The sequence below is a fragment of the Mycobacterium sp. IDUB_3 genome (assembly GCF_055419585.1).
In genome coordinates, this window is record NZ_JBVAXZ010000001.1 from 2,739,588 (window position 1) to 2,795,503 (window position 55,916).

Annotated in this window: 55 protein-coding genes, 2 tRNA genes and 1 pseudogene (1 of these 58 only partly in view); 21 read left to right on the top strand and 37 right to left on the bottom strand. The window is 68.5% G+C overall.

Annotation, left to right across the window (positions count from 1 at the left end):
• Positions 1-400, bottom strand: the beginning of a protein-coding gene (locus ACZYVJ_RS12460) for a DUF475 domain-containing protein (protein ID WP_463831269.1). Its footprint begins 683 nt before the window's first position; 400 of the gene's 1,083 nt are visible here — the first part of the coding sequence; its start codon is at positions 398-400; its stop codon lies off the left edge, out of view.
• A 128-nt stretch (positions 401-528) separates the two neighbouring features.
• Here ACZYVJ_RS12460 and ACZYVJ_RS12465 point away from each other — a divergent pair, with 128 nt between their 5' ends.
• From ACZYVJ_RS12465 to ACZYVJ_RS12475, 3 genes are read left to right on the top strand one after another with little or no spacing between them, the layout of a single operon-like run.
• Positions 529-1,797: a hypothetical protein gene (locus tag ACZYVJ_RS12465; protein ID WP_463831270.1), complete on the top strand. Its 1,269-nt coding sequence runs from the start codon at positions 529-531 to the stop codon at positions 1,795-1,797.
• Between the two features lie 35 nt (positions 1,798-1,832).
• Positions 1,833-2,534, top strand: coding sequence for a glycosyltransferase family 2 protein (locus ACZYVJ_RS12470; RefSeq protein WP_463831271.1), 702 nt, complete (start codon positions 1,833-1,835; stop codon positions 2,532-2,534).
• Between the two features lie 13 nt (positions 2,535-2,547).
• Positions 2,548-2,889 carry a DUF2304 domain-containing protein gene (locus ACZYVJ_RS12475; RefSeq protein ID WP_463831272.1) on the top strand — a complete coding sequence of 114 codons (342 nt, stop codon included), beginning with the start codon at positions 2,548-2,550 and terminating at the stop codon, positions 2,887-2,889.
• On the opposite strand, the gene ACZYVJ_RS12480 is transcribed toward ACZYVJ_RS12475, so the two are convergent.
• On the bottom strand, positions 2,886-3,830 hold the full coding sequence (locus tag ACZYVJ_RS12480) for an NAD-dependent epimerase/dehydratase family protein (protein WP_463831273.1): 945 nt from the start codon (positions 3,828-3,830) through the stop codon (positions 2,886-2,888). The genes ACZYVJ_RS12475 and ACZYVJ_RS12480 overlap by 4 nt on opposite strands.
• Here ACZYVJ_RS12480 and ACZYVJ_RS12485 point away from each other — a divergent pair.
• Positions 3,796-5,613 (top strand): hypothetical protein, encoded by a 1,818-nt coding sequence (locus tag ACZYVJ_RS12485; protein WP_463831274.1) that lies wholly within the window; start codon positions 3,796-3,798, stop codon positions 5,611-5,613. The genes ACZYVJ_RS12480 and ACZYVJ_RS12485 overlap by 35 nt on opposite strands.
• Before the next feature lie 5 nt (positions 5,614-5,618).
• Here the strand turns inward: ACZYVJ_RS12485 and ACZYVJ_RS12490 are convergent.
• Both ACZYVJ_RS12490 and ACZYVJ_RS12495 read right to left on the bottom strand, forming a co-directional pair.
• Positions 5,619-5,694 (bottom strand) — tRNA-Thr (locus tag ACZYVJ_RS12490).
• A gap of 54 nt (positions 5,695-5,748) precedes the next feature.
• Positions 5,749-6,957 carry a DNA polymerase III subunit delta' gene (locus ACZYVJ_RS12495; protein ID WP_463831275.1) on the bottom strand — a complete coding sequence of 403 codons (1,209 nt, stop codon included), beginning with the start codon at positions 6,955-6,957 and terminating at the stop codon, positions 5,749-5,751.
• Between the two features lie 153 nt (positions 6,958-7,110).
• Here ACZYVJ_RS12495 and ACZYVJ_RS12500 point away from each other — a divergent pair, with 153 nt between their 5' ends.
• Entirely contained in the window at positions 7,111-8,739 is a 1,629-nt protein-coding gene (locus tag ACZYVJ_RS12500; RefSeq protein WP_463831276.1) for an adenylate/guanylate cyclase domain-containing protein, read from the top strand.
• A 6-nt stretch (positions 8,740-8,745) separates the two neighbouring features.
• Here ACZYVJ_RS12500 and topA read toward each other — a convergent pair whose 3' ends face one another.
• The 3 genes from topA to cspA all read right to left on the bottom strand — a co-directional run bounded on the left by topA (position 8,746) and on the right by cspA (position 12,739).
• Positions 8,746-11,556, bottom strand: coding sequence for a type I DNA topoisomerase (gene topA, locus ACZYVJ_RS12505; RefSeq protein WP_463831277.1), 2,811 nt, complete (start codon positions 11,554-11,556; stop codon positions 8,746-8,748).
• 214 nt (positions 11,557-11,770) lie between these two features.
• The gene (locus tag ACZYVJ_RS12510; RefSeq protein ID WP_463831278.1) at positions 11,771-12,370 is read right to left on the bottom strand and encodes a hypothetical protein; all 600 of its coding nucleotides are present in this window, start codon (positions 12,368-12,370) and stop codon (positions 11,771-11,773) included.
• A gap of 165 nt (positions 12,371-12,535) precedes the next feature.
• On the bottom strand, positions 12,536-12,739 hold the full coding sequence (gene cspA / locus ACZYVJ_RS12515) for a cold shock protein CspA (protein WP_007166602.1): 204 nt from the start codon (positions 12,737-12,739) through the stop codon (positions 12,536-12,538).
• 295 nt (positions 12,740-13,034) lie between these two features.
• On the opposite strand from cspA, the gene ACZYVJ_RS12520 reads away from it, so the two are divergent.
• Together ACZYVJ_RS12520 and ACZYVJ_RS12525 are read left to right on the top strand one after the other, a co-directional pair.
• Entirely contained in the window at positions 13,035-15,374 is a 2,340-nt protein-coding gene (locus ACZYVJ_RS12520; RefSeq protein ID WP_463831279.1) for a DEAD/DEAH box helicase, read from the top strand.
• A gap of 289 nt (positions 15,375-15,663) precedes the next feature.
• Positions 15,664-16,701: a PAS domain-containing protein gene (locus ACZYVJ_RS12525; RefSeq protein WP_463831280.1), complete on the top strand. Its 1,038-nt coding sequence runs from the start codon at positions 15,664-15,666 to the stop codon at positions 16,699-16,701.
• Here the strand turns inward: ACZYVJ_RS12525 and ACZYVJ_RS12530 are convergent.
• From ACZYVJ_RS12530 to ssd, 7 genes and pseudogenes are all read right to left on the bottom strand, one after another.
• A complete protein-coding gene (locus tag ACZYVJ_RS12530; RefSeq protein WP_463831281.1) occupies positions 16,698-17,072 on the bottom strand; it encodes an Rv3654c family TadE-like protein in 375 nt (124 codons plus the stop codon). The two genes, ACZYVJ_RS12525 and ACZYVJ_RS12530, sit on opposite strands and share 4 nt — an antisense overlap.
• A pseudogene (locus ACZYVJ_RS12535) lies at positions 17,032-17,334 on the bottom strand (TadE family type IV pilus minor pilin); the annotation flags it as partial. The pseudogene ACZYVJ_RS12535 and the gene ACZYVJ_RS12530, both read right to left, overlap by 41 nt.
• Before the next feature lie 23 nt (positions 17,335-17,357).
• Positions 17,358-17,558: a DUF4244 domain-containing protein gene (locus ACZYVJ_RS12540; RefSeq protein ID WP_463831282.1), complete on the bottom strand. Its 201-nt coding sequence runs from the start codon at positions 17,556-17,558 to the stop codon at positions 17,358-17,360.
• Between the two features lie 18 nt (positions 17,559-17,576).
• Positions 17,577-18,170 (bottom strand): type II secretion system F family protein, encoded by a 594-nt coding sequence (locus tag ACZYVJ_RS12545; RefSeq protein ID WP_463831283.1) that lies wholly within the window; start codon positions 18,168-18,170, stop codon positions 17,577-17,579.
• A complete protein-coding gene (locus ACZYVJ_RS12550) occupies positions 18,167-18,964 on the bottom strand; it encodes a type II secretion system F family protein (protein WP_463831284.1) in 798 nt (265 codons plus the stop codon). Before ACZYVJ_RS12550 ends, ACZYVJ_RS12545 begins: the two co-directional genes overlap by 4 nt.
• The gene (locus tag ACZYVJ_RS12555; protein WP_463831285.1) at positions 18,961-20,124 is read right to left on the bottom strand and encodes a TadA family conjugal transfer-associated ATPase; all 1,164 of its coding nucleotides are present in this window, start codon (positions 20,122-20,124) and stop codon (positions 18,961-18,963) included. The genes ACZYVJ_RS12550 and ACZYVJ_RS12555 overlap by 4 nt, the downstream gene beginning before the upstream one ends.
• Positions 20,121-21,185 carry a septum site-determining protein Ssd gene (gene ssd, locus ACZYVJ_RS12560; protein WP_463832968.1) on the bottom strand — a complete coding sequence of 355 codons (1,065 nt, stop codon included), beginning with the start codon at positions 21,183-21,185 and terminating at the stop codon, positions 20,121-20,123. Before ssd ends, ACZYVJ_RS12555 begins: the two co-directional genes overlap by 4 nt.
• 492 nt (positions 21,186-21,677) lie before the next feature.
• On the opposite strand from ssd, the gene ACZYVJ_RS12565 reads away from it, so the two are divergent.
• On the top strand, positions 21,678-22,535 hold the full coding sequence (locus ACZYVJ_RS12565; RefSeq protein WP_463831286.1) for an HAD-IB family hydrolase: 858 nt from the start codon (positions 21,678-21,680) through the stop codon (positions 22,533-22,535).
• Between the two features lie 462 nt (positions 22,536-22,997).
• Here the strand turns inward: ACZYVJ_RS12565 and ACZYVJ_RS12570 are convergent, their stop codons facing one another.
• From ACZYVJ_RS12570 to ACZYVJ_RS12595, 6 genes are all read right to left on the bottom strand, one after another.
• Entirely contained in the window at positions 22,998-23,756 is a 759-nt protein-coding gene (locus tag ACZYVJ_RS12570; RefSeq protein WP_463831287.1) for a Fic family protein, read from the bottom strand.
• A gap of 4 nt (positions 23,757-23,760) precedes the next feature.
• On the bottom strand, positions 23,761-25,380 hold the full coding sequence (locus tag ACZYVJ_RS12575) for a dipeptide ABC transporter ATP-binding protein (RefSeq protein ID WP_463831288.1): 1,620 nt from the start codon (positions 25,378-25,380) through the stop codon (positions 23,761-23,763).
• Positions 25,377-26,240, bottom strand: a complete 864-nt coding sequence (locus ACZYVJ_RS12580) for an ABC transporter permease (protein WP_463831289.1) — start codon at positions 26,238-26,240, stop codon at positions 25,377-25,379. The genes ACZYVJ_RS12575 and ACZYVJ_RS12580 overlap by 4 nt, the downstream gene beginning before the upstream one ends.
• Positions 26,233-27,159: an ABC transporter permease gene (locus ACZYVJ_RS12585; protein WP_463831290.1), complete on the bottom strand. Its 927-nt coding sequence runs from the start codon at positions 27,157-27,159 to the stop codon at positions 26,233-26,235. The genes ACZYVJ_RS12580 and ACZYVJ_RS12585 overlap by 8 nt, the downstream gene beginning before the upstream one ends.
• Positions 27,160-27,161: 2 nt before the next feature.
• Positions 27,162-28,790, bottom strand: coding sequence for a peptide ABC transporter substrate-binding protein (locus ACZYVJ_RS12590; RefSeq protein ID WP_463831291.1), 1,629 nt, complete (start codon positions 28,788-28,790; stop codon positions 27,162-27,164).
• Positions 28,791-28,949: 159 nt separating this feature from the next.
• Positions 28,950-29,492 carry a DUF4232 domain-containing protein gene (locus ACZYVJ_RS12595; protein WP_463831292.1) on the bottom strand — a complete coding sequence of 181 codons (543 nt, stop codon included), beginning with the start codon at positions 29,490-29,492 and terminating at the stop codon, positions 28,950-28,952.
• Between the two features lie 136 nt (positions 29,493-29,628).
• Here ACZYVJ_RS12595 and acs point away from each other — a divergent pair, with 136 nt between their 5' ends.
• Positions 29,629-31,581, top strand: a complete 1,953-nt coding sequence (acs, locus tag ACZYVJ_RS12600) for an acetate--CoA ligase (RefSeq protein WP_463831293.1) — start codon at positions 29,629-29,631, stop codon at positions 31,579-31,581.
• Between the two features lie 10 nt (positions 31,582-31,591).
• On the opposite strand, the gene ACZYVJ_RS12605 is transcribed toward acs, so the two are convergent.
• Complete coding sequence (locus tag ACZYVJ_RS12605) at positions 31,592-32,290, bottom strand: chymotrypsin family serine protease (RefSeq protein ID WP_463831294.1); 699 nt, start codon at positions 32,288-32,290, stop codon at positions 31,592-31,594.
• A gap of 261 nt (positions 32,291-32,551) precedes the next feature.
• On the opposite strand from ACZYVJ_RS12605, the gene ACZYVJ_RS12610 reads away from it, so the two are divergent.
• Both ACZYVJ_RS12610 and ACZYVJ_RS12615 read left to right on the top strand, forming a co-directional pair.
• Positions 32,552-33,094, top strand: a complete 543-nt coding sequence (locus ACZYVJ_RS12610) for a phage holin family protein (RefSeq protein WP_463831295.1) — start codon at positions 32,552-32,554, stop codon at positions 33,092-33,094.
• On the top strand, positions 33,095-34,054 hold the full coding sequence (locus ACZYVJ_RS12615) for an alpha/beta fold hydrolase (protein ID WP_463831296.1): 960 nt from the start codon (positions 33,095-33,097) through the stop codon (positions 34,052-34,054).
• A 6-nt stretch (positions 34,055-34,060) separates the two neighbouring features.
• Here the strand turns inward: ACZYVJ_RS12615 and marP are convergent, their stop codons facing one another.
• The 4 genes from marP to nth are packed head-to-tail and all read right to left on the bottom strand — an operon-like array spanning position 34,061 to position 37,483.
• Positions 34,061-35,254: an acid resistance serine protease MarP gene (gene marP / locus ACZYVJ_RS12620; RefSeq protein WP_463831297.1), complete on the bottom strand. Its 1,194-nt coding sequence runs from the start codon at positions 35,252-35,254 to the stop codon at positions 34,061-34,063.
• A gap of 5 nt (positions 35,255-35,259) precedes the next feature.
• On the bottom strand, positions 35,260-36,075 hold the full coding sequence (locus tag ACZYVJ_RS12625) for an NUDIX hydrolase (protein WP_463831298.1): 816 nt from the start codon (positions 36,073-36,075) through the stop codon (positions 35,260-35,262).
• A gap of 29 nt (positions 36,076-36,104) precedes the next feature.
• A complete protein-coding gene (locus tag ACZYVJ_RS12630) occupies positions 36,105-36,773 on the bottom strand; it encodes a TlpA family protein disulfide reductase (RefSeq protein WP_463831299.1) in 669 nt (222 codons plus the stop codon).
• Positions 36,774-36,802: 29 nt separating this feature from the next.
• Positions 36,803-37,483, bottom strand: coding sequence for an endonuclease III (gene nth, locus ACZYVJ_RS12635; RefSeq protein ID WP_463832969.1), 681 nt, complete (start codon positions 37,481-37,483; stop codon positions 36,803-36,805).
• 173 nt (positions 37,484-37,656) lie between these two features.
• Between nth and ACZYVJ_RS12640 the strand changes: the two genes are divergently transcribed.
• Both ACZYVJ_RS12640 and crp read left to right on the top strand, forming a co-directional pair.
• Positions 37,657-38,052 (top strand): hypothetical protein, encoded by a 396-nt coding sequence (locus ACZYVJ_RS12640; RefSeq protein WP_463831300.1) that lies wholly within the window; start codon positions 37,657-37,659, stop codon positions 38,050-38,052.
• Between the two features lie 104 nt (positions 38,053-38,156).
• A complete protein-coding gene (crp, locus tag ACZYVJ_RS12645; RefSeq protein WP_007772229.1) occupies positions 38,157-38,831 on the top strand; it encodes a cAMP-activated global transcriptional regulator CRP in 675 nt (224 codons plus the stop codon).
• Between the two features lie 218 nt (positions 38,832-39,049).
• Here the strand turns inward: crp and ACZYVJ_RS12650 are convergent, their stop codons facing one another.
• From ACZYVJ_RS12650 to ACZYVJ_RS12660, 3 genes are read right to left on the bottom strand one after another with little or no spacing between them, the layout of a single operon-like run.
• Positions 39,050-39,853 carry an MBL fold metallo-hydrolase gene (locus ACZYVJ_RS12650; protein ID WP_463831301.1) on the bottom strand — a complete coding sequence of 268 codons (804 nt, stop codon included), beginning with the start codon at positions 39,851-39,853 and terminating at the stop codon, positions 39,050-39,052.
• Positions 39,854-39,857: 4 nt separating this feature from the next.
• A complete protein-coding gene (locus ACZYVJ_RS12655) occupies positions 39,858-40,313 on the bottom strand; it encodes a RidA family protein (RefSeq protein ID WP_463831302.1) in 456 nt (151 codons plus the stop codon).
• A 13-nt stretch (positions 40,314-40,326) separates the two neighbouring features.
• Entirely contained in the window at positions 40,327-40,488 is a 162-nt protein-coding gene (locus tag ACZYVJ_RS12660) for a DUF4177 domain-containing protein (protein WP_007772224.1), read from the bottom strand.
• A gap of 35 nt (positions 40,489-40,523) precedes the next feature.
• Here ACZYVJ_RS12660 and bagA point away from each other — a divergent pair, with 35 nt between their 5' ends.
• Together bagA and bagB are read left to right on the top strand one after the other, a co-directional pair.
• Complete coding sequence (bagA, locus tag ACZYVJ_RS12665) at positions 40,524-41,543, top strand: ATPase BagA (protein ID WP_463831303.1); 1,020 nt, start codon at positions 40,524-40,526, stop codon at positions 41,541-41,543.
• Positions 41,540-42,691 carry an ATPase BagB gene (gene bagB / locus ACZYVJ_RS12670; protein ID WP_463831304.1) on the top strand — a complete coding sequence of 384 codons (1,152 nt, stop codon included), beginning with the start codon at positions 41,540-41,542 and terminating at the stop codon, positions 42,689-42,691. Before bagA ends, bagB begins: the two co-directional genes overlap by 4 nt.
• Before the next feature lie 67 nt (positions 42,692-42,758).
• Here the strand turns inward: bagB and ACZYVJ_RS12675 are convergent, their stop codons facing one another.
• Positions 42,759-43,109 (bottom strand): WhiB family transcriptional regulator, encoded by a 351-nt coding sequence (locus ACZYVJ_RS12675; RefSeq protein WP_463831305.1) that lies wholly within the window; start codon positions 43,107-43,109, stop codon positions 42,759-42,761.
• Positions 43,110-43,463: 354 nt separating this feature from the next.
• On the opposite strand from ACZYVJ_RS12675, the gene ponA2 reads away from it, so the two are divergent.
• The 4 genes from ponA2 to ACZYVJ_RS12695 all read left to right on the top strand — a co-directional run bounded on the left by ponA2 (position 43,464) and on the right by ACZYVJ_RS12695 (position 48,220).
• A complete protein-coding gene (ponA2, locus tag ACZYVJ_RS12680) occupies positions 43,464-45,911 on the top strand; it encodes a transglycosylase/D,D-transpeptidase PonA2 (protein ID WP_463831306.1) in 2,448 nt (815 codons plus the stop codon).
• 111 nt (positions 45,912-46,022) lie between these two features.
• The gene (locus ACZYVJ_RS12685) at positions 46,023-46,982 is read left to right on the top strand and encodes a metallophosphoesterase (protein ID WP_463831307.1); all 960 of its coding nucleotides are present in this window, start codon (positions 46,023-46,025) and stop codon (positions 46,980-46,982) included.
• Positions 46,979-48,085, top strand: a complete 1,107-nt coding sequence (gene cds1 / locus ACZYVJ_RS12690) for an L-cysteine desulfhydrase Cds1 (protein WP_463831308.1) — start codon at positions 46,979-46,981, stop codon at positions 48,083-48,085. The genes ACZYVJ_RS12685 and cds1 overlap by 4 nt, the downstream gene beginning before the upstream one ends.
• A 61-nt stretch (positions 48,086-48,146) precedes the next feature.
• Positions 48,147-48,220: transfer RNA gene (locus ACZYVJ_RS12695), tRNA-Pro, on the top strand.
• Between the two features lie 79 nt (positions 48,221-48,299).
• On the opposite strand, the gene ACZYVJ_RS12700 is transcribed toward ACZYVJ_RS12695, so the two are convergent.
• Genes ACZYVJ_RS12700 through ACZYVJ_RS12710 form a run of 3 tightly spaced genes read right to left on the bottom strand, consistent with a single transcriptional unit; the run spans position 48,300 to position 51,225 of the window.
• Positions 48,300-49,313 (bottom strand): hypothetical protein, encoded by a 1,014-nt coding sequence (locus ACZYVJ_RS12700; RefSeq protein WP_463831309.1) that lies wholly within the window; start codon positions 49,311-49,313, stop codon positions 48,300-48,302.
• Positions 49,314-49,328: 15 nt separating this feature from the next.
• Positions 49,329-50,645, bottom strand: coding sequence for a Dyp-type peroxidase (locus ACZYVJ_RS12705; RefSeq protein ID WP_463831310.1), 1,317 nt, complete (start codon positions 50,643-50,645; stop codon positions 49,329-49,331).
• Positions 50,646-50,664: 19 nt separating this feature from the next.
• On the bottom strand, positions 50,665-51,225 hold the full coding sequence (locus ACZYVJ_RS12710) for a hypothetical protein (protein ID WP_463831311.1): 561 nt from the start codon (positions 51,223-51,225) through the stop codon (positions 50,665-50,667).
• A 291-nt stretch (positions 51,226-51,516) separates the two neighbouring features.
• Between ACZYVJ_RS12710 and ACZYVJ_RS12715 the strand changes: the two genes are divergently transcribed.
• The gene (locus tag ACZYVJ_RS12715) at positions 51,517-52,206 is read left to right on the top strand and encodes a GAF and ANTAR domain-containing protein (RefSeq protein ID WP_463831312.1); all 690 of its coding nucleotides are present in this window, start codon (positions 51,517-51,519) and stop codon (positions 52,204-52,206) included.
• Between the two features lie 43 nt (positions 52,207-52,249).
• Here ACZYVJ_RS12715 and ACZYVJ_RS12720 read toward each other — a convergent pair whose 3' ends face one another.
• The 3 genes from ACZYVJ_RS12720 to ACZYVJ_RS12730 all read right to left on the bottom strand — a co-directional run bounded on the left by ACZYVJ_RS12720 (position 52,250) and on the right by ACZYVJ_RS12730 (position 53,850).
• Positions 52,250-52,897, bottom strand: coding sequence for a restriction endonuclease (locus ACZYVJ_RS12720; RefSeq protein ID WP_463831313.1), 648 nt, complete (start codon positions 52,895-52,897; stop codon positions 52,250-52,252).
• A gap of 109 nt (positions 52,898-53,006) precedes the next feature.
• Positions 53,007-53,309 carry a DUF4193 domain-containing protein gene (locus ACZYVJ_RS12725; RefSeq protein ID WP_463831314.1) on the bottom strand — a complete coding sequence of 101 codons (303 nt, stop codon included), beginning with the start codon at positions 53,307-53,309 and terminating at the stop codon, positions 53,007-53,009.
• Positions 53,310-53,532: 223 nt separating this feature from the next.
• On the bottom strand, positions 53,533-53,850 hold the full coding sequence (locus ACZYVJ_RS12730) for a hypothetical protein (protein WP_463831315.1): 318 nt from the start codon (positions 53,848-53,850) through the stop codon (positions 53,533-53,535).
• A gap of 240 nt (positions 53,851-54,090) precedes the next feature.
• Here ACZYVJ_RS12730 and ACZYVJ_RS12735 point away from each other — a divergent pair, with 240 nt between their 5' ends.
• The gene (locus ACZYVJ_RS12735) at positions 54,091-54,777 is read left to right on the top strand and encodes an HAD family hydrolase (protein ID WP_463832970.1); all 687 of its coding nucleotides are present in this window, start codon (positions 54,091-54,093) and stop codon (positions 54,775-54,777) included.
• Between the two features lie 14 nt (positions 54,778-54,791).
• Here the strand turns inward: ACZYVJ_RS12735 and ACZYVJ_RS12740 are convergent, their stop codons facing one another.
• Entirely contained in the window at positions 54,792-55,292 is a 501-nt protein-coding gene (locus ACZYVJ_RS12740) for a DUF6328 family protein (RefSeq protein ID WP_463831316.1), read from the bottom strand.
• 200 nt (positions 55,293-55,492) lie between these two features.
• Complete coding sequence (locus tag ACZYVJ_RS12745; RefSeq protein ID WP_463831317.1) at positions 55,493-55,861, bottom strand: STAS domain-containing protein; 369 nt, start codon at positions 55,859-55,861, stop codon at positions 55,493-55,495.
• Positions 55,862-55,916: the final 55 nt, after the last annotated feature.

The following is a 55,916-nucleotide window of genomic DNA, read 5'->3' on the forward strand; positions in this document are numbered from 1 at the left end:
ACGCCGCGATCTGCGGGTGGGCCGCGATGACGAGCTTTTCGTAGCTGGGCGATCCGTCCGGAAACTCCAGCGCGCCGTGCGGCGGCGGATGCAGCGCCAGCTCCATCGCGCGCACCGGATCGAGGCCCGCGGTGGCCCAGACGATCAGCAGCGGGAAGAGCAGCCGCATGCCGAACACGGCGACGAGAATCCCGATCGTCAGGAACATCCGCTGCCAGAAGCGGCTCATCCGTTTCAGGATGGAGGCGTTGATGATGGCGTTGTCGAATGATAGCGACACCTCGAGGACGGCCAGCACCAGCAGCAGATAAAGACCCTTGAAGCCGCCGTAGGCATATCCGAGGCCGAGGGCCGCCGCGGTGACCAACAGCGAGATCCCGAAGGTGCGCAAAGCGGACATGCATCCTTTCCGGCCGCCGCCCACACTAGCGAACCGGATCGCCGCGGCCGGCAACCGTTGCGGGCCGCATAGAATTTTCAAATTGTGGCGAATCATCGGGGCAGTCGGCCGAAAGCGCCGCCGCCCCGATGACCGAGATCAGCGCCTCGCAGGGGCCGGTGGCGCGTGGCAGCATGGCCAGGGTCGGCACCGCCACCGCGGTGACGGCGCTGTGCGGTTATGCGGTGATCTATCTGGCCGCTCGTGACCTGGCGCCGAGCGGCTTTTCGATATTCGGCGTGTTCTGGGGGGCGTTCGGGCTGGTCACCGGCGCGGCGAACGGCCTGCTGCAGGAGACCACCCGGGAAGTCCGCACTACGCCGTACGTCAGCGACCTGGCCGCCCTGCCGGTGCCGGGCGAACCCCGCACCCACCCGATGCGGGTCGCCATGCTGGTCGGGGTGGCCGCGGCCGTCCTGATCGCGGGGAGCTCGCCGCTGTGGAGTGGGCGGGTCTTCGTCGAGGCGCGGCTGCTGTCGGTGGCGCTGCTGTCCGTCGGGCTGGCCGGGTTCTGCGTGCACGCCACCCTGCTCGGCATGCTGGCCGGCACCAACCAGTGGACTCGCTACGGCGCGCTGATGGTGACCGACGCCGTCATCCGGGTGCTGGTGGCCGCGGCCACCGTGGCGCTCGGGTGGCGCCTGGTCGGTTTTTTGTGGGCGACGGTCGCCGGCGCGGTCGCCTGGCTGATCCTGCTGGTGGCCTCGCCTGCGACCAGGGCCACGGCCCGCCTGCTGACCCCGGGCGGCACCGCGACCTTCCTACGGGGCGCGGCGCATTCGATCACCGCGGCCGGCGCCAGCGCCATCCTGGTGATGGGATTTCCGGTGTTGCTGAAGCTGACCAGCGCCGAGCTCGGCGCGCAGGGCGGGGTGATCATCCTGGCCGTCACGCTGACCCGCGCGCCGCTGCTGGTGCCGCTGACGGCCATGCAGGGCAACCTGATTGCGCATTTCGTCGACGAGCGCAGCGACCGGATCCGCGCGCTGCTCGCCCCGGCGGGCATCGTCGGGGCGATCGGCGCGGTCGGGGTGCTGGCCGCGGGCCTGGTGGGCCCGTGGCTGTTGCGGATCGCCTTCGGGCCGCAGTACCACGCCAGCAGCGCGCTGCTGGCGTGGCTGACCGCGGCCGCGCTGGCGATCGCCATGCTGACACTGACGGGCGCGGCGGCGGTGGCCGCCGCGCTGCACCGCGCCTACTCGCTGGGTTGGGTGAGCGCCACGGTCGCGTCGGGATTGTTGCTGTTGCTGCCGCTGTCCCTGCAGACCCGGACCGTGGTCGGCCTGCTGTGTGGCCCGGTGGTGGGGATCGGCGTCCATCTGCTGGCGCTGTCGCGCGCCGCGCGCTCTACCGGCTGATATGACCTGCACCAGCGTGTACCTTGTGGGCTTAGATGGGTACTGAAACGCATTATTCGGTCGTCTGGGTCGTCATTCCCGCCTTCAACGAAGCAGCTGTCATCGGCGAGGTGGTCGCCGATGTGCGCTCGGTGTTCGACCATGTCGTCTGCGTGGACGACGGCAGCGCCGACGACACCGGTGCGATCGCGCTGCGGGCCGGAGCTCACCTGGTGCGGCATCCGATCAACCTCGGGCAGGGCGCCGCCATCCAGACCGGCGTCGAGTACGCCCGCAGCCAGCCGGGGGCCCAGATCTTCGCCACGTTCGACGCCGACGGGCAGCACCGCGTCAAGGACCTGGCGACGATGGTCGACCGATTGCTGGCCGGCGACGTCGACGTCGTCATCGGCACCCGGTTCGGCACGCGGCAGGGCGCCCGGCCGCCGTTCGTCAAGCGGATCGTGCTGCAAACCGCCGCGCGGTTGAGCCGGCGCGGCCGCCGACTTGGCCTGACCGACACCAACAATGGGCTGCGGGTGTTCAACAAGAAGGTCGCCGACGGCCTGGACATCACCATGAGCGGCATGAGCCATGCCAACGAATTCATCATGCTGATCGACGAAAACCATTGGCGCGTCGCCGAAGAACCGATCGAGGTGCTCTACACCGAGTACTCGAGGTCGAAGGGGCAACCCCTGCTCAACGGCGTCAACATCATTTTCGACGGGTTCCTTCGAGGACGGCTCCCGAGATGAAAAGGGTTGAAAGATGAACTGGATTCAGGTCCTGCTGATCGGGTCGATCGTCGCGCTGCTGGTCTATCTGCTGCGCTCGCGCCGCAACGCGCGTTCCCGGGCCTGGGTCAAGGTCGGCTACGTGGTGTTCGTACTGGGCGGCATCTACGCGGTGCTGCGCCCCGATGACACCACGGTGGTTGCCCAGTGGTTCGGGGTGCGCCGCGGCACCGACCTGATGCTCTACGCGCTGATCATGGCGTTCTGTTTCACCACGCTCAGCACGTACATGCGGTTCAAGGACTTGGAGCTGCGCTACGCGCGACTGGCCCGGGCCGTGGCGATGGACTCCGCGCAGGCGCCCGACGCACGCTAGCGGGCATGCGCCTGCCGGAAGAATTCCACCGTGCGGGCCACCCCGTCGGACAGCTCAACCTTCGGCTTCCAGCCCAAAACCTCTGCGGCCGAACCAATGTCGAGGCAGGACCGCTTGAGGTCGCCGAGCCGCGGCGGTGCGAACTCCGGATCGTCGGGTCCCCCGACAGCGGCCGCCACCGCCGAATGCAGTTGGCGGTCCGAGGTTTCGATGCCGGTGCCGATGTTGAAACGTTGCCCGCCGCCGGCGTCCCCGGATGCCTTGACGAAGGCGTCCACGACGTCGTCGACGAAGACGTAGTCGCGGGTGTTGCTGCCGTCCCCGAAAACCTTGGTGGGCTTACCCGACAGCAGCGCCTGGGCGAAGATCGCCACCACCCCGGCCTCCCCGTGCGGATCCTGGCGGGGGCCATAGACATTCGCCGGGGCGATGTGCGAGCAGTCCAGGCCGTACAGATGCCGGAAAGTGTTCAGGTAGATCTCGCCGGCCACCTTGCCCGCCGCGTACGGCGACGCGGGGTCGGTGGGCACGGTCTCGGGAGTGGGGTAGCGCGGCGGGGTGCCGTAGATGGAGCCGCCCGATGAGGTGTGCACGACCTTGCGGACCTGCGCCCGGCGGGCCGCCTCGGCCAGCCGCACCGTGCCGATCACATTGACCGACGCGTCGAACTGCGGGTCGGCCACCGAGTGCCGCACGTCGATCTGGGCCGCCAGGTGAAACACCACCTCCGGGCGGTGCTCGTCGAGGATGGCCCCCAGGTCGGCGGTCACGATGTCCGCCTCGACGAACACATGCGCCGGATTGTCGGCCAGATGCTCGAGGTTGCTCGCGCGGCCGGAGGCGAAGTTATCGAGCCCCACCACCGCATGACCGTCGGCCAACAGACGGTCGACTAGCGTCGAGCCGATGAATCCGGCCGCCCCGGTAACCAGTGCACGCACCGGCCCACCATACATAGCGACCGCGGCCGTCGCGCTCATCGCGGTGCAGCTGGCGGTGCGGGCGATGCTGGCGTTCGGCGGCTACTTCTACTGGGACGACCTGATCCTCATCGGCAAGGCCGGCACCCACAACCTGCTCGCGCCCTCGTATCTGTTCGACGACCACGACGGGCACGTCATGCCCGGGGCATTTCTGGTCGCGGGCACCATCATCCGGCTGGCGCCGCTGAACTGGACCTGGCCGGCGGTCAGCCTGCTGGTGCTGCAACTGCTGGCGTCGCTGGCGTTGTTGCGCGCGCTGTACGTCATCCTGGGGTGGCGGCCGGTGCTGCTGATTCCCTTCACGTTCGCGTTGTTCACGCCGTTGGCCGTGCCCGGATTCGCGTGGTGGGCGGCGGCGCTGAACTCGCTGCCGATGCTGGCCGCGCTGGCCTGGGTGTGCGCCGACGCGATCCTGCTGGTGCGCACCGGCAAACAGCGTTACGCCGTGACCGGGGTGCTGGTCTACTTCGGTGGCCTGCTGTTCTTCGAGAAGGCCGCGGTGATCCCGTTCGTTGCGTTCGCGGTGGCCGCGCTGCTGTGCCATGTGAGCGGCGATCGGAGCCTGGGGTCGGCGCTGGCGACGGTGTGGCGGGCCGGCCTGCGATTGTGGATCTCCGCACTGGCGCTCACCGCGGCCTGGATCGCCCTGTATCTGGCGGTGGTCAACCAGCAGCGGTGGAGTTCCGACCTGTCGATGACGGGGCAGCTGCTGATGCGGTCGATCACGCACGGCATCGTGCCGGGGCTGGCTGGCGGGCCGTGGCATTGGGACCGGTGGGCACCGGCCTCGCCCTGGGCGACGCCCCCGCCGTCGGTGATGGCGCTGGGCTGGCTAGTGCTGGCCGCGATCGTGGCCATGTCGCTGGTGCGCAAGGAACGCATCGGGCCGGTGTGGCTGATCGCCGTCGGGTACGCCGTCGCCTGCCAGGTGCCGATCTATCTGATGCGGTCGTCGAAGCTGACCGCGCTCGAACTCGCGCAGACGCTGCGCTACCTGCCGGATCTGGTCGTGGTGCTGGCGCTGCTGGCCGCCGTGGCGTTGTGTGCCCCCAACCGGCAGGCCGGGCCGCGCTGGCTCGACGCCTCGCGGAAGCGCACCGCGGTGGTCGCGGTGTTGGCGGTGTCGTTCGCGGCGAGCAGCCTGTACTCGACGGCGACGTTTTTGACCAGCTGGCGCGACAACCCCGCCCAGCCCTACCTGCGCAACGCCCGGGCTTCCCTGGCCGCGGCGCATGCCGCCTCGGACGCGCCGCTGCTGGACCAGGAGGTCGATCCGTTGGTTCTGCAGCGGGTGGCCGCACCGGAGAACCTGGCCAGCCACCTGTTCGCGCTGCTGCGGGATAGACCCGAATTCGCGTCCGCAACAACGCAATTGCGCATGTTCGACAGCTCGGGTCGGCTGATCAGCGCGCGGGTCACCTGGGTGCGGACCATCGCGCCCGGCCCGATGCCGCAGTGCGGCTACTTCGCCCAGCCGGACAAGCCGACCCGCCTGGTCCTCGACGGCCCGCTGCTGCCCGCTGACTGGACCGTCGAACTGAACTACCTGGCCAACAGCGACGGCTCGATGACGCTGAAGATGACGCAGGGCCCCGAGGTCAAGGTGCCGGTGCACCCCGGACTCAACCGGGTCTTCGCCAGGCTGCCGGGCGCCGGGGACGCGATCACAGTGCGCGCCAACACCACCGCGCTGGCGTTGTGCATTGCGTCGGGCCCGGTGGGTTTCCTGGCGCCGGCTTGAAACCGTGGAGCCGCCTGGGGGAATCGAACCCCCGACCTATTCATTACGAGTGAATCGCTCTACCGACTGAGCTAAGGCGGCATACCCGCACGCCGGGCGGCACGAGTCTACGGCAGGCGAGCGGGCAGACCCAACTCAGTCGCGCAGTTCCTGGCCGATGGTCGCGACCATGGCGTCGACGGCGAACTTGGGCTTGACGTTGATCGCGAGCGCCTCGCGGCATTCGAGCACCGCCTCGATGCAGCGCAGCAGCCGCGCGGGCGGGGCATGTGCGGCCAGCGCCGCGACCTTCTCGGCCATATCGGGATGGTTCGCCCGCACCGCCCCGGCGTTGGCGGAGGTCATCAGCGCGTCGCGGAAGTATGTCGCCAGGTCGATCAGCGCGCGGTCCAGGGCGTCGCGCGAGGCCCGGGTCTGCCGCGACTTCTGCCGTCGCTCAAGGTCCTTCATCGCCCCGGCCGAGCCGCGCATCGCGCCCGCGGTGCCCTTACCGGTGCCGCCGGCGCCCAGCGCGGTGCGCAGCTCCTCGGTCTCGGCCTCGGCGCGGTCCGCGGTCAGCACGACGGCCTCGGCCTCGGCCGCAGCCACCAGTTCCTCGGCGGCGGCGTAGGCCCGCGACGGCGTCGCGGCGTCGCGCACCAGCGACAGCGACCGCTCCCGGCGCTCCCTGGCCTCGGGGTCGGTGGCCAGCCGGCGCGCCCGGCCCACATGGCCGCCGCTGACCGACGCCGCCCAGCTCGCCGTGTCCGGGCTCAGGCCGTCGCTGTCGACCAGCACGTGCGCGATCGCCCCGGTCGGCGGCGTCACCAGCGCCACATGCCGGCACCGGGAACGCAGCGTGATGGCGATGTCCTCGGGATCCACCGACGGCGCGCACAGCAGGAACACCGTCGACGGCGGCGGTTCCTCGACCACCTTCAGCAGGGCGTTCGCGGCGCCCTCGGTCAGCCGATCGGCGTCTTCGATCACCACGATCTGCCAGTGCCCGGTGGCCGGGCGTCGCGACGCGATCTGCACGATCGACCGCATCTCGTCGACGCCGATGGACAGGCCTTCGGGAATCACCCGCCGCACGTCGGCGTGGGTGCCGGCCATGGTCGTCGTGCACGCATGGCAACGCCCGCAGCCCGGGTCGCCGTCGGACGTGCACTGCAGCGCGGCGGCGAAGCACAACGCCGCCACCGAGCGCCCCGAGCCCGGCGGACCGGTGATCAGCCAAGCATGTGTCATAGTCCCAGCGCCCGCGATGCTGTGGCCTGCGTCACCGCGAGCGGCTCTGGCGGCGGACAGCAGCTCGGCCGTCACCGCGTCCTGGCCTACCAGCCGCGTAAACACCCCGGACATCACCGGTAACAGTAGTGGCGGCGCCGACAGATACCGAACGGCCACCGTACCGCGACCATTCCGTTATCTTCGGCCTCCTCGGGGCACCCGGGCGACCTGCCGAGATCGTTATTAAGTTTCCGGGACGTCGCCGCTGACCGATACGGTGGGTTGGTGACAACGGCGGCGGCACTACCGGGGCGGATCAGCGCATTCGTCCGCTGGGTGATGCGCACGCCGTGGCCGCTGTTCTCGCTCAGCATGCTGCAGGCCGACATCATCGGCGCCCTGTTCGTGCTCGGCTTCCTCCGCTACGCGCTGCCGCCCGAGGACCGCATCCAGTTGCAGGATCTACCGGTCCTGAACCTGGTGATCTTCGCCACCGCACTGGTCGTCGTGTTCCTCGCCGGTTTGGCCGTGACGCTGCGGCTGCTGATGCCGGTGTTCCGCTGGCAGCGCCGCGACAACATGCTCGCCGAGGCCGACCCCGCCGCCACCGAACTGGCTCGCAGCCGCGCGCTGCGAATGCCCTTCTACCGCACCCTGATCAGCATCGTGGCCTGGGCCATCGGCAGCGTGGTGTTCATCATCGCCAGCTGGTCGGTGGCCCGATTCGCCGCGCCCGTGGTCGCGGTGTCCACCGGGCTGGGCGCCGCGGCCACCTCGATCATCGGCTACCTGCAGTCCGAGCGGGTGTTGCGGCCCGTGGCGGTGGCCGCGCTGCGCAGCGGGGTGCCCGAGAACGTCAAGGCGCCCGGCGTCATCCTGCGCCAGATCCTGACCTGGATGCTGTCCACCGCGGTGCCGGTGCTGGCGATCGTGCTCGCGGTGGTGGCCGACAAGACCTCGCTGCTGCATGCCACTCCCGAGAAGCTGTTCACCCCGATCCTGTTGCTGGCGGTGGCGGCGCTGGGCATCGGGCTGGTCAGCACGCTGCTGGTGGCCATGTCGATCGCCGACCCGCTGCGCCAGCTGCGCTGGGCGCTCTCGGAGGTGCAGCGCGGAAACTACAACGCGCACATGCAGATCTATGACGCCAGCGAGCTGGGCCTGCTGCAGGCGGGCTTCAACGACATGGTGCGCGACCTGTCCGAGCGGCAGCGGCTGCGTGACCTGTTCGGCCGCTACGTCGGTGAGGACGTCGCCCGCCGGGCGCTGGAGCGCGGCACCGAGCTGGGCGGCCAGGAGCGCGACGTCGCGGTGCTGTTCGTGGACCTGGTCGGCTCCACCCAGCTGGCCTCGACCCGGCCGCCCGCCGAGGTCGTCCACCTGCTCAACGAGTTCTTCCGGGTGGTCGTGGACACGGTCGGCCGGCACGGCGGCTTCGTCAACAAATTCCAGGGTGACGCCGCGCTGGCCATCTTCGGCGCGCCGATCGAACACCCCGACTCCCCCGGCGGAGCGCTGGCCGCCGCCCGGGAATTGCACGACGAACTCCTCCCGGTGATCGGTTCCGCCGACTTCGGCATCGGGGTGTCGTCGGGGCGGGCCATCGCCGGCCACATCGGCGCGCAGGCCCGCTTCGAGTACACGGTGATCGGCGACCCGGTCAACGAGGCCGCCCGGCTGACCGAGCTGGCCAAGCTCGAGCCCGGCCACGTGCTCGCGTCGGCGATCGCGGTCAGTGGGGCCCTGGACGCCGAGGCCCTGCGCTGGGATGTCGGCGAGGTGGTCGAGTTGCGCGGCCGCCGGGCACCCACCCAGCTGGCGCGCCCGCTGCACCTGGCCGGAACGGCCGACTCGGAGCCAACTCGGGTTCGCGCCGAGGAGATGTCCGGCGAGACCATCGGGCCTGGCTACTGAGCCGGATCAACTGCGCTTGGCGGCCTTCTTGGCCGGGGCCTTGCGGGCGGCCTTCTTGGCGGGACGCTTCGCCGGGCCACGAGCCCGGCGATCGGCCAGCAGCTCCGCGGCGCGCTCGTCGGTGATCGAGAGCACGTCGTCGCCCTTGCGCAGGCTGGCGTTCGTCTCGCCGTCGGTGACATAAGGGCCGAACCGGCCGTCCTTGATCACCATCGGCTTGCCCGTCGCGGGATCGGCGCCCAACTCGCGCAACGGCGGCGCGGCGGCGCCCTGCCTGCCGCGGCGTTTGGGCTCGGCGTAGATCTTCAGCGCTTCCTCGAGCGTGATGTCGAACATCTGCTCCTCGGTCGCCAGCGATCGAGAATCGGTGCCGCGCTTCAGGTATGGGCCGTAACGGCCGTTCTGCGCGGTGATCTCCTCGCCGGTGGCGGGGTCCACACCGACCACCCGGGGCAGCGAGAGCAGCCGCAGCGCGTCCTCGAGGGTGACCGTCTGCAAGTCCATGGTGCGCAACAGCGAACCGGTGCGCGGCTTGGGGCCGGTGGGCTTCTTGCCCTTCTTCGCCGGCGTGGTGCTGCCGTCGTCGTCGCCGGGCGGCGGCTCCGGCAGCACCTCGGAAACGTATGGCCCGTAACGGCCGTCCTTGGCGACGATCTCGTGACCCGTTTCCGGGTCCACCCCCAGCACGCGGCCCTCCTGCGGCGTGGCGAACAGCTGCTCGGCCACCTCCAGCGTCAGCTCGTCGGGGGTCAGCGAGTCGTTGAGGTTGGCCCGCTGCGGCTTTGGCTCACCGTCGTCGCCGGTCACCATGCGCTCCAGATACGGCCCGTTCTTGCCCACCCGGACGTAGACCGGCCGGCCCTGCTCGTCGTCAAAGAGCCTGATGGAGTTGACTTCTCGAGCGTCGATGCCTTCCAGGTTGACGCCGACGAGTTTCTTCAAGCCGCCGGAGCGGGCCACCGAGTCGGCCACCCCGTGCTCGCCACCGAAGTAGAAGTTGTTGAGCCAGTCGGTGCGTCGCTCCTGTCCCGAGGCGATCGCGTCGAGCTCGTCTTCCATCGCGGCGGTGAAGTCGTAGTCGACCAGCCGGCCGAAATGCTGCTCCAGCAAACCGGTTACGGCGAACGCCACCCACGACGGCACCAGGGCGCTGCCCTTCTTGTGCACGTAGCCGCGGTCCTGGATGGTCTTGATGATCGACGAGTACGTCGACGGGCGGCCGATGCCCAGCTCTTCGAGCGCCTTGACCAGCGATGCCTCGGTGTAGCGCGCCGGCGGGTTGGTGGCGTGGCCGTCGGGGGTGAGCTCGATGGCGTCCAGCCGCTGGCCCTGGGTCAACTGCGGCAGCCGGCTCTCGGCGTCGTCCGCCTCGCCGCCGGCCAATTCGTCCACGGTCTCCACGTAGGCCTTCAAGAAGCCCGCGAACGTGATGGTGCGACCGCTGGCCGAGAACACGACTTCTCTTCGGGCCCCGGCCGCCGTTGATTGGCCGTTGATTCGCAGGCTCAGCGTGGTGCCGCGGGCGTCGGCCATCTGCGAGGCCACCGTGCGCTGCCAGATCAGCTCGTAGATGCGGAATTCGTCGCCGTCGAGTTCACGGCGCACCGCGTCCGGGGTCGCGAACGTCTCACCCGCGGGGCGGATCGCCTCGTGGGCCTCCTGGGCGTTCTTGACCTTGCGGGTGTACTGGCGCGGCGACGGGGACACGTATTCGGCGCCGTAGAGCTGGCGCGCCTGGGTGCGCGCGGCGTTGATCGCCGACTCCGACAGCGTGGTCGAGTCGGTACGCATATAAGTGATGTAGCCGTTCTCGTAGAGCCGCTGGGCGATGCTCATCGTGCGCTCGGAGGAGAACCGCAACTTGCGGCCGGCTTCCTGTTGCAGCGTCGAGGTCATGAACGGCGCGTAGGGACGCCGGGTGTAGGGCTTTTCCTCCACCGACGCGACGTTGAGCTGGGCGCCGCGCAGGCCCTCGGCCAGCTCCGTCGCGCTTGCCTCGTCGAGAATGGTGACCTCGTTGGCCTTGCGCAGCTGCCCCAGCGAGTCGAAGTCGCGCCCGGCGGCCACCCGCAGGCCGTCGACGCCGGTCAGGCGGGCGGTGAAGGTGGGCGGCGAGGCCTGCGGGTCGGACACGCTGGCGTCGAGTTGGGCCACGATGTCCCAGTAGGACGCGCTGCGAAACGCCATGCGGTCCCGCTCGCGCTGCACGATGATCCGGGTGGCCACCGATTGGACCCGGCCCGCCGACAGCTTCGGCGCGACCTTCTTCCACAGCACGGGGCTGACCTCGTAGCCGTACAGGCGGTCCAGGATGCGCCGGGTTTCCTGCGCGTCTACCAGGTCGATGTCCAGGTCACGGGGGTTCTCGGCGGCCTCGAGGATGGCCGGCTCGGTGATCTCGTGGAACACCATCCGCTTGACCGGGATGTTCGGCTTCAGGGTCTCCAGCAGGTGCCAGGCGATCGCTTCGCCCTCGCGGTCACCATCCGTGGCCAGATAGAGCTCGTCGACTTCCTTGAGCAGGCCCTTGAGCTCGGTGACCGTGCTCTTCTTCTCCGGGCTGATGATGTACAGCGGTTCGAAGTCCGCATCGACGTTGACCCCTAGGCGGGCCCACGGCTCCGACTTGAATTTCGCCGGCACGTCGGCGGCGGCCCGGGGCAGGTCGCGGATGTGACCGCGCGACGACTCGACGATGTACCTGGAGCCGAGGTAGCTGGCCAGTTTGCGCGCCTTGGTGGGCGACTCGACAATCACGAGTCGCCGGCCGCCGCCATTTCCGCCGCTGCCGGTGTCCTTTAGTTTCGGGTCAGCCAACTGCCCTTACGCTCCATCCCTGATTGGTCCCCCCTGCGAGACCACCTGCAGGAAGAATGACAGGTCGGCATCGAAAATTCCGGTGAAATTCAGGTACGCGACCGTTCCTTCGCCCTGCGGCATCTGACAATTTCGCACCCTAGGGCGCGCCTGCGCAAACTGACATCCGCGAAAACGACTGAAAGCCGACGCAATTTCGGGCGTTGTCTCCAGGCTAAACTCGCGGCCACCGCGACAGCGCCTCAGCGCCGTCGGGCGGCTCTCCCACGTTCTCTACCAGGCGCGATAGCCTGCGGCGCCCGCTGATCCGCAGCGCCGGCCGGCCACCGCGGGTGCCGATCAAGGTGGGCGCGATCCCGACGCGCATCAAGGCCGACGCCAGCGGCGAGTGCGTGTCCGGCGCGTGCGGGTCCAATGCCAGCAGGTAATGCTCGCCCTCGGGGTTTCCGGCCGCCAGCGTCCACGCCCGCAGCTCGCGCGGTCCGGGCAGCCAGCGCGGCGGCACGGTCTTGACCGCACCGCGCGTCCATTCGGCGGCCAGCGTGGTCAGCGAGGGATCCACCGCGGTGCGCACCAACGGGGAGTCCTCGTCGGTCCGGCTGATCTCGGCGACCAGACCCGCCTCCCGGATCATCTCGGCCAGCGCCGAGGCCCGCCAGGACTGGTCCACGACCACGGACAGCCTTGCACCCGCGACCTGACTTTCACCGGTGGCACCGACGGTGACGATCTGCCCGGACGCCGCCAGCACCCCGGAGAGATCGGCGACCGCGGGCGGCACCGACTCCGCTGTGAAGAAGGAAAGCTGGCTCACGCCACCGACAGTAGGCCAGGGTGCCCGTCCGCGTCTTGAGGCATTCGGCGCGGCGTCCGGCGCCGACCGGGATGCACACCCGGTTCCCGCAGTAAACGAGGAAACCCCCCGGCTGAACCCGCTGGGCGGGTCTGCACGGGGGGTATCCGTCAGGTCTGCTCTCGTCTAGACGGAGCGGACTCCGGTGGCCTGGGGGCCCTTAGGGCTATGGCCGATCTCGAACTCGACCTTCTGGTTCTCTTCGAGGGTGCGGAAGCCCGAACCCTGGATCTCCGTGTAGTGGACAAACACATCCGCGGAACCGTCTTCAGGGGCGATGAACCCGAAGCCCTTCTCCGCATTGAACCACTTCACAGTTCCCTGTGGCATCTCTCGATCTTTCCTTCTCTTCTGGGTGCGGGGCATCGCTTTTCGATGCCCCGGGCCTGGTACGACCGCCATACCTCGCTGAGTCGCCGGAACTTCACCCGACCGATTAACCTCGCAGGAACCGCGGCCGCAACGTCGATCCTGCGAAAGTTTGACACGAACACAGAAGCTGCGACCGCAAATAGTCAACCATGTTCAACGCGTCGGCGACAGACTTGTGTCTTCCGCCGATTCGAAGGCCGATTCCAGGGCCGACGCGAAGGCCGACCTCACAACGGATCCCGGAGGGAGTGTGATGGCGAGTTTCGGCAGTCACCTGCTTGCCGCCGCACTCGCCGGAACGGCTTCGGACGAGCATCCGCTGCGCCATGTCGCCGAACTGCCACCGCGCATCGGGCGGCCGCACGATTGGCCGGCCTGGGCCGAGTCCGACGTGGTCAGCACGTTCGCCGACCGCGGGATCAAATCACCGTGGTCGCATCAGTTCGCGGCTGCGGACCTGGCGTACGCGGGCCGTCACGTGGTGCTCAGTACCGGTACCGCGTCGGGCAAGTCACTGGCCTACCAGCTCCCGGTCCTCAACGCGTTGGCCACCGATCCGCGGGCCCGGGTGCTCTACCTGTCACCGACCAAAGCGTTGGGCCACGACCAATTGCGGGCCGCGCACGCACTCACCGCGGCGATCCCGCGGCTGCACGACGTCGCGCCGACCGCCTACGACGGTGACAGCCCGACCGAGGTCCGACGCTTCGCGCGGGAACGTTCGAGGTGGCTGTTCTCCAATCCCGACATGATCCATTTGTCGATCTTGCGCAATCACGCCCGCTGGGCCGTCCTGTTGCGTGGCCTGCGTTTCGTGATTGTCGACGAATGTCATTACTACCGTGGAGTTTTCGGCTCCAACGTGGCGATGGTGCTGCGCCGCCTGTTGCGGTTGTGCACCCGCTATTCGTCGTCGCCGACGGTGATCTTCGCCAGCGCGACAACGGATTCACCGGGCGCGACGGCCGCCGAACTCATCGGGCTGCCGGTCGAGGAGGTCACCGAGGACGGCTCACCCCAGGGCGCCCGGACGGTGGCGCTGTGGGAACCCGCGCTGCGGGCCGACCTGACCGGCGAGAACGGCGCGCCGGTACGCCGCTCCGCCGGTGCCGAGGCGGCGCGCGTGATGGCCGACCTGATCGCCGAAGGCGCTCAGACGCTGACGTTCGTGCGGTCGCGCCGCGCCGCGGAATTGACCGCGCTGGGCGCGCAGGCGAGGTTGGCCGACATCGCTCCTGAGCTGTCCCGACAGGTCGCGTCGTATCGGGCCGGTTACCTCGCCGAGGACCGCACCGCCCTGGAGCGGGCGCTGGCCGAGGGCCGGTTGCGAGGGCTGGCCACCACCAACGCGCTGGAACTGGGCGTGGACATCGCCGGACTGGACGCGGTGGTGCTCGCCGGTTTCCCGGGCACGGTCGCCTCGTTCTGGCAGCAGGCCGGTCGCTCCGGGCGACGCGGCCAGGGCGCACTGGTGGTGCTGGTGGCCCGCGACGATCCGCTGGACACCTATCTGGTGCACAACCCCGCTGCGCTGCTGGACAAGCCGGTCGAGCGGGTCGTGATCGACCCGGCCAACCCCTACATCCTGGGTCCGCAGCTGCTGTGCGCGGCAACCGAACTGCCGCTGGACGAAGCGGAGGTACGCGCCCTCGACGCGACCGAGGTGGCCGACGGCCTGGTCGACGACGGGCTGCTGAGGCGGCGCAGCGGCAAGTACTTTCCGGTGCCCGGCCTGGAACCCCATGCCGCCGTGGACATCCGGGGCTCGGCGGGTGGCCAGATCGTCATCGTGGAGGCCGACACCGGAAGGCTGCTGGGCAGCGCCGGCGCCGGTCAGGCGCCGGCCGCCGTCCACCCCGGCGCGGTGTACCTGCATCAAGGCGACAGCTACGTGGTGGACTCCCTGGACACCGAGGAAGGCATCGCGTTCGTGCATGCCGAGGATCCCGGGTATGCGACGTTCGCGCGCGAGATCACCGATATCGCCGTCACCGGAACCGGCGAGCGCCTGGCGTTCGGGCCGGTCACGCTGGGTCTGGTGCCGGTCAGGGTCACGCATCAGGTGGTGGGGTATCTGCGCCGCCGGCTGTCCGGGGAGGTGATCGACTTCATCGAATTGGACATGCCGGAACACACCCTGGCCACCACGGCGGTGATGTACACCGTCACCGAAGATGCATTGCAGCGCAATGGCATCGAGGCGACGCGGATCCCCGGAGCGTTGCACGCAGCCGAACACGCGGCGATCGGACTACTGCCGCTGGTGGCCAGCTGCGACCGCGGCGACATCGGCGGGCTGTCCACCGCCGTCGGGCCCGATCCCCCCGGGCTGCCCAGCGTCTTCGTCTACGACGGTTACCCGGGTGGCGCGGGATTCGCCGAACGGGGTTTTCGCCAGGCCCGCATCTGGCTGGGTGCGACAGCAGCCGCCATCGAAGCCTGCGAGTGCCCCCGAGGGTGCCCGTCGTGCGTGCAGTCCCCCAAGTGCGGCAACGGCAACGACCCGCTCGACAAGGCGGGCGCGGTGCTGGTGCTGAAGCTGGTCCTCGCGGAGTTGGCGCGGGGGCAACGGGAGCACAATTTCCGCGGATGACGACCGACCCCTCGACGGTCGACCCACTGGAATTGCCTCGTGACGCCCACGCCAAGAACGCATTTCCTGCTCAAGAAGTGGCGGCATGCTGTCGCACTGAACGAGAAAGCGATTAGTGTGCGCCACCCGCAACCCCGACGATGCGGGCGCAGCAGGAAGCTACCAAGGCCCCGTTGGCATCGCAAGCACCGCGAACGCCGGTGCCGGGTGTCGGTTGCGGAGGTCTTCGGCACCCGGCGAAATCGCCCGCACTCCCCTAGACCCGTCGCCTCACCGTAAAATCGGCCGCATGGCCCACGACTGGTTGCTCGTGGAGACACTCGGGGGTGATCCCACCGTGGTGGCGCAGGGCCGCCAGCTCAAAAATCTCGTCCCCATCACGACATTCCTGCGCCGCAGTCCCTTTCTCTCGGCGGTTCGCACGGCGATCGCCGAATCGGTGCAGACCGGCCAGGCCCTGACCAGCATCACGCCCAAGCGAGACCGCATCATTCGCACCGAACCGGTGGTGATGTCGGACGGCTTCATCCATGGCGTGCACGTCTGGACCGGTCCCGCCGATGTCGAGCCGCCCGAACGGCCGATTCCGGGGCCGCTGAAGTGGGACCTGACCCTTGGCGTGGCCACCGACACCCGCGAATCGCTGATCAACAGCGGGAAGAATCCCGAAGTCGAGGTCACCTTCGGCAGGGCCTTCGCCGAAGACCTGCCATCCCGTGAACTCAACCCGAACGAGACCAAAGTGCTGGCGATGGCTGTCAAGGCCAAGCCCGACCAAACACTGTGCAGTACCTGGGATCTCACCGATTGGCGGGGCGAGGCGATCCGGATAGGTTTCGTCGCACGCACGATTCTGGAACCGGGACCCGACGGCCGGGAGCACTTGGTGGCGCGGGCGATGAACTGGCAGTCCGAGCTCAGGGGCCCGGAGGTGTCGACCGATGACCTGGCGCGACGGATCCTCAGCGGGCTGGCCCAGGCCGGGGTGCACCGGGCGCTGATCGACCTCAACACCTGGTCGTTGCTGAAATGGCTCGACGAGCCCTGCACGTTCTACGACTGGCGCAGCAGTGAGACGGGCGAGCCCCGGGTCCACCCCGACGACCACGACCTGATGTCCACCATGACAAGGGAATTCAGCGGCGGCGCCACCAGCCGGGTGCTGCGAATGCCCGGCCACAACGGGGATTGGGTGCCAGTGCACGTCACCGTCAACCGGGTGGAACTCGAACCGGATACGTACGCCGGACTGGTCTCGCTGCGTCTGCCCACCGATGAGGAACTGGCCACCGCGGGATTGTCGCCGAGGCCCGACGCCGCGCCCTAGTGGGATCCCGCGGTCGCCGGCCCCGCCCGCGCGGCGGCCCGCGCCGCGCCGCCGAACGCGACGGCCACCCGCGCGGTGATGATGACATCGAGACCGTCGACCGCACAGCCGATGTCGTCGACCCGCATCTGGCGCGCAACGCCCGCCGCACTGGCGCAGGCCGCGTCCGCTCCGGAGCCCAGCCGCGCCGCGGCCGCAAGGGCGGCCAGGTCGGCGACCGCCTGGGCGCGGTGCCGCGCCACCACCGCCGAGCCCAGGTAGGCGCCCGCGCCGGTCGCCGTCAGCAGCACCACAATCATCCAGGCAGCGACCAGGGTGGCCGAGCCCCGCTCACCGCGCCGGCTCGGCCACCGAGACCGCTTTGGCTGCAATGTCGATGGTGGGCAACAACTTCGAATGCGCGACGACGGTGGCCACCAGGAAGTCGCCGTCGCGGTGCACGTCGACTCGCGCACCACCGGGCGCCAGCCGGCGCGCGGCGGCCACCGCGCTGCGTTCGTCGCCGCGGGCCGCCAGCCGGGCGGCTTCGCGGGCGGCGTCGACGCAGCGCATCTGCATCGACATCGCGCTGACACCGGCCAGGCACAGCACCAGCACCACCACCAGCGCGGCGATACCCAGTGCGGCCTCGACAGTCGAGGCACCGGCACAGCCTGCTACACCTTGGTGTTGAGCGCACGCCCGATGATGTTGGTCAGCGCCGAGACGATGGAATCGCCGGTGACGACGGTGTAGAGCACCGCGCCGAAGGCGGCCGCCGCGATGGTGCCGATGGCGTACTCGACCGTAGACATGCCCGACTCGTCGGCCACCAGCACGGCCACGCGTGCCGAGAATTCGCGAAACCTGTTGACCATCAATGATTTCCTTTCGTTTCACAGTAGACCCGACTGCAGGACATCACCGGCCAGGCCGGCCACCACCGGGACGATGCCCAGGCAGACGAACGCCGGCAGGAAGCACAGGCCCAACGGTCCGGCGATCAACACGCCGGCCCGCTCGGCCGCGGCGGTCGCCGCGTGTGCGGCGTCGTGACGGGACTCCACGGCCAACTCGGTGATGCCGCCGGCCAGCGCCGCGCCCGAGGACGCCGACCGCCTGGCCAACCGCAGCAGCGCATCGATCTGCGGATCGGCCGTGTTCTGCGGACCGGGCGGAACAGACCATGCGACAGCGGGATCGGCACCGAGCGCGAGCAGGTCGGCCACGCGGCGCAACACCGTTGCCAGCTTCGGCGGCGCGGACGGGGCCGCGGCCGCCGCGGCCGTCGACACGGCCATGCCCGCACCCAGGCACACGGCCAGCACGTCCAGGCAGGAGGCGACGGCCAGCGGATCCGTCCCGCGCGACGATGTCTGGCCCCGTGGCCGCCGACCGCCACGCATCGGCGTCCCGGCGCGGCTGCGCACCAGCGACGGACCGGGGCCCACCCACAGTGCCACGGCCAGCAGCACCGCCGCCAGATTCACGACGCCACCCGATCGGCGATGCGATCCGCCCACAGCAGCCCGGCGCAGGCCAACGTCGAGCCGACGAGCAACAGCCACCCGCCCGCGTGCCCACCGAGCAAGAAGCCCAGCGGCCGGGCTCCGATCAGTTGGCCCATCAGCACTCCCAGCACCGGCAGCGCGGCCAGTATCGTCGCGGTTGCCCGCGCGCCCGCCATGCTCGACGTGACACGGGCCGAGAACCGTTGCCGCTCAGCGATGTCGCGTTGGGCGGCGCGCATCAGGGTGGCTATTCCCAGCCCGTTGTCGCTGGCCAGCCGCCAGCACAGCGCGAGCCGCTCCCAGTGCACGGGCAGCGTCGAGCCGCGGGCCGCGGCGGCCAGGCCGGCCGCGACGTCGGCTCCCAGCCGGGCCCGCGCCGCCACCGAACGCAGCGACACCGCAACCGCGCCGGCCGTGTCGTCGGCGGCGACGCCGAACGCCCGCACCGGATGCGAGCCGGCCCGCAACTCACCGACCAGCACCTCGAGCGCGGATTGAAGCGCGTCGCCCTCGGCCGTGGCGCGCCGGATACCCCGCCGGCGCCGATATCGCAGACCCGCGGTCGCGCCCACGACCGCGAGGCACAGAACGGTGGTCAGCGGCAGGACGACAACGGCGAAGCAGCCGAGACCCGCGGCGACGCAACCCGCCTCGCGAAGCCCGATCGTCGGGAGCCGCCGGCGTCGTGAGGCCGACAGGCGTCGGCGCGGCGAGGGCCGAACCAGGATGAGCGCCAACGACAACGGCAGCGCGCCGGCCAGCGGGCCGGTCACGCCGGCATCCGACTGCGCAGCAGGCGCTGCAGCTGCGGGGCGGCATCCGTCATTCCGCGATCCGCATGCCACATGGTGACCGCGCGCACGCGGCCGTGATCGCTTTGCAGCGCGGCGATTTCGCCGAGCCGCCGCCGGCCGGCGCGGTCGCGTTCAACATGCAGCAGCACCTGCACGGCTGCGGCGAGTTGGCTGTGCAACGCGGCACGGTCGAGGCCGCCGAGCGCGCCCAATGCCTCCAGGCGGGCGGGAACCTCTCCCGGGTTGTTGGCATGCACGGTCCCCGCGCCGCCGTCGTGGCCGGTGTTCAGCGCGGCCAGCAGGTCCACGACTTCGGCGCCCCTGACCTCGCCGACCACGATGCGGTCGGGCCGCATCCGCAGCGCTTGCCGGACCAGTTCGCGTACCGGAACCTCGCCGACGCCTTCGACGTTGGCGCACCGCGCGACCAGCTTCACCAGGTGCGGGTGCCGCGGCGCCAGCTCCGCGGCATCCTCGACGCAGACGATCCGCTCGCCCGGTGGGACGGCGCCCAGCATCGCGGCGAGCAGTGTCGTCTTCCCGGCCCCGGTGCCACCGCTGACCAGGAACGCCAGCCGGGCGCCGATGATCTCGGTGACCAGCGCGGCGGCCGCGGGATCGATTGCGCCGGCGGCGGTCAGGGCCGCCAGATCCTGGCTGGCGGGCCGCAGGACGCGCAGCGACAGACAGGTGCCCGCGGCCGCCACCGGCGGCAGCACCGCGTGCAGCCGCACCGCGAACCCGCCCGCGCCGATACCCGTCAGCTCGCCGTCGACCCAGGGCTGCGCGTCGTCCAGACGCCGGCCGGCGGCCAGCGCCAGCCGCTGCGCCAACCGCCGCACCGCCGCCTCGTCGGCGAAACGAATCTCGGTGCGCCGCAGGGCGGTGCCGTCGTCGACCCACACCGCATCCGGTGCGGTGACCAACACGTCGGTCGTCCCGTCCGCGCGGAGCAGCGGATCGAGGATCCCGGCGCCGGTGAGCTCGGTCTGCAACACCCGCAGATTGGCCAGCACCTCGGTGTCACCGAGCATCCCGCCGGACTCGGCCCTGATCGCGGCGGCCACCACGGCCGGCCCCAGCGGGCCGGCCTCGCCGGCCAGTCGCTCGCGAACCCGCTCGATCAGCGAACCGCTCACGCTGCCTTGCCGTTCCGCCCGGCCCGTCGCCGCGACCCGGCGGGCGGGAGCACGCCGAGCACTTGTCGGGCCGCCACCGCGAGCGCCGAGCGCCGCCCTAACCGCAGGCCACCGCGGTCGATCTGCTCGGCGAGGTGCGGCTGCACTTTGATGGAGGCCAACAGCGGCAGGCCGCCGATCTCGGCGATCTCAGCAGGCCGCAGTCCGGCGGGCGACGGCCCCCGCACCACCAGGCCGACGTTGGGATTGATGGACGCCAGGACGGGCGCCAACGCCCCGGTCGCCGCGCAGGCTCGCACGTCACAGCGGCTGACGACGACGACCAGATCGGCCGCGCTCAGCGCGGCTTGAGCGGCGTCGGTGAGACGACGGGGAAGGTCGCAGATGACGCTGACCCCGCCGCGCCGGCCCGCGTCGATGATCGCGTGCACCGGCCCGACGTCCAGCTCGTAACCGCTCCGGGTGCCGGACAGCACGCTGACCCCGCGGTGCCGTGGTAGCGCATCGCGGACGGCCGGCCAGGTCAGCCGCCCGCCCTGCAACGCCAGATCCGGCCAGCGCAGCCCCGGCGCGCTTTCACCGCCCAGCAACAAGTCGAGGCCGCCGCCCCAGGGGTCCAGGTCCACCAACAACGCGTCGGCGGCGGCCTGGGCCATCGCGACCGCCAGCAGGGAGGCGCCCGCTCCGCCGCAGCCCCCGATGACGGCGACCGCGTGGCCGCGTGCCCCGTCGTCGCGCGACGATTCGGCGGCTTCGGCAAGTGCGCCGACCAAGTCCGCTTCCTGCGCGGGCAGCCGCAACACATGCGCGGCGCCGATGCTGACGGCGGCCGCCCACGTCGTCGTCTCCGGTTCGGCGGCCGTCAGCACGGTCACGTGGTCGCGTCGCGGCAGCGCCCATCGCCCGCAGCGCGCCGCAGCCCGCGCGTCGAGCACGACGGCCGCTGCCGCCGCCCAACTTTTGCGGCTGACTACAGACGCGTCACCGGCATGCACCACTCGCACACCGGCGGCGGCCGCCACGCGGTCCAACTCGGCGCGCATGTCGGGCTCCGCCAGCATCGCCAACACACCGGCGGAAGCCGCCGCGTCAACTCCGGAGCTGCCAGCCACCCGACCACTGTGCGGGGCCATGAGCTTGGCACAACAGTCCCAAACGCGGATTTGTGGATAGAGACGCAAGTGTGCACAAACAGGTCATGGGCAATGCCGCCAGCGACGACGGACACGTATTCCCGCAACGCATCGCGCGCCGAGACCGACGCCGTGCGGCGAGAAAAAACTGACCGTAGAAAAGGGACGACCCCCGCCAGGGGGGGAGGAGGCGAGGGTCGTCGTGTATCAGCCCCGGGGGGTCGGGCTGATACACCCTCGGCTCAAGGCCGAGTAATGCTTACTATACACATGACAAGCCGGAGTAACGCAAGAGCTCATTTTCTGAAAAAACAGCTTGAGCCGCGTAAACACTGCTCCGTCTGCCCCCTGAACCCCCCTGAGCGGCCATTTCCGGTGCGGGATCGCGGCGTCGCGGGACCGCCGACCTATGCTGGGTCGGTGACCGTCTTCGACCCCACCGCGGAGCAGTCAGCCCCGGAGCAATCAGCGGCAAGCACCGCTCCCCACGCCCGCACGGCGGCCTTCTTCGACCTGGACAAGACCATCATCGCCAAGTCCAGCACCCTGGCGTTCAGCAAACCGTTTTTCAATCAGGGCCTGCTTAACCGCCGCGCCGTGCTCAAGTCCAGCTACGCCCAGTTCATCTATCTGCTCTCCGGTGCCGATCATGACCAGATGGATCGGATGCGCGCGCACATGACCAATATGTGCACCGGCTGGGACGCCGAACAGGTCAAGTCGATCGTCAACGAGACGCTGCACGACATCGTGACTCCGCTGGTGTTCGCCGAAGCCGCCGACCTGATCGCGGCACACAAGTTGTGCGGGCGCGACGTCGTGGTGGTGTCGGCCTCCGGCGAGGAAATCGTTGCCCCCATCGCCCGGGCCCTCGGCGCCACCCACGCGATGGCGACCCGGATGGTCGTGGAGGACGGTCGGTACACCGGCGAGATCGCGTTCTACTGCTACGGCGAGGGCAAGGTGCAGGCGATCCGCGAGCTGGCCGCCCGCGAGGGCTACCCGCTGGAACACTGCTACGCCTACTCCGACTCGATCACCGATCTGCCGATGCTCGAATCGGTCGGCCACCCCAGCGTGGTCAATCCCGACCGCGGGTTGCGCAGGGAAGCCGTCGAACGCGGTTGGCCCGTGATCTCGTTCTCCCGTCCGGTGTCCCTGCGTGATCGCATCCCGGCGCCGTCCGGGGCGGCGATAGCCACGACGGCCGCGGTGGGCATCAGTGCCCTGGCCGCCGGCGCGGTCACGTATTCCTTGTTGCGCCGCTACGCGTTCTGAGCACCGCGGCGCGCGACAGCAAACTCGTTAAACGCGCAATCCAAAATGGATTCGGCGCTATTCGCGGATTGGCCCTTGCTGTGCTAGGGGTCTAGTAGTACAAAGGAAACCACGGAAGCCCGGTGAGGCCTAGATCGATCCGGAAGAGAAGGTTCGTTCTCCCGACCCGGGCGCCCAGCACGGTACTCGGCACCCACGCGGAGTCATAGCCGCGAAAATGGCAGAAGTGTTGCGGGCCTGCGAAATTGCGAAAATGCGGAAGGTGTCGACAGCCCTTTGGGTGGGGTTGCAACCATAAGCGTCGCAAGATCGCCGAGGCCAACCCACGCAGCCCCAGAGATGCACGCTTGGTAACCGAGTCCCGTGTTAGCGGGCGGCGGACCGAACATTCGGAACGTCGCCCGCTCTACATTTTTGCGGTTGTTTCCGGTGAAGTTTCCCGGCCTTGGGCTACCGCTTCAGCTATCGGTTCGACATCGAGTCGGCGATCGACACGGCCTCTTGCGCACCGGCTTTCATCGCCCGGCAACACAGCACCAGCCAGGCCCCCACGCCCTCCGGTGTGCCACCGGCGAAACCCTGCGCGGCATCGCGATAGGCGGCGGGCTGGCGCATCCAGCTGACCTCGGGCACACCCAGCCCGTGTGGGTCCAGCCCGCTGGCAATGGTCACCAATCTCGACACCGCCCGCGCCACCACACCGTCAGAGCTGCCGAACGGTTTGAGCGTCAGCAATTCGCCGTGGGCGACCGCGGCAAGCACCGGCGCCGGCACCCGGGTGCGCCCGTTCACCAAGTCCGCCAACAACTCCAGTCGTGGCCCCACGCCGGCATCGGCACGCGGCCGACCCAACCGCTCGTCGTCGACCTGCTCCGCCGCGGCCAGCACGTGCAGGCGGGCCAGTGCCTGCAGCGGCGCCCGTCGCCAGCTCGCGACGAGGGGGCCTTCGCCGCCCTCCAGCGCCTGGGCCACCCGGAGCGCTCCGGCGAACACCGGATCGCTGATCTGCCCGGCATCGGCCAGATCCTCCAACCGGACGGGGCCACCGTCCAGCACCGACGACGCGCGCGCCGCCCGCAGGGCCGCCTCGGCGGCGGTCACGGGCCAGCCGCGCAGGTTGGCGCGGTGGCGGTGGGCACGACCCAGCGCGTCGCGGGCGCGGTCGCTTGCCTCGGCGACGCCGGGCAGCTCCATCAAGGGGGCCAGCGGATCAGCTGTCACAACATCACAACCTATCCCCGTCGGACTTCGGCGCCCGCGGGATGGCGTCCAGCAACTGCCGGGTGTAGTCGTGGCCGGGGTCGGTGAAGAGCCGCTCGGTGGGCGCGTGCTCCACGACGCGGCCCGCCCGCATCACCAGGACGTCGTCGGCGATCTGCCGGATCACCGCCAGGTCGTGGCTGATGAACAGGTAGGCCAGGCCCAGTTCGCCCTGCAGCTCGGCCAGCAAATCGAGTATCTGCGCCTGCACCAGCACGTCGAGCGCCGACACCGCCTCGTCGCAGACCAGCACTTCGGGCCGCAGCGCCAAGGCCCGCGCGATCGCGACCCGCTGACGTTGGCCGCCCGAAAGCTCACGCGGCAACCTGCTCAGCACCGACGAAGGCAGCGCCACCTGGTCGGCGAGCTCGCGCACCGTTTTCTCGCGGTGCCTGCGGTCGCCGACGCGGTGGATCCGCAGCGGTTCCTCGATGGCACGGAACACCGAGTACATGGGGTCCAGGCTGCTGTACGGATTCTGGAATACCGGTTGCACGCGCCGGCGAAAGGCCATCAGCGCGTCGCGGCTCATCGCATCGGAGATCTGCGTGCCGTCAAAAACGACTGTGCCCGAGGTGGGTTGGAGGAGGCCGAGCGCCATGCGGGCCAGCGTCGACTTTCCCGAGCCGGATTCGCCGACGACGGCCAGGGTGCGGGCCCGTTGCAGCCGGAACGACACCGCGTCGACCGCGCGAAACTCGCCACGCCGCCACGGTGCGCCATGCGAATCCCGGTACACCTTGGTGAGCTCCGAGGCGACCAGGATGTCGTCGGTCCGGGCGGGTGCCGGCCGGACCGGGCGCGTCAGCGACGGAGCCGCGGCCACCAACCGCTGGGTGTACTCGTGTCGGGGTTCCCGCAGAATGCTCTGTGCAGCACCGGTTTCCACGACGACGCCGCGGTGGACGACGACGACGCGCTCGGCCCGTTCGGCAGCCAGCGCAAGATCGTGGGTGATCAGCAGCAGCGCGGTGCCCAGCTCGTCGGTCAGCCGCTGCAGATGGTCGAGCACCTGACGCTGCACCGTGACGTCCAGGGCCGACGTCGGTTCGTCGGCGATCAGCAGCTGCGGGCGGCCCGCCAGCCCGACGGCGATCAGTGCGCGCTGGCACATACCGCCCGATAATTGGTGCGGGTACTTCCCGGCCTGCTTCGCCGGATCCGGCATGCCGGCCTGGGCGAGCAGTTCCACCGCCCGCCGCCGCGCCTGACGGCCATCAGTGTTGGCCCGCAACGCTTCTCGTATTTGAAAGCCGACCTTCCAGACGGGGTTGAGGTTCGTCATCGGGTCCTGCGGCACGTACCCGATGCGACGCCCCCTGATCGAACGCAGCAGCCGGCGATCGGCGGAGGTGATGTCGATCCCGTCAAACGTGATGCGCCCGGCCGTGATTCGTCCGCCGGGGGGCAGCAGCCCGAGGATCGCCGCGGCGGTGGTGGACTTCCCCGATCCCGACTCGCCGACCACGGCGACGGTCTGGCCGCTTTCGACATGTAGGTCCACGCCGGCCACCGCGGGGGCATGGTCGCCGAACCTGACTTCCAGGCCCTCGACGGCCAATAGCGGCGATCCCCCGGTGCTCATGCGCGCCTGGCCCGCGAGGCCGGATCCAGGGCGTCGCGCAGCGCGTCCCCCATCATCATGAAAGCCAGCACCGTCATCGCCAGCGCGCCGGCGGGATAGAACAGGATCGGCGAGCCAGCCCGCAGCCGCGTCTGGGCGAGGTTGATGTCGCCGCCCCAGGACACCACCGAGGTCGGCAGCCCGACGCCGAGGTAGGACAGTGTGGCCTCGGTGACGATGAAGGCGCCGAGTGCGATCGTGGACATCGCGATCACCGGTCCCACCGCGTTGGGCAGGGCGTGCCGGAGCAGCGTTTGAAACCTGCTCATCCCCAACGCTTTAGCCGCCAGCACATAGTCGCTGCCCCGCACCTCCAGCACCGCGCCGCGGGCGATCCTGGCTATCTGCGGCCAGCCGAACAAGGCCAGGATGGCGATCACCGTCCACACCGTGCGATGGTGCAGAACCTGCATGAGCACGATCGCGGCCAGCAGCAGCGGCAGCCCGAAAAAGATGTCGGTGACCCGGGAGATGACGGCGTCGAGCCATCCCCCGTAGAAGCCGGCGAACGCGCCCAACACCCCGCCGACGACGAACACCAGCAGCGTGGCGCCCAACCCGACCGTCACCGACGCCCGCGCCCCGTAGACGGTGCGCGCGTAGATGTCATGGCCCTGCAGGTCCGTGCCGAACCAGTGTGCCGCCGAAGGGCTGCGCAGGCTTTGGCCCGGATCGGCATAGCCGGGGTCGGTGTGGGTGAACAACGCGGGACACAGCGCAACCAGAAGAATGAGGAGGATCAGCATTGCGGCGACGATGAACTTCGGGCGGCGGTGCAGCTTTCGCCAGGTTTCACCCCAAAAGCCCGAGTGCTCAGGCATAACGGATCCTCGGGTCCAGCGCGGCGTACAGCAGATCCACCATCAGGTTGGTGATCAGGTAGATCAGCACCAGCACCGTCACGATGGAGACCACCGTGGGCGCCTCTTGCCGGGTGACGGCCTGATAGAGCACGCCACCCACGCCGTGAATGTTGAAAATGCCTTCGGTCACGATCGCCCCGCCCATCAGCGCCCCCAGGTCGGCGCCCAGGAACGTCACGACCGGGATCAGGGAGTTGCGCAGGATGTGCACGGTCACCACCCGTGGCCGCGAGAGCCCCTTCGCGGTGGCGGTGCGGACATAGTCGGCGTGCGCATTGGCGGCCACCGCCGATCGGGTCAACCGGACGATGTAGGCGAATGAGACGGAGCCCAAGACGATTCCGGGGAGCAGCAGGCGCGCGAAGGTCGCCCGTTCGCCGACGGTGACCGGCGCGATGCCCAGCTTGACCCCGAACAGGAATTGGGCCAGGAAGCCCAGCACGAAGATCGGGATCGCGATGATGATCAGTCCGGCGATCAGCACCGTGGCGTCGAAGAGTCCGCCCTGGCGCAGCCCGGAAACCACGCCGAATCCGACGCCCAGCACCGCCTCGACGACCAGGGCGATCACGGCGAGCCGGAGCGTGACCGGAAACGCATGTGCGAGAACGGCACTGACCGGCAGCCCGGAATATGCGCGGCCCAGGTCGCCGTGTACAACGCCGCCCAGGTAGCGCAGGTACTGCACGATGAAGGGATCGTCGAGGTGATAGCGAGCGCGCAGCGCGGCGGCCACGGCCGGCGTCAGCGGGCGGTCCCCGGCGATGGCGGCCAGCGGGTCGCCGGGCAGCAGGAAGACCATGCCGTAGATCAGCAGGGTGGCGCCCAGGAAGACGGGCACCATGACGGCGACCCTGCGTGCGATGTACCAACCCATATTCACGCCTTGACGATGTTCTCGTAGTCGGGCAGACCGTTCCAGGTGACCTTGACGGCGCTGACCTCCGGCGACCATCCGACCACGGCGATGTAGTACCACAGCGGCACGGCGGGCATGTCGTGCAACAGGATTCGCTGCGCGACGTTGACCAGCGCGTCGGCCTGCCGTAGGTCGGGAGCCGCCTCGGCGGCGGCCAGGCCGGCGTCGAAGTCGCGGCTGGAATATCCGACGTCATTGGATCCCGCGCCGGTGGCGTACAGCGGGGCGAGGAATTCGATCATCGACGGGTAGTCGCCAATCCAGCCGGCCCGGAACGCGGTGTCGATGGTGCGGTTGGTGATCTGGGTGCGAAACCCGGCGAAGGTGGGCTGCGGCGCGCCGGCGGCATCGATGCGCAGTACATTCTTGATGCTGTTGGCCACCGCATCCACCCACTCCTGGTGGCCGCTGTCGGCGTTGTAGGCGATGGCGTAGCGCCCGCTCCACGGCGAGATCGCATTGGCCTGTGCCCAGAGTTGGCGTGCCCGTTCGGGGTTGAAGTCCAGCGCGTCACTGCCCGGGATGTTCGGATCGAATCCCGGCAACGAGCTGGCGGTGAAGTCACGGGCCGGGCTGCGGGTGTTGTTGAAGATCTGCTGGCAGATCTGTGGACGGTTGATGGCCGCCGACAACGCCAGCCGGCGCAGCCGGCCTTCCTCACCCCCGAAGTGCGGGAGCCGCAATGGCGTGTCGACGGATTGGCTGACGGCGACCGGCCCGCGGGCGGCGTTGCCGCCCAGGTCGCGCTGGTAGATCGTCAACGCGCTGGACGGGATCGTGTCCAGCACATCGAGATTGCCGGACAGCAGGTCGGCGTATGCGGTGTCCAGGTTGGAGTAGAACTCGAACCTCAGCCCATTGTTGTGTGGCTTGCGGTTGCCGTGGTAATCGGGGTTGGGCCGGAGGTCGATTCGGACGTTGTGCTCCCACGCGGGCCCGTCGGGACCGTCGGCTAATTTGTACGGCCCATTGCCGACCGGATGCTGCCCGAAAGCGCTCATGTCCCGAAAGGCCGCCTGCGGCAACGGGTAGAACGCGCTGTGCCCCAGTCGCAGTTTGAAGTCGATGGTGGGTGCCTTCAGCCGGACGGTGAACTCCCGGTCGTCGATCACCCGTAGGCCGGACATGGTGGTGGCCGTCGGCTTGCCGTCGGCAGTCAACCCGGCGACGGCGTCGTACCCGTCGATGGGGCTGAAAAAGCTCTGCTGCAGTTGGGCATTGGTGCTCAGCGCCCCGTAGTTCCATGCGTCGACGAAGGAATGGGCCGTCACCGGCGAGCCGTCGGTGAACGCCCAGCCGGGCTTGAGTACGATCCGGTAGTTGACGTTGTCGGTGGTGTCCACCGACTGGGCGACCTCCGGCGACGGATTGCCTGCGGCGTCGTAGGACATCAGCCCGGCGAAGAGCCGATCGAGGATCCGGCCGCCCTGGCTGTCGTTGGTGCCGGTGGGAATCAGGGGGTTCGGCGGTTCCCCGCCGTTGACCACCACCAGATCCGGGCTCAGCGCGCCGCCACCGCAACCGGCCAGCGCGGCGATCGTCAGCATCGCGACGGCAACCGGGGCCAGCAAGGCCACCGGTATTCGCATCCGACGCATGACACCCGACCCTAGGGCCTGAAGTCGCACGACGGTGAAGTGCCCGGCACGACTTCGCCAACTCAGAATCCGGCCGTGACTGTGGCGTATCTGGCCTCGGATGAATCGGCCGTGCGGGTCTACTGCCGGGTCGGAGCCGATTGACGTCGCTCAGACCGCGGTGATCGGATGCACCTGCAACGCGCAGGCGTCGATGGTGGCCGACACGGTCACCACATTGGTGGTGTCCGGCGGATTGATGACCAGGTCGGTATAGGTGGGGCATGGCTTGCCGTCAGCGTCGGTCGCGATGCCCTCGACTATGGCCTGTCCCTGAGTCGATATCGACAGGATGACGGTGGGCGGCTCGTTGATGCTTGCGGGCAGGCCGCCCATGTATCCGCGCAGCGTGGGCTGGGCATGAATCAACGGTCCGCCCGCACCCGAGTCGACCCCGGCGTATCCGGTGAGCGTGCACGGGTAGGCACCGCCGGCGAGGCTGAATATCAGGGTCAGCGCCCGATGCCCCACGGCGGCTTCGGCGGGCGAGGCGGTGACGGCGATCTGGTCCGACCAGCACGGCGTGGGCGCGTCGGCGTTGTCGACGGGCATGGCCGATGCGGGCCACCCCAGCGTGGTGGCCGCCGCGTAAATCGTTGCGGCCCCGGCAAAGCTGGGGATTAGTCGGCGGATACCCCGCCCATGACCCGGCACACGGGTGATTATCCGGCATCGGGGCACACTTTGACCCCGGATTCGCGGCCGCGGCTACCACTCGCACCTCTACACCTCACCCGGCTAGGCTCGCAGTCGGCCACCGAAACGGCGCAGTCTCGACACAGGAGAACCAGTGACCGCCACCAACACCGCAGGCCCGTCGTCGTACCCACCGCCGGCGCAATTCGCCGAGCAGGCCAATGCCGGCGAGGAGCTATACCGCGAAGCCGAGCAGGACCGGTTGGCCTTCTGGGCCAAGCAGGCCGATCGGCTGTCGTGGGCGACGCCGTTCAACGAGGTGCTGGACTGGTCGGAGGCGCCGTTCGCCAAGTGGTTCGCCGACGGCAAGCTCAACGTCGCCTACAACTGCGTGGACCGCCATGTTGAGGCCGGGCACGGGGATCGGGTCGCCTTCCACTGGGAGGGCGAGCCCGTCGGCGATCAGCGCAGCCTGACATATTCCGATCTGCAAGCCGAGGTGTGCAAGGCCGCCAACGCGCTGACCGATCTCGGTCTGGTCGCCGGCGACCGCGTCGCGATCTACCTGCCGCTCATCCCGGAGGCGGTGATCGCGATGCTGGCCTGTGCGCGCCTGGGCCTGATGCACAGCGTGGTGTTCGCCGGCTTCACCGCCAAGGCCTTGCAGGCCCGGATCGCCGACGCGCAGGCCAAGCTGCTCATCACCAGCGACGGCCAGTTCCGCCGCGGCAAGCCGGCGCCGTTGAAGGACTCGGCCGACGAGGCCGTCCAGGGCGGCGACAGTCCCGTCGAGCACGTTCTCGTGGTGCGGCGCACCGGAATTGACGTTTCATGGAACGACGACCGCGACCTGTGGTGGCACGACGTCGTCGACGCCGCCTCGCCAGAGCACACCCCGGAGCCCTTCGACGCGGAGCAGCCGCTGTTCCTGCTGTACACCTCGGGAACCACCGGCAAGCCCAAGGGCATCGTGCACACCAGCGGCGGCTATCTGACCCACGCCGCCTACACGCACTACTACGTCTTCGACATCAAGGCCGAAACCGATGTCTTCTGGTGCACCGCCGACATCGGCTGGGTCACCGGACACACCTACGGCGTGTACGGGCCGCTGGCCAACGGGGTCACCGAGGTCCTCTACGAGGGCACGCCCGACTCACCCAGCCAGCACCGCCATTTCGAGATCATCGAAAAGTACGGTGTGACAATCTATTACACCGCGCCCACCCTGATTCGCACGTTCATGAAATGGGGGCGTGGTATCCCGGACGCGCACGACCTGTCCAGCCTGAGGCTGCTGGGTTCGGTGGGCGAACCGATCAACCCCGAGGCGTGGCGCTGGTACCGCAAGGTGATCGGCGCCGATCGGTTGCCCATCGTCGACACCTGGTGGCAGACCGAGACTGGCGCCACGATGATCTCACCGCTGCCGGGAGTCGCTGCGGCCAAACCGGGTTCGGCGATGCGGGCGCTGCCGGGCATCTCGGCCAAGATCGTCGACGACCACGGCGATCAACTGGTGCCGGGCGTCCACAAGGGCGAGCACGTCACCGGCTACCTGGTGTTGGACCAGCCGTGGCCGTCCATGCTGCGCGGCATCTGGGGCGATCCCGAGCGATATGTCGAGACCTACTGGTCCCGGTTCGCTGAGCAGGGCTGGTATTTCGCCGGCGACAGCGCTTATTACGACCGCGACGGCGCCATCTGGGTGGTGGGCCGCATCGACGACGTCATGAACGTGTCGGGGCACCGGCTGTCCACTGGCGAGGTGGAGTCGGCGCTGGTCGGCCACGTCGCGGTGGCCGAGGCGGCGGTGGTCGGGGCGACCGATTCGACCACCGGCCAGGCCATCTGCGCGTTCGTCGTCTTGTGCGCGGATTACCAAGTGCACGACGGGATCGTCGACGAGTTGCGCGTCGAGGTGGCCCGGGAGATCTCACCCATCGCCCGCCCGCGCGAGGTGCACGTGGTGCCCGAGCTACCCAAGACCCGCAGCGGCAAGATCATGCGCCGACTGTTGCGCGACATCGCCGAAAACCGCGAATTGGGTGACACGTCGACGCTGCTGGATCCCGGCGTGTTCGACGCGATCAGGGCGGCGAAGTAGTCGCTGCCGGTCAGCCCGGCAGCGGGCTGAACCCCGCACCCGGTCGGTGTTTTGCGTTGATGTCGGCCAGGGCGGCGTTGAACGACATCACCACCGCCGGGGTGTGCAGCGGGATGTATTTGATGATGCACGTGGGCAGGTTGTCACTGAACGCGCCGTGAATCATGCCCACCAGCAGGTTGTTCACGGTGACCGGCGCCCCGGAGTCGCCCGGCTGACCGCAAACCTGCATGACGATCGTGCCGGGGTCCTGGCCCGGTCCCCAGGTGACGCCGCACGAATTACCCGTGGTTCGGCCCTGCTTGCAGGCGATCTCGCCGAAAGCCGGGTCCGGTCCGATGCCGCTGATCACAAAACCGTTGTAGTTCGCCACCGGTGTCACCTTGGCCGGATCGAACTTGATCACCGCGTAGTCCAGGTTGTCGTTACCCGAGACCATGGTGCCCAGCACGCCCGCCTTCTCCGCGCCCTCGGCCGCCACTTGCGCTCCCGGGCCGCCGCAGTGCGCGGAGGTGAAGCCGATCAGCTCACCGGCGGCATCGCCGCCGATGGTGGTCAGGGTGCACATCGTGTCGCCGTTGATGACGATGCCCGCACCGCCACCCAACGGGACGCGGACGTCAGCTGCAGCGGCGCGGGCAAACGAACCCATCGCGGCCACGAGCAGGGCAACCGTCGCCACCAGGAAGCATCGGTGCACCCTCCGCACAGCCCCACTCCTATCGGTAAGCCGGACATAACGACCGGCTTGGCCGAGTGTAATCCGCCGAGATGGGATGTTCGCGCTCCGAAATCACCGTGGCCCCGCGGCGTCGCCGACCGCCTTCTGGCCGAACCGAACTGGCGGTCGGGCGCTCGAACCTGCCGCGCGGCGGTCGGCTGGCCTCGTCTGGCTTCGTCTATCTGGGCACCACATGGCAACATAAACCGCGACGACAGCGAGCCGGGCGACGACGAAAGAGGACCGTCTGTGAGCAAAGCCGATGGGAAGAACGGTGTGCCCAGCACCCTGACCACGATTCCGTTGACCGACCCGCGCGCCAAACCCGCCGAGCCGTCGATCGGTGACCTGATCAAAGACGCGACCGCCCAGGTCTCCACGCTGGTGCGCGCCGAAGTCGAACTGGCCCGCGCCGAAATCACCCGGGATGTCAAAAAGGGTCTCACCGGCAGCGTCTTCTTCATCGCCGCGCTGGTGGTGCTGTTCTACTCCACCTTCTTTTTCTTCTTCTTCATCGCCGAACTGCTGGATACCTGGCTGTGGCGCTGGGCGGCGTACCTGATCGTGTTCGGGATCATGGTGGTGGTCGGCGCCGTGCTGGCCCTGTTCGGCTTCGTCAAGGTGCGCCGAATCCGCGGGCCGCGCGAGACGATCGAATCGGTCAAGGAGACGCGCAGCGCGCTCACGCCGGGCCACGACAAGGCCGCCGGTGGCGCCAAGGCGCTCCCCGAGGCGCCTGGCAGGCACGCGAAGCCCGGCAACGGCGCTGCCGGCGATCCATCGGGTTGGTAGATGGCGCCTCCGGATCCGTCGGTAACCCGCATCGAGGGGCCGTGGCGCCATCTCGATGTGCACGCCAATGGCATCCGCTTCCACGTCGTCGAGGCCTTGAGCGACGCCGACGGCCCGCCCGCCACGGCGCGCCCACTGGTGATGCTGCTGCACGGTTTCGGATCGTTCTGGTGGTCCTGGCGTCATCAGCTGCGCGCACTGCGCGGCGCCCGGGTTGTCGCCGTCGACCTGCGCGGCTACGGCGGCAGCGATAAGCCGCCCCGCGGCTACGACGGCTGGACGATGGCCGGCGACACCGCCGGACTCATTCGGGCGCTGGGGCACTCCTCGGCCGCCCTGGTGGGTCACGCCGACGGCGGGCTGGGCTGCTGGGCCACCGCGTTGTTGCATCCGCGGCTGGTGTCGGCGATCGCGCTGATCAGTTCGCCGCATCCGGCGGCGTTGCGGCGGTCCACGTTGACGCGACGCGACCAGGGCTACGCGCTGTTGCCGACGATGCTGCAATACCAAATACCGTTGTGGCCCGAGCGCGTGTTGACCCGGGACGACGGTGCCGAGATCGAGCGCCTGGTCCGCAGTCGCAGCTGCGGCAAATGGCTTGCCTCCGAAGACTTCTCCGAAACCATCGGCCACCTGCGGACGGCGATTCAGATTCCGGCGGCCGCGCACAGCGCACTGGAATACCAGCGCTGGGCGGCGCGCAGCCAGCTGCGCGATGAGGGCCGGCGCTTCATGAAGTCGATGAGCCAGCAGCTCAGTGTGCCGCTGTTACACCTGCGCGGCGAGGCGGATCCGTACGTGCTGGCCGACCCGGTCGACCGTACACGGCGCTACGCACCGCATGGCCGCTACGTATCCATTGCGGGCGCAGGGCATTTCAGTCATGAAGAGGCCCCCGAGGAGATCAACCGGCACCTGACGAAGTTCCTCGAACAGGTACACCTGAGCCGGGCGAGATAAGCGCGCTCAGCCGACGCAGGAGCCGGTGCCCACCAGCTGGGTGTCGCCGATCCTGGAGAGTTGACTGGCCACCTCGTCGGCGGTCAACACGAACCCTGTATCGGGATCGTCGACCGCCGCGCCGAACACCACACCGAGCACGTGCCCGTCGAGGTCGATCAACGGTCCACCCGAATTGCCTTGTTCCACACTGGCTCTGATCGTGTACACGTCACGGGTCACCGGGGCTGGATCCCGGTAGATGTCGGGGCCGCTCAGCTTGATCAGTTCGCGAATCCTGGCCGGGGTGGCGGTGAAGTTGCCGCCGCCGGGATACCCGAGGACTACCACGCTGGCACCGGTTTTCGCGTCGCCCTGCGCGAAAGTCAGTGGGGGCGGCGGCAAATTGGGGACGGCCAGGATCGCGACGTCGACCGCCGGATCGTAGGACACCACGGTTGCGTCCAGCGGATTGCCGCTGGCGTAGATCTGCACGCTGTTGGATCCGGCCACCACGTGCGCGTTGGTCATCACCCGGTCGGGCGCGATCACGAATCCGCTGCCCTCCAACACTTTCTGGCAGCTGGGCGCCAGGCTGCGCACCTTGACCACGCTGGGCGCGGTGGCCTGCACCACCGGATTGCCGGCCAGCTCGGGATCGGGCGAGGCGACGGGAACGACCGGGGTGCGGCTGAACGGCTCCAGCACCGCCGGCAGGCCGGAGGTGTTCAGCAGCGCGGACAGCCGCTTGGGCACCGTCTTGAGCCAGGGCGGCGCTACGTCGTTGACCTGAGCCAACACTCGCGATCCGCGGACCGCGGCGGCCAGTTCGGGCTGGTCCTTGGACTGGGTCAGCGGCGTCGCCAACAACCACGCCGCCGTCAGCACCACGACCAGCTGGACCGCCACCCCTATGAACGAGTCGACCGTGCGGATCGAACGGCTGCGGATCGCGCCCCGCACGGCGCGTCCCAGCACCACGCCGGCGACCTCGCCGATGACGACCAGCGCGAGGATCAGGAACAGCGCGGCAAACAACTTCGCGCGCGGCGCCGCGATGTGGCTGACCAGGTGGGGTGCCAGCAGCACACCCGCGATCGCGCCGAGCAACACGCCGACAAACGAGAGCAACGAGCCCAGCGCGCCCGACCGCCAGCCCGAGATCGCCGCGATGAAGGCGACCGCCAGTACGGCGACGTCCAGCCATTGCGACGGACTCATGGAATTCATCGAGATTCGCCCCTGTCGCCGACCAGCGCCATCGCCGCGTCCAACTCCCGCTCGTCGGTGGTGTCCCAAGGCTGGGCCCAGCCGGCGACGTCGAGCAGCGCAGAAATCACCTGGCCGGTGAATCCCCAGACCAGCATCTCGTTGAGCAGAAACGCCGGGCCGGCCCAGCGCCGGCCGAGGTCGCCGCGGTACACCATCAGCCGGTTGTCCGGGTTGATGAAGGCGCGCACCGGAACTCGCGCGACGATCGCCGTTTCGGCCTTGTCGACGACGGCCACCGGGCCGGGGTCCGGCGAGTAGGCCAGCACCGGGACGACGTGAAACTGCGACGGCGCGATGAACATCTTTTCCATCGTGGCCAGGGGGTACAGCCTGCTGACGTCGATGCCGGTTTCCTCTCGGGCCTCGCGCAGCGCGGTATCGACCGGGCCGTCGTCGGTGGGATCGGCGGCACCGCCTGGAAACGCCGCCTGGCCGGCGTGGTGGCGCAGGGTCGACGCCCGCACGGTGACGAGCAGGTCGGCGTCGTCGGGAAAACCACCGTCGGGTGCGCCGGATTCCGATCCGGAGAACAACACCAGCACAGCGGCTTCGCGGCTCGCGCCGCGCAGGGTCGCCACCGCCGACACGGCCTTGCTGGTGATCATCGCCAGCACGTCGGCCGGCAGGCGGCGCCGCGCCGCTTCCGGAACGTCATCGACGTTGTCGACCAACGGGCGCAGCCAGGACGGGCAGGCGTCGGGCCGCAGCGGTACGGACCCGCGGGCGGGGGCGGGGTCCCCATTCCGCAGGGGCGAACCCCCAGCACTCACGGCCCCTCCAGTCGGTTCAATTTTTCCGCTTATCCCCTGTCGTTGCCGATCGCGGCCGCGATCTCATCGGCAGTGGTGAAAGCGCGTGGCAGCGTTTGGGCAACGCTACCGTCCGGCCGGAGGACCACCGTCGCGGGCATCACATTTACCACCCGCAGCGCGGCCGCGACCCGGCGACGACCGTCCTGCAGGGTCGGCAGCCGCACCCCGAGCTCGGCCAGCCGCAGCAGCGCCGCGGTCTCGTTCTCGTCTTGATGCACCGTCACCACCATCACGTCCGAACCGGCCCGACGTTGATACTCGGCCATCGCGGGCAGTTCCGCCGCGCAAGGCGCGCACCAATATGCCCACAGGTTGAGGACCACCCGGCGCCCGGCAAGGGCGCGGGCGACGTCGACCAGGGAACCGTCGGCGGCGCAGTCGGCCGTCACCCCATGCAGCGCCGCGGGGCCGTCGCCGGTTGCGGCAGTCGGGCACGGTGGCAGGTTGGCGCGTTGCCGCGGACCCGCCAGCGCGGCGGGCGTGTCGGCATCGCGGTGTTCCCGGTCGGCCACCGGCTGATCGCTCGCGGGCGTCGACGTCGAGGCGGAGTCGTCGCGCAGCTGGGCGACCAGCGCCACGATCAGCGCGGCCACCACCGCCAGAATCGCGATGTGCCAGCGAGCCTTCCGGGTCAAGGTCGGCCTCCGAATCGGCATGCGGTCCCTGCGCGTGGTGGCGGGCCGGCTTACAGCCCGGCCAGGGCGAGCAGATGCTCGGTTTCCGGGCCTTTCACCAGGGGCGCGGCCAACGCCGGTTCGGTGGGGCCGAGCCCGAAGGAGGGGCAGTCTTTGGCGATCAGGCAGACGCCGCACGCCGGTTTGCGCGCGTGGCAGACCCGGCGGCCGTGGAAGATGACCCGGTGGCTCAGCATGGTCCACTCGCTGCGTTCGATCAGCTCACCGACGGAGTGCTCGATCTTGACCGCATCCTTGTCCGCGGTCCAGCGCCACCGATGCACCAGCCGCGTGAAATGGGTGTCGACCGTGATGCCGGGCACGCCGAAGGCGTTTCCAAGGATGACGTTGGCCGTCTTGCGTCCTACCCCGGGCAGGGTGACCAGTTCGGCCATGGTCGACGGCACATCGCCGTCGAACCGTTCGACCAGGGCCTGCCCCAGGCCGATCAGCGAGGAGGCCTTGTTGCGGAAAAATCCGGTCGGCCGGATCAGGGTTTCCAGCTCGTCGCGGTCCGCCTGGGCGTAGTCCAGCGCCGACGGGTATCGCTTGAACAGTGCCGGCGTCGTCAGATTCACCCGCTTATCAGTACTCTGCGCCGAAAGGATTGTGGCGACTGTCAATTCGAGCGGCGTCGTGAAGTCCAGCTCGCAGTGAGCGTCCGGAAATGCTTGTGCCAGAGCACGATTCATGCGTCGTGCACGCCGCACCAAGCCGACCCGGGTTTCCTCCGACCAGCGCCGGGCATCGCCGCCGCCGGACGGGGCCGGAGTCGATTTCGAACGCCCGGACGACTTAGCCGCTGTCACCTACGACAGAGTACTGATTTCGTGATCTCACCGAGACCCCGAGTTGATACAAGGCCATGTTTACTCTTCGTGTGTCGTGGTTGTTGGTGGCCGGTATTCCGGCGCTGCTGATGCTGGCGGCGCTGGGTCTCGGGCGGCTCGAGTCCGAGCTCGCCCCTTGCACCTTGGCGGTCGCCGACGTCGACGACTTCCTGGAGCGCGCGGGCGGCGTGGACATGCACACGCTGGCCTCCGAGGGCATGCCCGAGGCGTTGGAATACCTGCATCGGCGCGAGCTTGCGCAGCTGGCTGAGGCACCGGCGAATGGACGCGGCGGCGGACCGCGTCACGCCGCGCCGTCGTTTGCCGTCAGCTTCGTCGACCGCGACGAGATGACCTTGCCGACTCGAATCCACGGCCATTCGCACGTCAATCCGCAGTTTAGGGCACCTCGACACGCCAATCGTGTGTAGCGTTGGCACGTTAGACACAACGGCGTTCCTCTAGACTCGTCACGCGAGCAAGGGGTTAGCCTGCCCGTATCACATTAATTTTCTGGGAAAGTTGAAGAGGCAACGTGGACGAGATCCTGGCAAGGGCAGGAATCTTCCAAGGGGTTGAACCCGGCGCAGTCACAGCGCTGACCAAGCAGCTGCAACCCGTCGACTTCCCCCGCGGACACACGGTCTTCGCCGAGGGGGAACCCGGCGATCGGCTGTACATCATCGTCGCGGGGAAGGTGAAGATCGGTCGCCGCTCGCCCGACGGACGCGAGAACCTGCTGACGATCATGGGCCCGTCGGACATGTTCGGCGAGCTGTCGATCTTCGACCCGGGCCCGCGGACGTCCAGCGCCACCACCATCACCGAGGTGCGCGCGGTGTCGATGGACCGCGACGCGCTGCGCGCGTGGATCGCCGACCGTCCCGAGATCGCCGAGCAGTTGTTGCGGGTGTTGGCCCGACGGCTGCGCCGCACCAACAACAATTTGGCTGACCTCATCTTCACCGACGTGCCCGGCCGGGTGGCCAAGCAGCTGCTGCAGCTCGCCCAGCGGTTCGGCACCCAGGAGGGTGGCGCCATGCGGGTCACCCACGACCTGACGCAGGAAGAGATCGCGCAGCTGGTCGGGGCGTCCCGGGAGACGGTGAACAAGGCGCTGGCCGACTTCGCCCACCGCGGCTGGATCCGCCTGGAGGGCAAGAGCGTGCTGATCTCGGACTCCGAGCGGCTGGCCCGCCGAGCGAGGTAGCGCGCGAAGCGCGGGCGCAACCGAGCGAGAAATCGAACACCGAGCGAGGTAAGCGCGCGCGGCCCGCCCGGCCTTCGCCACACCAGTCTCATCCGCACCGCCCCGCCACCCATGAGGCGACTTCAAAACGTGCTAGCGCCGGCGCTAGCGCACTTCAGAAGCACTGAATCCCTCCAGGCCCGGGACTCCTGGGGCGGTTGTCACTTATGCGAACGCAGTTACGCCGACGGCTCCGAGCGCAGGTGATTCAGCTGCACCTGCACCGACCACTCGGCGGCCTCCCACAGCTTCTCGTCGACATCGACATAGACGCGTTCGACGATCCGGCGGGCGCCGGCGTCCTCCCCCAGCTCTCGCAGCGCCGATCGCACCTGATCCAGTCGCTCCCGCCGATGTTCGAGATACCCCTGCGCGACCCTTTCCAGATCGATCAGGTCCGGGCCGTGGCCGGGCAGCACCGTCCGCCCGCCCAGGCCGCGCAGCCGCCGCAGCGATTCCAGGTAGTCCGTCAGGCTGCCGTCCTCCTTGTCGAGGACGGCCGTGCCGCGGCCCAGGACGGTGTCGGCCGTCAACACGGCGTCGTCTAGCAGGAAGGACAGTGAATCGGCGGTGTGGCCCGGAGTCGACATGACCTTGATCTTGAGTCCGGCGGCATCGATCACCTCGCCGTCGGTCAGCTCGCCGCCGAGGCCACGCAGAAAACCGCTGCCCGCCGAGCGGACGGTCGCGCCGGTCAGCTCGACCAGCTTGTCGATGCCGTCGGTGTGATCGCTGTGCCGGTGGCTGATCAGGACCAGGGCGATGCGGCCGAGCGCGGCCACCCGCGCGATGTGCTCGTCGTCGTCGGGCCCGGGGTCCACGATGACCAGCTCGTCGCTGCGCGGGCCGCGCAGCACCCAGGTGTTGGTGCCCTCGAGCGTGAGCAGCCCGGGGTTATCGGCCAGCAGGACCGACGCGGTCTCGGTGACCGGCCGCAATTTGGCGTACGCGGGATGGGTGAGCGATTCAGCGGCCTGGGTCACGGCGTCAGCCGACCTCGACGATCAGCTCCACTTCCACCGGCGCATCCAGTGGCAGCTCGGAGACGCCGACCGCCGAGCGCGCATGCGAGCCCTGCTCGCCGAACACCTCGCCAAGCAGCTCGGAGGCCCCGTTGATGACGCTGGGCTGGCCGTTGAATCCGGGGGCCGAGGCGACGAATCCGACCACCTTGACCACCCGGGTCACCTCGTCGATGCCCACCAGCGAGTTGACCGCGGCCAGCGCGTTGAGCGCACAGACCCGCGCCATCGCCTTGCCCTCGTCCGCGCTGACGCCGGCGCCGACCTTGCCGGTGGCCAACAGCTTGCCGTCCTGCATCGGGAGCTGGCCCGCGGTGTAGACCAGGTTTCCGGTGCGCACCGCCGGTACATAGGAGGCCAGCGGCGCAACCACCTCCGGCAGCGCGAGGCCGAGCTGACCGAGCCGGGCCGAAGCACTCATCGGACCCGAGCCTTTACTTGGGGCGCTTCAGATACGCAACGTGCTGCTCGCCGGTCGGCCCTTGCAGCACCGACACCAACTCCCAGCCGTCGGCACCCCACTGGTCGAGGATCTGTTTGGTGGCATGCGTCAGCAGCGGAACCGTGACGTACTCCCATGCGGTCGGTTGGCTCATGCCGCGAGCTTATCGGGTCGGGCTAGCATGCGAAGGTGGCAACCACATCGGGCGGCGGAGCTGCCGTCGGCTGGCCTGCGCGCTTGACGAAGGCCCGTTTACATTTCGTGACCGGCAAGGGCGGCACGGGCAAGTCGACCGTCGCGGCCGCGCTGGCGCTGACCCTGGCCTCCGGGGGCCGCAAGGTTCTGCTCGTGGAAGTCGAGGGCCGCCAAGGGATTGCGCAACTCTTCGACGTCCCGCCGCTGCCGTATCAGGAGGTGAAGATCGCGACCGCCGAACGCGGCGGTCAGGTCAACGCCCTGGCGATCGACATCGAGGCCGCGTTCCTGGAATACCTCGACATGTTCTACAACCTGGGCATTGCGGGCCGCGCGATGCGCCGCATCGGCGCGATCGAGTTCGCGACGACGATCGCGCCGGGTCTGCGTGACGTGCTGTTGACCGGCAAGATCAAGGAGACGGTGATCCGGGTCGACAAGAGTCGGCTCCCGGTTTATGACGCGATCGTCGTCGACGCCCCGCCAACCGGACGGATCGCGCGCTTCCTGGATGTCACCAAGGCGGTGTCCGATTTGGCCAAGGGCGGACCGGTGCATTCGCAGGCCGACGGTGTGGTGAAGCTACTGCACTCCGATCAGACGGCCATTCACTTAGTCACCCTGCTGGAGGCGTTGCCGATCCAGGAGACGCTGGAAGCCATCGAGGAGCTAGCCGAGATGCGGCTGCCGATCGGCAGTGTGATCGTCAACCGCAACATCCCCTCCTACCTGCAGCCGGCCGATCTGGCGAAGGCCGCCGAGGGGGACGTCGACGCGGACTCGGTGCGGGCCGGATTGGAAAAGTCCGGAATCAGCTTGAACGACAAGGACTTCGCGGGCCTGCTGACGGAGACCATCGAGCATGCCACAGTCGTGGCTACGCGCGCCGAGATCGCGCAACAGCTCGATGCATTGAAGGTGGCGCGACTGGAATTGCCGGCCATTTCCGACGGGGTCGACCTCGGTAGCCTCTACGAGCTGTCGGAATCGCTTGCACAGCAGGGGGTTCGATGAGCGCCACGCCCAAACAGCTTGATATGGCCGCCATCCTGGCCGACACCACCAATCGTGTCGTGGTGTGCTGCGGCGCGGGCGGGGTGGGCAAGACCACCACCGCGGCCGCTATCGCGCTGCGCGCCGCCGAGTACGGCCGCAATGTCTGCGTTTTGACGATCGATCCGGCTAAGCGGCTGGCCCAGGCGCTGGGGGTCAGCGATCTCGGTAACACGCCGCAGCGCGTCCCGCTGGCGGCGGAGGTTCCCGGCGAGTTGCACGCGATGATGCTCGACATGCGACGCACCTTCGACGAGATGGTGATCCAGTACTCCGGACCCGGTCGGGCACAAGCGATTCTGGATAACCAGTTCTATCAGACGGTCGCCAGTTCACTCGCCGGCACGCAGGAGTACATGGCGATGGAGAAGCTGGGCCAGCTGCTGGCCGAGGATCGCTGGGACCTGGTGGTGGTCGACACCCCGCCGTCGCGCAACGCGCTGGACTTCCTGGACGCGCCGAAACGGCTGGGCAGCTTCATGGACAGCCGGCTGTGGCGGCTGCTGCTGGCGCCGGGCCGGGGCATCGGGCGGTTGGTCACCGGCGCAATGGGTTTGGCGATGAAGGCGATCTCGACCATCCTGGGTTCACAGATGCTCGGCGACGCCGCGGCGTTCGTGCAGTCGCTGGACGCCACCTTCGGCGGCTTCCGCGAGAAGGCCGATCGCACCTACGCGCTGCTGAAAAGGCGTGGGACGCAGTTCGTTGTGGTGTCGGCCGCCGAGCCGGACGCGCTGCGCGAGGCGGCCTTCTTCGTCGACAGGCTGTCGCAGGAAGGGATGCCGCTTGCCGGGCTGGTCCTCAACCGCACCCATCCGCCGTTGTGCTCCCTGCCGGCCGAGCGGGCGATCGACGGCAGCGAAATGCTGGACCACGACGCCGACTCCGAGGCGGCGTCGCTGGCCTCGGCGGTGCTGAAGATTCACGCCGACCGGGCGCAGACCGCCAAGCGAGAGATCAGATTGCTTTCCCGGTTCACCGGCGCCAATCCGCACGTGCCGGTCATCGGCGTTCCGTCGCTGCCGTTCGATGTCTCGGATCTGGAGGCGCTGCGCGCACTGGCCGATCAGATCACTTCGGTCGGTGACGGCCGGGCAGCGGCCCGCTGAATCACTCCCAACTTCCTCGCTCCGGTCTGCCGTAACAGAAACGTAATCACAAGCGGCCGGCGAAGGGTCAGCCGACGCTGCGGGTCCGCCTCTTGTCGAAGAAGTCCGCCCAGGACACCACCTCGGGGTGCTGCTTGAGCAGGGCGCGGCGCTGCCGCTCGGTCATGCCGCCCCAGACCCCGAACTCGACCTTGTTGTCCAGCGCGTCTGCACCGCACTCCTGCATCACCGGGCAATGCCTGCAGATCACTGCCGCCTTACGCTGGGCCGCACCGCGGACAAACAGCTGGTCGGGATCGGTAGTCCGGCATAACGCCTTCGAGACCCACGCGATCCGTTCTTCGGCATCGACGCTGTGGAGTACCCCTTGTGCGGCTGCAATGTTTGTCCTACGCGCCGCCGGCCGTATTGGTGACACGAACTGTTCCCTTTCCCTACCGGCCGCCCGTCACGGCCGCCCTCCTCGGGTGCAGATCCTGGGCTAGCGATCTACGCCACACTATGTACATCGGTGTTACCTGAATCTCACCGTGTGTCTAAGTTAGGTGGTCAGGTGGCAATTGCGCAACAGTCCGATAACGCTTTTTTTGGGACGAGCGTCCAGCCTCGTACCAAACGATAGGCGAAGAAGTGATCTTGCACACCCCCGTTGCCCTTCTGACCTGTGACGCAATTGCGAATTCGCGCCCGCCGCCCGCGGTCCTGAGTTGACGAAATTGTCGGGTGAATGCGCAGCGTGGCGGCGTGACTGGGGGCCGCTACTGTAGTACCCATGTCAGACCGCCCCCCGGCCGCGCTCACGATCCTCAAGCTTGCGGGGCTCTGTTTGTTGGCCAGCGTCGTCGCCACGGCACTCCTGTTCCCCTTCGCCGGCGGGATAGGACTGGTGTCCAATCGGGCCTCGGAAGTGGTCGCCAACGGCTCGGCTCAGCTTCTCGAGGGCGAGGTGCCGGCCGTCTCGACGATGGTCGACGCCAAGGGCAACACCATCGCGTGGCTGTATTCGCAGCGCCGGTTCGAGGTGCCCACCGACAAAATCGCCAACACGATGAAGCTGGCGATCGTCTCCATCGAGGACAAGCGGTTCGCCGACCACAACGGGGTGGACTGGAAAGGCACCCTGACCGGTCTGGCCGGCTATGCCCGCGGCGACGTAGACACCCGCGGCGGTTCGACCATCGAGCAGCAGTACATCAAGAACTACCAGCTGCTGGTGACGGCGAAAACCGACGCCGAGAAGCGCGCGGCCGTGGAGACCACCCCGGCCCGCAAGCTGCGCGAGATCCGCATGGCGCTGACGCTGGACAAGACCTTCACCAAGCCGGAGATCCTGACCCGGTACCTGAACCTGGTCTCGTTCGGCAACGGCTCGTTCGGCGTGCAGGACGCCGCCCAGACGTATTTCGGCATCAACGCGTCCGACCTGAACTGGCAGCAGGCGGCGCTGCTGGCGGGCATGGTGCAGTCGACCAGTGCGCTCAACCCCTACATCAACCCCGACGGCGCGCTGGCACGGCGAAACCTGGTGCTGGACACCATGATCGAGAACATCCCGCAGGAGGAGGAGGCACTGCGCGCCGCCAAGGCGGCGCCGCTGGGCATCCTGCCGCAGCCCAACGAGTTGCCCCGCGGTTGCATCGCGGCGGGCGACCGCGCGTTCTTCTGCGACTACGTCCAGGAGTACCTGTCCCGGGCCGGCATCAGCAAGGAACAGGTCGCCCGGGGCGGCTACCTGATTAAGACGACGCTGGACCCGGACGTGCAGATCCCGGTCAAGACGGCCATCGACAAGTTCGCCAGCCCGACGCTTCCGGGCATTTCGAGCGTGATGAGCGTGATCCAGCCCGGCAAGACGTCGCACAAGGTGATGGCCATGGCCAGCAACCGCACCTACGGGCTCGACGTCGACGCCGGCCAAACCATGCGCCCGCAGCCCTTCTCGCTGGTCGGCGACGGCGCGGGGTCCGTGTTCAAGATCTTCACCACGGCCGCGGCCCTGGACATGGGCATGGGCACCAACGCGACCCTCGAGGTGCCGGGCCGGTTCCAGGCCAAGGGCATGGGTAGCGGTGGTGCCAAGGGCTGCCCGAAGGACAACTGGTGCGTCGTCAACGCCGGCAACTACCGCGGGTCGATGAACGTCACCGACGCGTTGGCCACCTCACCCAACACGGCGTTCGCCAAGCTGATCCAGCAGGTCGGCGTGACGCGCACGGTGGACATGGCCATCAAACTCGGGCTGCGGTCCTACGCCGATCCGGGCACCGCCCGGGACTACAACCCCGACAGCAACGAGAGCCTGGCCGACTTCGTCAAACGGCAGAACATCGGCTCGTTCACGCTGGGCCCGATCGAGGTGAACGCGCTGGAGCTGTCCAACGTCGCGGCCACCCTCGCCTCGGGCGGCACCTGGTGCCCGCCCAACCCCATCGACAAGCTGGTCGACCGCAAGGGCAACGAGGTCGCGGTGACCACCGAGACCTGCGATCAGGTGGTGCCCGAGGGCCTGGCGAACACCATGGCCAACGCGATGAGCAAGGACGCGCTGGGCGGCGGCACGGCGGCCGGCTCGGCCAGCGCCGCGGGCTGGGACCTGCCGATGTCCGGTAAGACGGGCACCACCGAGGCCCACCGCTCGTCGGGCTTCGTCGGCTTCACCAACCACTACGCGGCGGCCAACTACATCTACGACGACTCCACCACCCCCACCGACCTGTGCTCCTCCCCGCTGCGCCACTGCGGCGAAGGCGACCTGTACGGCGGTAACGAGCCGGCGCGGACGTGGTTCACCGCGATGAAGCCGATCGCCACCAATTTCGGGCCGGTGCAGTTGCCGCCCACCGACCCTCGCTACGTCGACGGGGCACCGGGCTCCCGGGTGCCCAGCGTCGCCGGCCTGGATATCGACGCGGCGCGCCAGCGCATCAAGGAGGCGGGCTTCCAGGTCGCCGACCAGAACAACTTCGTCAACAGCAGCGCCAAACAGGGCGAGGTGGTCGGGACGACCCCCAACGGCGCAACGATTCCGGGGTCGATCATCACCATCCAGGTCAGCAACGGAATCCCGCCCGCCCCGCCGCCGCCACCGGAAGGCGCACCGCCGCCGGTCGGCTCGCAGGTCGTCGAGATTCCGGGTCTGCCGCCGATCACGATCCCGCTGCTGGCGCCACCGCCGCCGCCGCCACCCGGTCAGCCGCCACCCGGTCAGCCGCCCCCCTAGGCGTGACTGCCGTAGGCCTCCTCAGCCCCTTCGCGGGCTGCATCGTCGTACGGCTGGCGTCGTGACCCAAGAGATACGCTGCCAGTCCGCGACCGGCAGTAGGCTGCCAGCATGGCTGATGTTTTGCCCGTCCTGATACGTGCCGGCGTCGCCGCGCTCGGTTCGAGCGTCGCCGGCCTCGGCTATGCCGCGGTCATCGAGCGCAACGCGTTCGTCCTGCGCGAGATCACCATGCCCGTGCTGACCCCGGGCTCGACCCCGCTGCGGGTGCTGCATATCAGCGACCTCCACATGACGCCCGGCCAGCGCCGCAAACAGGCGTGGCTGCGCGAACTGGCGGGCTGGGAACCGGATTTGGTGGTCAACACCGGCGACAACCTGGCCCACCCCAAGGCGGTCCCGGCGGTCATCCAGGCCCTGGGCGACCTGCTGTCGCGGCCGGGAGTATTCGTGTTCGGCAGCAACGACTATTTCGGGCCGCGGCCGAAGAACCCGCTGAACTACGTGACCAACCCGTCGCACCGGGTTCGCGGTGAACCGCTGCCCTGGCAAGACCTGCGGGCTGCGTTCACCGAGCGCGGCTGGCTCGACCTCACCCACACCCGGCGCGAGTTCGAAGTGGCGGGTCTGCACATCGCCGCCGCGGGAGTGGACGATCCGCACATCGACCGCGACCGCTACGAAACCATCGCGGGCCCAGCCAGCCCGGCCGCGAATCTGCGGCTGGGACTGACCCATTCGCCCGAGCCCCGGGTGCTGGACCGCTATGCCGCCGACGGCTATCAGCTGGTGATGGCCGGACACACCCACGGCGGCCAGGTGTGCCTGCCGTTCTACGGCGCGCTCGTGACCAACTGCGGTCTGGACCGCTCGCGCGCGAAGGGACCGTCGCGCTGGGGCGCCAACATGCAGTTGCACGTCTCCGCCGGGATGGGCACCTCGCCGTTCGCGCCGGTGCGATTCTGCTGCCGGCCGGAGGCGACCCTGCTGACGTTGATTTCCACCCCGATGGGCGACCGCGACGCGGCCAGTGACCTGAGCCGTTCGCAGCCAACAGCATCGGTGCGTTGACCGACCAGACCCGGATCGCCGTGCGCAGCCGCTCACGCAGCTGGACAGACAACGCGATCCGGCTGATCCAGGCTGACGCCCGGCGCAGCGCCGACACCCACCTGCTGCGCTACCCGCTGCCCTCCGCATGGAGCGCGCGAGCCGACGTCGCGCTGTACCTCAAAGACGAGACAACGCATATCACCGGCAGCCTCAAGCACCGGCTGGCCCGATCGTTGTTCCTCTACGCACTGTGCAACGGCTGGATCGACGAGGGCACCACGGTGGTCGAGGCGTCGTCGGGTTCGACGGCGGTGTCGGAGGCTTATTTCGCGGCGCTGCTGGGCCTGCCGTTCGTCGCCGTGATGCCCGCGGCGACGAGCACGTCGAAGGTGGCGTTGATCGAATCCCACGGCGGCCGTTGCCATTTCGTGCAGAGCTCCAGCGAGGTCTATGCCGAGGCCGAGCGTGTCGCGCGGGAGAACGGCGGGCACTACCTGGACCAGTTCACCAACGCCGAGCGCGCCACCGACTGGCGGGGCAACAACAACATCGCCGAGTCGATCTTCGAGCAGATGCGCGAGGAGCGCTATCCCATCCCCGACTGGATCGTGGTCGGGGCGGGCACCGGCGGAACCAGCGCCACGATCGGCCGCTACATCCGCTACCGACGGCACGCCACCCGGCTATGCGTCGTCGACCCAGAGAACTCCGCGTTCTTTCCCGCCTACGCCGAGGGCCGCGACGACGTCGTGATGCCGACCTCGTCGCGCATCGAGGGCATCGGCCGGCCACGGGTGGAGCCGTCGTTTCTGCCCGGCGTGGTCGACCGGATGGTGGCCGTCCCGGACGCTGCGTCGATCGCGGCCGCCCGCCACGTCAGCGCCGTGCTGGGGCGCCGCGTCGGGCCGTCGACGGGCACCAACCTGTGGGGCGCATTCGGCCTGCTCGCCGAGATGGTCGCCGAGGCCCGCAGCGGTTCGGTGGTCACGCTGCTCGCCGACAGCGGCGACCGCTACCGCGACACCTATTTCAGCGACGAGTGGCTGGCGGCGCAGGGGCTGGACCCGGTGGGACCGGCCGAGGCGCTGGTCGAGTTCGAGCGATCGTGCTCCTGGAAGTGACCTGCCCCACCGCGGTTTGGCCTCCCGATAGCTCGGTGCGATAGGCTGTCGAAGCTTCAAGCGGGGTGTGGCGCAGCTTGGTAGCGCGCTTCGTTCGGGACGAAGAGGCCGTGGGTTCGAATCCCGCCACCCCGACTCAAAACTGGCAGCCGTTCGCGGCGACGCCGGGTGTGGGCCCGAAGCGTGATGGCGCCGGCCGCGAGCTCGGACACCATCACTTCATCGTCACCAAGTTGTGCCAGAAGTTTTTGAGGCTGTCCGTTCCGCCGAACAGCGTCGTGAAATTCGTGGAGTCGACGAGCACGATGTCACCGGCTCGTTCGGCGGCCGGCGGCATCCAGATCAACGCATTGAATTCGCTGTTACCCGCCGCGGTGAAGGGATGGGGCCGTTGCGGGTCCACGCGTTGCCTGCCGAGCACGCGCAACAGGTCGCTTTCGGCAGCGGTGAGTTCGTAGTGCGGCAGGTGCGGGTGAAAGTTCAGCGTCGTGACGTTCTTCAGCAGCCCCGGCGCGTCCAGATCGCGGAACATGGTGAGTGGCGCGATCTGGTCGGTCCCATCCACCAGAGCGGGACGCAACCCCCACGTGTTGTACACGGGAACATCGAGCGCCGTCATCAACGAGCGCGTGTAGGCGGTGAATCGCTGCTGTCGTGGCACCAGCGGGTCCCCGTGGTGCTGGTATTCGATCTCCCGCTGCGCTGGGTCCTCGGTAAAGCCGACGTCGTGGTGCGGCGCCAGCAGCAGGCAGGTGCCCTCGCGTTTCAGCCACTCCCGAAGGGCGGCGATCTCTTCGGCCCGGGCGTCCTCGTCGCCGACGAGATGGTCGAGCCCGAACACCATCAGGGTGTCGGTGTCGGCCAATATCCGTTCGTCGATCAGCTGCTGATAGCCGGCTTGGTCGATGCGCTGGAACACCGCGACCGGATGGCCGGTCGCGCCGCCGGCCAGTTCCTGGAAGTCCAACGTCGAGCGATGGAAGAGCTCCAAGGTGCCGGCGATCCCCTGCAGGAAGTTCGCCTCATCCCAGTCGGGTCCCTCGTAGCGGGGCCATGCCGCTCTGCGCACTTCGGTCATCGTCGAAAAGCGGTTGTCCAGCGTGGCGATGTCGCGCTGGGATTCCCACGGATAACTCCACGTCCAGTAGATACTGATGCGTCGTCCGCCCGTGCGCGGGCGAACGAGGTGGGTTTGGTTGTAGGTGCGTGCTGCGGGCAACGTGCTCATGGTGGTCCCTGGTCGTCAGTCGAGCGCCGCGAGGTATCGCATGGCGTTGATACCCGGAAGGAAGAAGTACGCCCCGCCGCTCAGCGTCGTGAACGCTGGAAGGCCCTTGAGAACTCGGCGGATCGGGCGCTTCGGTATCTTGAATTCCATTGTGCCGTCTTGTCTTCCGCAGATAGGGTCGTGCTCGTTGCCGAGCTCGTGGAACGTGCGGTCGTTGATCCAGACGTTCTGCGCGAATTCGAACTGGCGGATCAGGCTGGCGCAGATGATGAATGCGGCAATGCCACGGTCCGCTCCGTCATCAGGTGCGCCGTCGGGAAGCGCCGGTCCATAGGTGGCCCCACGGCGAATCATCCTTCGCCGGTTCATGTTATGCGCGGTGTCTCGCGGGTTGAGCCGCCGAGCGTGGGCGCCCAGGGGACATGCGTAGCCGAGCGGGTCCATCTCCTTGTAGTTGAAGTCGTTGTTGCGCATCGGGTCCTCGCCCAGCTCGGGATCGTCCTTATCCGGCGCGAGAACCAATGGAGCACCGCTGCGCCACCGGCCCATGAACTTCGCCGCCAACAACTCCTCGTCGTCGGGCGTGCGGGCATGCGAACGGAGGTAGTCGCGGAACAACGCGACGTGCTCTTGCAGTCGCCGGTATGCCGCGTAGGTGCCGTTCCGCGAAAGCACGTCCGGCTGGGGTGAGTTTGGCACCGGGCCGACCTCGTCGGGATAACCGAGGATGAATTCGCCGGGTTTCAATGGCGCGCCCGAGCCGGGCGTGGGCTGCTCGCCCGAGCCCTCTATCACCGGCTGCGACAACCGATCCCGGAAGCCGAAGTGGTCGTGGGCGTAGTCGAACGGGGGTGTCGCGTTCAGATCCAGATATGACAACCGGCGCACGCCGTCGCATCTCTGGACCAGGTCGTCGTGGGCCCGGGTGGTGCGGGCGTGCTCCGCATCGTCTCGCGCGAACAGAATCGCAATCGCGTGCAGGTCGTCGCTGGCCAATCCTCCGATCCAGTTGTCGGGGTGGTTTCGTCCGGTGTCGCCGAGGATGTCGGCCCGGGCGGCCATGCCCTGCCGAAACTCCTCCGGAAAGGTCGCCAGGGCGTCCTCGGGCACACCGAGCGCCCGAAGCCCGTTCCAGGTGAAACCCAGCGTGACCCAGCGCTTGGTGTGGTCCATGGTGTCTCGCACCGAAGCGGCGGACTCCACTACATCCACCAGTTCGGACAGCCAGGCGCGGGCGCCCACCGGATTCGCGAACGAGAGGAACTCGTAACGTCCCGTCAGGGCCGGCGTACGGGTCAGCAGGATGTGCTGAATGTCGTCAAGCTCAAGCATCTGCACGCTCCGGTGGGCGTCACTGCATCTGATCCAGCATGGTGCCGAAGGCGGCTTTCAGCCGCAACGCCTTCTTGATCTCGTCGGCCGTGACGAAGGGGTACTCCCCGTATTCGAGAAAGCTCGGGCAGTGGTGCTCGCGAACGAACTTGACGAAGGCGTCCGGGTTCTCTCGCCAGTCTTCGGGGAAGCCCTCGAGGTTGGTGAAGACGGTGGTGATCCCGGTCTGGCTGAACAGATGGACCGCGTCCTCGGTGTATTTGTCGAAGTCTGTGTCGAAGATGCCCTGGTACTGGAAGTGCAGCCCCGACCCGATGTCGAAGAGCTGCCAACGCAGGTAGTGCAGCCGCAGCGGTGCCAGCACTTCCGGGTTCGCCTTGACGGCATCTTCGATTTGTTTGCCATAGGCGCGAACGGCTTCTTCGCGGCCTTCCTTGACCTTGGCGATGATGGAAAAGCCGTAACAAGCCGGGGTGCGCGGATACAACGGCCCGTACCGGCCGCGTTCGAGCTCGAAGTAGCCTTCCTTGGGCAGGGCCAGGGCCGCGGGTTTGCTCCACTCGTCGTCGGGTGCCACCATCGTCGCTCCAAAGTCAGCCGGTGCGCCGGACGCTACCACCTGCCTTCGCCCGCGCAACCCGGATTGACGCAGGCGGTCACCCGGACAGCCGGGCATACGTTGGCCAGCCCGGTGTCGGGCGCAATCACCCAAAACCGGGCCGATATAGTGGATCTCACGTAATGCTAAGCAGACAGCATTGACATTCGTCGCCGTAATAACTAACAAGTGATCGCCTCGCGAGGCCGCAGGCTGCAGAAAACGGCGCGCGGAATTGCCTGTAACCGGTCTCATCCCCAAAGGCGACACTCAGTGACCAATATCGACGATCTCACCCTGCTCACCGACGTTCTGCGGGCCATCTATTCGGCGGACGCCAGCGACTTCCCCCAGGTGCTGGACGACCTGACCAGGGCGGCGACGCGCTGGGTGCCGGGAGCTCAGGAAGCGGGGATCACCGTCACCAGCCGGCAGAACGAGGTCAGCACCCCGTCGGTGACCCACGACTGCGCCCGCTTGCTCGACGAGTTCCAGCAGCGCCACCTGGAAGGACCCTGCGTTCACGCCGCGTGGACCCGGAAGGTCGTGGTCATCGACGACCTGGAAACCGACGCGCGCTGGCCGAAGTACCAGGCCGACGCGCTCGCGCATACGCCGATTCGCAGCGTCCTGTCGCTGCCCATGTTCGCCGACGAACTGAGCATGGGGGCGCTGAACTTCTACGCCGAACACCCGCACGCCTTCTCCGAAGACTCCCGTCGAATTGCCGCCATCTTCGCGACGCTGGGCGCCCTGGCATGGAGCAACGTCGTGCGCACCCAACAGTTCAAGGAAGCGCTGAGCACCCGCGACACGATCGGTCAGGCCAAAGGCATCCTCATCGAACGCTATGACCTCGACGACAAGACCGCCTTCAACACCCTGATCAAACTGTCGCAGAGCATGAACACCCCGCTGCGAGAAATCGCGCGCCGGGTGATCGAGGATGCAACCGGGCGGTGACGGCACCGGGGCGGGCTGAAATGCTGTGGCCCAGAGCATCTCGCTAGGCGTCCCACTCCGGTTCCAGCCGCGCCGGCCTCGCGTGCGGCGCGGCCGTCGGTGTGCGCGGTGCACGCCGCAGGGGAATGGTCGCGATTCGCGTCCAGCTCTGCAACTGGGTGCGCCCGACCAACCGGCAATGGTGGGTGGTGGCCAGTTGGCGGGCTGCCTTGGTGAAGGTCTGGTTGGTCACGACGACCGTCCGGCTACAGCCGTGGTGCGCCGCCCCGGCCACCACCTGCTGGACCGCGGCCACGCCGACGGCCTTCGCCAGCCTCTTGCACTGGACCGCCATGCGGGCGCCGTCTTTCTTCGCGATCAGATCCACGCCGTAGTCACCGGTGCTGGCGGTCGGGGTGACGCTGTAGCCCGCGACGCGAAGCTGCGCCGCAACGAATTCCTCGAACTCGGTGCCCGACATCCGGTCGATCGCCCGCAGCCCGGATTTCGTCAATCTGACATCGCGGCGCCGGTGCGCGTCGGCCTGGTGGCGGTCCCGCTGTATCGACAACCACCACAAGATCGCCACGGCGCCGGCGAGCCCACAGAGTCCGGCGAGGCATCCCGCCGGGAGGCTGCCGGTCGCCTTCTGCGTGAAATACCAAGGGAGCGCTAAGCCCAGCAGGAGGAGCGACCCTAGTACCTTCTCCATTTGTCCGATGAACCTAGTGGATGCCACTGACAATCCAGCGCAATCCAGCGCAGGTTCATGGCGCGCGGGGCGGCTCGCCCGGTCCGAGGGGCGTTCCGCCGAAGCGGCGTCAGGCGCAGTCGGCGCACACTGGGAGCCCGGAGCTGGAGGCGCGCATCCGGCTGCGGTGTTGCACCAAAAAGCAGCTCGAGCAGGTGAACTCGTCGGCCCGTTGGGGAATCACCGTCACCGACAACTCTTCCCCGGACAGGTCGGCGCCGGGTAGTTCGAAGAAGTGCACATCGTTGGGGTCCTCGTCGACCACGGTGGTGGCAGCCCCTTGCAGGGTGGGCGCCAGTTCGCGTAGGGGGGACTTGTCCTGGGTGTCGGCGTCGGATACACGGCGTGCGTCGTAGTCAGTGGTGGTCGCCATGGGTGTTCCTTCCTGCTATGGAACGGGTTGACGCACTTTCCTGTACTCACCCGTGGCGCAGGCTGTACCCCGTTCGGGGGTGTGCTACACCAATGCGACCGAAAAAGTGCCGGATTCACCGGCTCATCGCGAGGATCAGGCGTGTGCCACCGGCACCTGTGCGCTGCCGAGGTGTGTCAGGCCGGCCACAGCCCGCCGCATGGCGGGCTGTGGCCGGGAGAGCTCAGCTGCTGGGCGGTGGCGCAGGCTGGTCGGAATGCGCGGCGTGCCAGCGCAGTTCGGCGTCGCGGACTTTGCGGTGGGCGCGCAGCAGCCAGGCCGCGCTGAGCGCACCCAGTATGACGGCAACGATCAGGGCGACGGCGCCGCTCACCAGATGCCCGGCCGCCACGGCGAACAGGCCGACGGTCAGGGCGATTACCGCGAGGGCCGAACCGGTGAGGCCTGGGGCGTTGGCGCCGTCGTTGAGGGCTCCGCCGGCGTGCTGACGAGTGGTACGGACATGGTCAACCGGGGCGTTCTTGCGATAATCCAATGTCATCCCTTGTCGAGAACTATTGTGTACCAGCGTTATTCGCACTACATACCGTTGTGGCCGGCTCCGCCGACAGGCGCAACGGAACCGCCCCGATGTCGCGGAACACTATCCAGGCGTACCCCTCGGCCCGGGGCCCAAACGAAAGACCGGCCGTGTCAGCCGTGCCCGGCCTGGGTATGCCGGGCACATGACTTCACGACCGCACGCGGGCATGCTGCCCGAGACCGACGCCGGGAGCCGGCCCTGACAGCGCGCGGCGGTACCCCCGCCGTCCTCTTCGACGTCGACGGAACCCTGGTGGATTCCAACTACCTGCACGTCCATGCCTGGCAGCGGGCGTTCGACACCGAAGGCATGGTGGTGCCGTCCTGGCAAATCCATCGCTGCATCGGCATGGACGGATCCCGGCTGGTACGGAAGCTCTCCGATGACGCACCGGCCGACGTGCAGGAGCGCCTCAGCGACAAGCACAGCGAGTACTACCGCGAGATCACGCCGCTGCTGCAACCTTTGCCCGGGGCCCGCGACCTGCTGCGCCGCGTCGCCGCGCTGGGGTTACAGGTCGTTCTGGCCAGCTCGGCGCCCGAAGACGAACTCGAGATCCTGCGCAAGGTGCTCGATTGCGACGATGTCATTTCCGAGACCACGTCGTCGCGCGACGTCGACACGGCCAAGCCCGAACCCGGCATCGTGCGGGTGGCCCTGGACCGCGCCGGCGTGGATGCCGAACAGGCGGTGTTCGTCGGGGACGCCGTATGGGACGCGCACGCCGCGGCCGGCGCGGGATTGCCGTGCATCGGCGTGCTGAGCGGCGGCATCGCCCGCGCGGAGCTGCAGGAGGCGGGGGCCGAACCCGTCTTCGCGGATCCACGCGACCTGCTCGAACACCTGGATTCCACCCGCATCGCGGCGCTCGCGCCCGGCCGCTGACCGAAGGGTTCGCCTCACTCGCCGTGCGTCCGCAGCATCAGCGGCAGTACCCACCAGAAGAAGGTGAACAGCGGCAGCGCACACGCTCCGGCTATCAGGCCCACGGTTCGCCCGGCCACCGCGGCGAAGATGATCGTGGTCAGGCCGATCACCGCCAGACCGAGCAAGGTCAGCCCGGCGTAGGCACAGCGGTGCGCGGCCGACACGAGGACTTGGAGCCGGTGACGCCGGAAAAGCATCCGGTGCATGGCGACCGGGGCGATCAGTAAGACGCTCGCGCACACCGCGCACACCACGGTGGCCAGATAGACCACACGCATCGGCGGCCCCAACACGTCGAAGCGCTGCTGGAACGGCAGGGTCAGCAGGAAGCCGGTCAGCAGCTGCACCCCGGTCTGGACCACGCGCAGCTCCTGCAGCAGGCTGTTCCAATTTCGGTCCAGCCGTTGAACTTCGGTTTCGCCCCGCTCACGGTGATCCCACCGCTGATCGGATTGCGGATCGTCGACGTCCATAGCCCTGATCATCGCACCTGGGCCGGGTGCGAAGAGCGCTTCCGGGCCCGCGGCGGCCTCGGGAAAACTCGGAATAAGTCCCGAAATCGACGCGATGCGAGTTCGGACCCGCCGCATCTGCGCCAAAGATGTTGTTGGGCAGCGATGGATATGGCGGGGCGGGCGTGCGACGCGGACCCGGGCGCCGCCGGGGTGGATCGTTAGCCGTTGAGCTTGCCGTCCCGCACCCCGGTCAACGCGTCGTTGAGCGTCGGGTACAGCGGGAAGGTTTTGTCCAGGCCGGTGAGATGGATCGGCCTGCGGGTGGCCGGGCCGCGTGCGACCACACCGAACCCGGTCTCCCGGCCCAGCTTCTCGTAGGTCGCCGCCAGGATCTTCAGGCCGACCGAGCCGAGAAATTCCACCGCGGAGAGATCGATGATCAGCGCCGTGGGGCTGTCCGCGACGACGGCGGTGATGGCTTGTTCCAGGGCAGGAGCCGTTACCAAATCGATTTCGCCGCTGACACTGACCACGGATACGCCGTCGTGGTCCTCAACCAACGTGGTAATCGAATCAGGAGCTGACAATGGCAATCCTTTGTCCTGGGCCGTGGCGTGGTTCAACCCTAGCCTGCGTTACCGA

Excerpts from the sequence above, each read along its gene's own strand:
- ACZYVJ_RS12465 (WP_463831270.1), top strand. The coding sequence starts at position 529 with ATGACCGAGATCAGCGCCTCGCAGGGGCCGGTGGCGCGTGGCAGCATG.
- ACZYVJ_RS12470 (WP_463831271.1), top strand. The coding sequence starts at position 1,833 with ATGGGTACTGAAACGCATTATTCGGTCGTCTGGGTCGTCATTCCCGCC.
- ACZYVJ_RS12475 (WP_463831272.1), top strand. The coding sequence starts at position 2,548 with ATGAACTGGATTCAGGTCCTGCTGATCGGGTCGATCGTCGCGCTGCTG.
- ACZYVJ_RS12485 (WP_463831274.1), top strand. The coding sequence starts at position 3,796 with ATGAATCCGGCCGCCCCGGTAACCAGTGCACGCACCGGCCCACCATAC.
- ACZYVJ_RS12495 (WP_463831275.1), bottom strand. The coding sequence starts at position 6,957 with ATGTCCGGGGTGTTTACGCGGCTGGTAGGCCAGGACGCGGTGACGGCC.
- cspA (WP_007166602.1), bottom strand. The coding sequence starts at position 12,739 with ATGCCACAGGGAACTGTGAAGTGGTTCAATGCGGAGAAGGGCTTCGGG.
- ACZYVJ_RS12520 (WP_463831279.1), top strand. The coding sequence starts at position 13,035 with ATGGCGAGTTTCGGCAGTCACCTGCTTGCCGCCGCACTCGCCGGAACG.
- ACZYVJ_RS12525 (WP_463831280.1), top strand. The coding sequence starts at position 15,664 with ATGGCCCACGACTGGTTGCTCGTGGAGACACTCGGGGGTGATCCCACC.
- ACZYVJ_RS12540 (WP_463831282.1), bottom strand. The coding sequence starts at position 17,558 with ATGGTCAACAGGTTTCGCGAATTCTCGGCACGCGTGGCCGTGCTGGTG.
- ssd (WP_463832968.1), bottom strand. The coding sequence starts at position 21,185 with ATGCTGGCGGAGCCCGACATGCGCGCCGAGTTGGACCGCGTGGCGGCC.
- ACZYVJ_RS12575 (WP_463831288.1), bottom strand. The coding sequence starts at position 25,380 with ATGAGCACCGGGGGATCGCCGCTATTGGCCGTCGAGGGCCTGGAAGTC.
- ACZYVJ_RS12580 (WP_463831289.1), bottom strand. The coding sequence starts at position 26,240 with ATGCCTGAGCACTCGGGCTTTTGGGGTGAAACCTGGCGAAAGCTGCAC.
- ACZYVJ_RS12585 (WP_463831290.1), bottom strand. The coding sequence starts at position 27,159 with ATGGGTTGGTACATCGCACGCAGGGTCGCCGTCATGGTGCCCGTCTTC.
- ACZYVJ_RS12590 (WP_463831291.1), bottom strand. The coding sequence starts at position 28,790 with ATGCGAATACCGGTGGCCTTGCTGGCCCCGGTTGCCGTCGCGATGCTG.
- ACZYVJ_RS12615 (WP_463831296.1), top strand. The coding sequence starts at position 33,095 with ATGGCGCCTCCGGATCCGTCGGTAACCCGCATCGAGGGGCCGTGGCGC.
- marP (WP_463831297.1), bottom strand. The coding sequence starts at position 35,254 with ATGAGTCCGTCGCAATGGCTGGACGTCGCCGTACTGGCGGTCGCCTTC.
- ACZYVJ_RS12630 (WP_463831299.1), bottom strand. The coding sequence starts at position 36,773 with ATGCCGATTCGGAGGCCGACCTTGACCCGGAAGGCTCGCTGGCACATC.
- nth (WP_463832969.1), bottom strand. The coding sequence starts at position 37,483 with ATGAATCGTGCTCTGGCACAAGCATTTCCGGACGCTCACTGCGAGCTG.
- ACZYVJ_RS12640 (WP_463831300.1), top strand. The coding sequence starts at position 37,657 with ATGTTTACTCTTCGTGTGTCGTGGTTGTTGGTGGCCGGTATTCCGGCG.
- ACZYVJ_RS12655 (WP_463831302.1), bottom strand. The coding sequence starts at position 40,313 with ATGAGTGCTTCGGCCCGGCTCGGTCAGCTCGGCCTCGCGCTGCCGGAG.
- ACZYVJ_RS12660 (WP_007772224.1), bottom strand. The coding sequence starts at position 40,488 with ATGAGCCAACCGACCGCATGGGAGTACGTCACGGTTCCGCTGCTGACG.
- bagB (WP_463831304.1), top strand. The coding sequence starts at position 41,540 with ATGAGCGCCACGCCCAAACAGCTTGATATGGCCGCCATCCTGGCCGAC.
- ponA2 (WP_463831306.1), top strand. The coding sequence starts at position 43,464 with ATGTCAGACCGCCCCCCGGCCGCGCTCACGATCCTCAAGCTTGCGGGG.
- ACZYVJ_RS12685 (WP_463831307.1), top strand. The coding sequence starts at position 46,023 with ATGGCTGATGTTTTGCCCGTCCTGATACGTGCCGGCGTCGCCGCGCTC.
- ACZYVJ_RS12700 (WP_463831309.1), bottom strand. The coding sequence starts at position 49,313 with ATGAGCACGTTGCCCGCAGCACGCACCTACAACCAAACCCACCTCGTT.
- ACZYVJ_RS12705 (WP_463831310.1), bottom strand. The coding sequence starts at position 50,645 with ATGCTTGAGCTTGACGACATTCAGCACATCCTGCTGACCCGTACGCCG.
- ACZYVJ_RS12710 (WP_463831311.1), bottom strand. The coding sequence starts at position 51,225 with ATGGTGGCACCCGACGACGAGTGGAGCAAACCCGCGGCCCTGGCCCTG.
- ACZYVJ_RS12720 (WP_463831313.1), bottom strand. The coding sequence starts at position 52,897 with ATGGAGAAGGTACTAGGGTCGCTCCTCCTGCTGGGCTTAGCGCTCCCT.
- ACZYVJ_RS12725 (WP_463831314.1), bottom strand. The coding sequence starts at position 53,309 with ATGGCGACCACCACTGACTACGACGCACGCCGTGTATCCGACGCCGAC.
- ACZYVJ_RS12730 (WP_463831315.1), bottom strand. The coding sequence starts at position 53,850 with ATGACATTGGATTATCGCAAGAACGCCCCGGTTGACCATGTCCGTACC.
- ACZYVJ_RS12740 (WP_463831316.1), bottom strand. The coding sequence starts at position 55,292 with ATGGACGTCGACGATCCGCAATCCGATCAGCGGTGGGATCACCGTGAG.